General features: G+C 69.0%; 50 protein-coding genes and 2 pseudogenes (2 of these 52 cut by a window edge). 35 read left to right on the plus strand and 17 right to left on the minus strand.

Annotated elements, in window-relative coordinates:
- Positions 1-895 carry the 5' portion of an NO-inducible flavohemoprotein gene (gene hmpA / locus AK36_RS10490; RefSeq protein WP_011883334.1) on the minus strand. It extends 314 nt beyond the left edge of the window, so the window shows 895 of its 1,209 coding nt (coding positions 1-895); it begins with the start codon at positions 893-895; its stop codon lies off the left edge, out of view.
- Between the two features lie 89 nt (positions 896-984).
- On the minus strand, positions 985-1,536 hold the full coding sequence (locus AK36_RS10495) for a cob(I)yrinic acid a,c-diamide adenosyltransferase (RefSeq protein WP_011883333.1): 552 nt from the start codon (positions 1,534-1,536) through the stop codon (positions 985-987).
- 140 nt (positions 1,537-1,676) lie between these two features.
- Here AK36_RS10495 and AK36_RS10500 point away from each other — a divergent pair, with 140 nt between their 5' ends.
- From AK36_RS10500 to proC, 6 genes are all read left to right on the plus strand, one after another.
- Positions 1,677-3,086, plus strand: coding sequence for an FAD-binding oxidoreductase (locus AK36_RS10500; RefSeq protein WP_014722475.1), 1,410 nt, complete (start codon positions 1,677-1,679; stop codon positions 3,084-3,086).
- Between the two features lie 37 nt (positions 3,087-3,123).
- Entirely contained in the window at positions 3,124-4,617 is a 1,494-nt protein-coding gene (locus AK36_RS10505; protein ID WP_011883331.1) for an FAD-linked oxidase C-terminal domain-containing protein, read from the plus strand.
- Between the two features lie 118 nt (positions 4,618-4,735).
- On the plus strand, positions 4,736-5,824 hold the full coding sequence (gene glcE / locus AK36_RS10510) for a glycolate oxidase subunit GlcE (RefSeq protein WP_014722474.1): 1,089 nt from the start codon (positions 4,736-4,738) through the stop codon (positions 5,822-5,824).
- A gap of 1 nt (position 5,825) precedes the next feature.
- A complete protein-coding gene (gene glcF, locus AK36_RS10515) occupies positions 5,826-7,052 on the plus strand; it encodes a glycolate oxidase subunit GlcF (RefSeq protein WP_034194445.1) in 1,227 nt (408 codons plus the stop codon).
- Positions 7,053-7,194: 142 nt separating this feature from the next.
- Entirely contained in the window at positions 7,195-7,893 is a 699-nt protein-coding gene (locus tag AK36_RS10520; RefSeq protein WP_011883328.1) for a YggS family pyridoxal phosphate-dependent enzyme, read from the plus strand.
- A 45-nt stretch (positions 7,894-7,938) separates the two neighbouring features.
- Complete coding sequence (gene proC / locus AK36_RS10525; RefSeq protein ID WP_014722473.1) at positions 7,939-8,751, plus strand: pyrroline-5-carboxylate reductase; 813 nt, start codon at positions 7,939-7,941, stop codon at positions 8,749-8,751.
- A gap of 123 nt (positions 8,752-8,874) precedes the next feature.
- Here the strand turns inward: proC and ubiA are convergent, their stop codons facing one another.
- From ubiA to recG, 6 genes are all read right to left on the minus strand, one after another.
- Entirely contained in the window at positions 8,875-9,747 is an 873-nt protein-coding gene (gene ubiA / locus AK36_RS10530; protein WP_011883326.1) for a 4-hydroxybenzoate octaprenyltransferase, read from the minus strand.
- A 428-nt stretch (positions 9,748-10,175) separates the two neighbouring features.
- Positions 10,176-10,664, minus strand: a complete 489-nt coding sequence (gene dpsA / locus AK36_RS10535) for a non-specific DNA-binding protein DpsA (RefSeq protein ID WP_011883325.1) — start codon at positions 10,662-10,664, stop codon at positions 10,176-10,178.
- Between the two features lie 123 nt (positions 10,665-10,787).
- The gene (locus tag AK36_RS33940) at positions 10,788-10,937 is read right to left on the minus strand and encodes a hypothetical protein (protein ID WP_011883324.1); all 150 of its coding nucleotides are present in this window, start codon (positions 10,935-10,937) and stop codon (positions 10,788-10,790) included.
- 108 nt (positions 10,938-11,045) lie between these two features.
- Positions 11,046-13,232 (minus strand): catalase/peroxidase HPI, encoded by a 2,187-nt coding sequence (gene katG, locus AK36_RS10540; RefSeq protein ID WP_045579405.1) that lies wholly within the window; start codon positions 13,230-13,232, stop codon positions 11,046-11,048.
- 492 nt (positions 13,233-13,724) lie between these two features.
- Entirely contained in the window at positions 13,725-14,684 is a 960-nt protein-coding gene (locus tag AK36_RS10550) for a LysR substrate-binding domain-containing protein (protein WP_011883322.1), read from the minus strand.
- Positions 14,685-14,821: 137 nt separating this feature from the next.
- Positions 14,822-17,173, minus strand: coding sequence for an ATP-dependent DNA helicase RecG (recG, locus tag AK36_RS10555; protein WP_045578522.1), 2,352 nt, complete (start codon positions 17,171-17,173; stop codon positions 14,822-14,824).
- Positions 17,174-17,340: 167 nt separating this feature from the next.
- Here recG and queA point away from each other — a divergent pair, with 167 nt between their 5' ends.
- The 6 genes from queA to AK36_RS10585 all read left to right on the plus strand — a co-directional run bounded on the left by queA (position 17,341) and on the right by AK36_RS10585 (position 25,199).
- On the plus strand, positions 17,341-18,402 hold the full coding sequence (gene queA / locus AK36_RS10560) for a tRNA preQ1(34) S-adenosylmethionine ribosyltransferase-isomerase QueA (protein WP_045578523.1): 1,062 nt from the start codon (positions 17,341-17,343) through the stop codon (positions 18,400-18,402).
- A gap of 157 nt (positions 18,403-18,559) precedes the next feature.
- Positions 18,560-19,753 carry a tRNA guanosine(34) transglycosylase Tgt gene (gene tgt, locus AK36_RS10565; RefSeq protein WP_034194442.1) on the plus strand — a complete coding sequence of 398 codons (1,194 nt, stop codon included), beginning with the start codon at positions 18,560-18,562 and terminating at the stop codon, positions 19,751-19,753.
- Positions 19,754-20,000: 247 nt separating this feature from the next.
- A complete protein-coding gene (yajC, locus tag AK36_RS10570) occupies positions 20,001-20,324 on the plus strand; it encodes a preprotein translocase subunit YajC (RefSeq protein ID WP_011883318.1) in 324 nt (107 codons plus the stop codon).
- Between the two features lie 106 nt (positions 20,325-20,430).
- Complete coding sequence (gene secD / locus AK36_RS10575; protein WP_011883317.1) at positions 20,431-22,452, plus strand: protein translocase subunit SecD; 2,022 nt, start codon at positions 20,431-20,433, stop codon at positions 22,450-22,452.
- Between the two features lie 18 nt (positions 22,453-22,470).
- Positions 22,471-23,421, plus strand: coding sequence for a protein translocase subunit SecF (gene secF / locus AK36_RS10580; protein WP_011883316.1), 951 nt, complete (start codon positions 22,471-22,473; stop codon positions 23,419-23,421).
- A 209-nt stretch (positions 23,422-23,630) separates the two neighbouring features.
- Positions 23,631-25,199, plus strand: a complete 1,569-nt coding sequence (locus tag AK36_RS10585) for a S41 family peptidase (RefSeq protein ID WP_174479784.1) — start codon at positions 23,631-23,633, stop codon at positions 25,197-25,199.
- A gap of 7 nt (positions 25,200-25,206) precedes the next feature.
- Here AK36_RS10585 and AK36_RS10590 read toward each other — a convergent pair.
- Positions 25,207-26,468, minus strand: a pseudogene (locus AK36_RS10590) (MFS transporter).
- Between AK36_RS10590 and AK36_RS32820 the strand changes: the two are divergent.
- The gene (locus AK36_RS32820) at positions 26,455-26,643 is read left to right on the plus strand and encodes a hypothetical protein (protein WP_126220022.1); all 189 of its coding nucleotides are present in this window, start codon (positions 26,455-26,457) and stop codon (positions 26,641-26,643) included. The pseudogene AK36_RS10590 and the gene AK36_RS32820 overlap by 14 nt on opposite strands.
- Here AK36_RS32820 and AK36_RS10595 read toward each other — a convergent pair.
- The 3 genes from AK36_RS10595 to AK36_RS10605 form a co-directional block, all read right to left on the minus strand.
- Complete coding sequence (locus tag AK36_RS10595) at positions 26,633-27,211, minus strand: YceI family protein (RefSeq protein WP_045578524.1); 579 nt, start codon at positions 27,209-27,211, stop codon at positions 26,633-26,635. The two genes, AK36_RS32820 and AK36_RS10595, sit on opposite strands and share 11 nt — an antisense overlap.
- Before the next feature lie 82 nt (positions 27,212-27,293).
- On the minus strand, positions 27,294-27,854 hold the full coding sequence (locus tag AK36_RS10600; RefSeq protein ID WP_011883312.1) for a YceI family protein: 561 nt from the start codon (positions 27,852-27,854) through the stop codon (positions 27,294-27,296).
- A gap of 8 nt (positions 27,855-27,862) precedes the next feature.
- Entirely contained in the window at positions 27,863-28,423 is a 561-nt protein-coding gene (locus tag AK36_RS10605; RefSeq protein WP_011883311.1) for a cytochrome b, read from the minus strand.
- Positions 28,424-28,681: 258 nt separating this feature from the next.
- On the opposite strand from AK36_RS10605, the gene AK36_RS10610 reads away from it, so the two are divergent.
- The 8 genes from AK36_RS10610 to AK36_RS10645 all read left to right on the plus strand — a co-directional run bounded on the left by AK36_RS10610 (position 28,682) and on the right by AK36_RS10645 (position 38,052).
- Positions 28,682-29,362, plus strand: coding sequence for a paraquat-inducible protein A (locus tag AK36_RS10610; RefSeq protein WP_045578525.1), 681 nt, complete (start codon positions 28,682-28,684; stop codon positions 29,360-29,362).
- The gene (locus AK36_RS10615) at positions 29,359-29,988 is read left to right on the plus strand and encodes a paraquat-inducible protein A (RefSeq protein WP_011883309.1); all 630 of its coding nucleotides are present in this window, start codon (positions 29,359-29,361) and stop codon (positions 29,986-29,988) included. Before AK36_RS10610 ends, AK36_RS10615 begins: the two co-directional genes overlap by 4 nt.
- Positions 29,981-31,600, plus strand: a complete 1,620-nt coding sequence (locus AK36_RS10620; RefSeq protein ID WP_011883308.1) for a PqiB family protein — start codon at positions 29,981-29,983, stop codon at positions 31,598-31,600. Before AK36_RS10615 ends, AK36_RS10620 begins: the two co-directional genes overlap by 8 nt.
- Positions 31,597-32,340 carry a PqiC family protein gene (locus AK36_RS10625; RefSeq protein WP_011883307.1) on the plus strand — a complete coding sequence of 248 codons (744 nt, stop codon included), beginning with the start codon at positions 31,597-31,599 and terminating at the stop codon, positions 32,338-32,340. The genes AK36_RS10620 and AK36_RS10625 overlap by 4 nt, the downstream gene beginning before the upstream one ends.
- Positions 32,341-32,921: 581 nt before the next feature.
- Positions 32,922-35,045: a site-specific recombinase gene (locus AK36_RS10630; protein ID WP_011883306.1), complete on the plus strand. Its 2,124-nt coding sequence runs from the start codon at positions 32,922-32,924 to the stop codon at positions 35,043-35,045.
- A 189-nt stretch (positions 35,046-35,234) separates the two neighbouring features.
- Positions 35,235-36,533, plus strand: a complete 1,299-nt coding sequence (locus AK36_RS10635; protein WP_045578526.1) for a THUMP domain-containing class I SAM-dependent RNA methyltransferase — start codon at positions 35,235-35,237, stop codon at positions 36,531-36,533.
- Between the two features lie 342 nt (positions 36,534-36,875).
- Entirely contained in the window at positions 36,876-37,292 is a 417-nt protein-coding gene (locus AK36_RS10640) for a VOC family protein (protein ID WP_011883304.1), read from the plus strand.
- Positions 37,293-37,365: 73 nt separating this feature from the next.
- The gene (locus AK36_RS10645; protein WP_014722459.1) at positions 37,366-38,052 is read left to right on the plus strand and encodes a helix-turn-helix transcriptional regulator; all 687 of its coding nucleotides are present in this window, start codon (positions 37,366-37,368) and stop codon (positions 38,050-38,052) included.
- A gap of 177 nt (positions 38,053-38,229) precedes the next feature.
- Here AK36_RS10645 and AK36_RS10650 read toward each other — a convergent pair whose 3' ends face one another.
- The gene (locus AK36_RS10650; RefSeq protein WP_011883302.1) at positions 38,230-39,153 is read right to left on the minus strand and encodes a carbon-nitrogen hydrolase family protein; all 924 of its coding nucleotides are present in this window, start codon (positions 39,151-39,153) and stop codon (positions 38,230-38,232) included.
- A 108-nt stretch (positions 39,154-39,261) separates the two neighbouring features.
- On the opposite strand from AK36_RS10650, the gene AK36_RS10655 reads away from it, so the two are divergent.
- The 4 genes from AK36_RS10655 (at position 39,262) to AK36_RS10670 (ending at position 43,684) form a co-directional block, all read left to right on the plus strand.
- On the plus strand, positions 39,262-40,182 hold the full coding sequence (locus tag AK36_RS10655; RefSeq protein WP_045578527.1) for a LysR family transcriptional regulator: 921 nt from the start codon (positions 39,262-39,264) through the stop codon (positions 40,180-40,182).
- 106 nt (positions 40,183-40,288) lie between these two features.
- Positions 40,289-40,798: an NUDIX hydrolase gene (locus tag AK36_RS10660; RefSeq protein ID WP_011883300.1), complete on the plus strand. Its 510-nt coding sequence runs from the start codon at positions 40,289-40,291 to the stop codon at positions 40,796-40,798.
- Positions 40,795-41,949 carry a tRNA 2-thiouridine(34) synthase MnmA gene (gene mnmA / locus AK36_RS10665; protein WP_011883299.1) on the plus strand — a complete coding sequence of 385 codons (1,155 nt, stop codon included), beginning with the start codon at positions 40,795-40,797 and terminating at the stop codon, positions 41,947-41,949. Before AK36_RS10660 ends, mnmA begins: the two co-directional genes overlap by 4 nt.
- Positions 41,950-42,064: 115 nt before the next feature.
- Positions 42,065-43,684, plus strand: a complete 1,620-nt coding sequence (locus AK36_RS10670) for an FMN-binding glutamate synthase family protein (protein ID WP_011883298.1) — start codon at positions 42,065-42,067, stop codon at positions 43,682-43,684.
- 131 nt (positions 43,685-43,815) lie between these two features.
- Here the strand turns inward: AK36_RS10670 and AK36_RS10675 are convergent, their stop codons facing one another.
- A complete protein-coding gene (locus AK36_RS10675) occupies positions 43,816-44,430 on the minus strand; it encodes a glutathione S-transferase family protein (RefSeq protein WP_034194433.1) in 615 nt (204 codons plus the stop codon).
- Positions 44,431-44,602: 172 nt separating this feature from the next.
- Between AK36_RS10675 and AK36_RS10680 the strand changes: the two genes are divergently transcribed.
- The 9 genes from AK36_RS10680 (at position 44,603) to AK36_RS10720 (ending at position 54,152) form a co-directional block, all read left to right on the plus strand.
- The gene (locus AK36_RS10680; RefSeq protein ID WP_045578528.1) at positions 44,603-46,000 is read left to right on the plus strand and encodes an aminopeptidase P N-terminal domain-containing protein; all 1,398 of its coding nucleotides are present in this window, start codon (positions 44,603-44,605) and stop codon (positions 45,998-46,000) included.
- Between the two features lie 140 nt (positions 46,001-46,140).
- On the plus strand, positions 46,141-47,328 hold the full coding sequence (locus AK36_RS10685; protein ID WP_045578529.1) for a UbiH/UbiF/VisC/COQ6 family ubiquinone biosynthesis hydroxylase: 1,188 nt from the start codon (positions 46,141-46,143) through the stop codon (positions 47,326-47,328).
- A gap of 251 nt (positions 47,329-47,579) precedes the next feature.
- Positions 47,580-48,647 (plus strand): tRNA dihydrouridine synthase DusB, encoded by a 1,068-nt coding sequence (dusB, locus tag AK36_RS10690; RefSeq protein WP_011883294.1) that lies wholly within the window; start codon positions 47,580-47,582, stop codon positions 48,645-48,647.
- Entirely contained in the window at positions 48,644-48,877 is a 234-nt protein-coding gene (locus AK36_RS10695; protein ID WP_006476892.1) for a Fis family transcriptional regulator, read from the plus strand. Before dusB ends, AK36_RS10695 begins: the two co-directional genes overlap by 4 nt.
- 44 nt (positions 48,878-48,921) lie before the next feature.
- Positions 48,922-50,487 (plus strand): bifunctional phosphoribosylaminoimidazolecarboxamide formyltransferase/IMP cyclohydrolase, encoded by a 1,566-nt coding sequence (gene purH, locus AK36_RS10700; RefSeq protein ID WP_011883293.1) that lies wholly within the window; start codon positions 48,922-48,924, stop codon positions 50,485-50,487.
- 151 nt (positions 50,488-50,638) lie between these two features.
- Positions 50,639-51,181: a crossover junction endodeoxyribonuclease RuvC gene (gene ruvC, locus AK36_RS10705; protein WP_011883292.1), complete on the plus strand. Its 543-nt coding sequence runs from the start codon at positions 50,639-50,641 to the stop codon at positions 51,179-51,181.
- Between the two features lie 217 nt (positions 51,182-51,398).
- Positions 51,399-51,980, plus strand: coding sequence for a Holliday junction branch migration protein RuvA (gene ruvA, locus AK36_RS10710; protein WP_011883291.1), 582 nt, complete (start codon positions 51,399-51,401; stop codon positions 51,978-51,980).
- 121 nt (positions 51,981-52,101) lie between these two features.
- The gene (gene ruvB, locus AK36_RS10715; RefSeq protein WP_011883290.1) at positions 52,102-53,169 is read left to right on the plus strand and encodes a Holliday junction branch migration DNA helicase RuvB; all 1,068 of its coding nucleotides are present in this window, start codon (positions 52,102-52,104) and stop codon (positions 53,167-53,169) included.
- Between the two features lie 29 nt (positions 53,170-53,198).
- Positions 53,199-54,152, plus strand: coding sequence for an oxygenase MpaB family protein (locus AK36_RS10720; protein ID WP_045578530.1), 954 nt, complete (start codon positions 53,199-53,201; stop codon positions 54,150-54,152).
- A 102-nt stretch (positions 54,153-54,254) separates the two neighbouring features.
- On the opposite strand, the gene AK36_RS10725 is transcribed toward AK36_RS10720, so the two are convergent.
- From AK36_RS10725 to tyrS, 3 genes are read right to left on the minus strand one after another with little or no spacing between them, the layout of a single operon-like run.
- The gene (locus AK36_RS10725) at positions 54,255-54,917 is read right to left on the minus strand and encodes a histidine phosphatase family protein (RefSeq protein WP_011883288.1); all 663 of its coding nucleotides are present in this window, start codon (positions 54,915-54,917) and stop codon (positions 54,255-54,257) included.
- A gap of 23 nt (positions 54,918-54,940) precedes the next feature.
- Positions 54,941-55,399 (minus strand): D-aminoacyl-tRNA deacylase, encoded by a 459-nt coding sequence (dtd, locus tag AK36_RS10730; protein ID WP_011883287.1) that lies wholly within the window; start codon positions 55,397-55,399, stop codon positions 54,941-54,943.
- Positions 55,396-56,637 carry a tyrosine--tRNA ligase gene (gene tyrS, locus AK36_RS10735; RefSeq protein ID WP_011883286.1) on the minus strand — a complete coding sequence of 414 codons (1,242 nt, stop codon included), beginning with the start codon at positions 56,635-56,637 and terminating at the stop codon, positions 55,396-55,398. The genes dtd and tyrS overlap by 4 nt, the downstream gene beginning before the upstream one ends.
- 181 nt (positions 56,638-56,818) lie before the next feature.
- Here tyrS and AK36_RS10740 point away from each other — a divergent pair.
- Positions 56,819-56,902 (plus strand): annotated as a pseudogene (locus AK36_RS10740) (anhydro-N-acetylmuramic acid kinase) (its annotated part continues 1,026 nt past the right edge of the window); the annotation flags it as partial.

Here is a 56,902-nt window from a genome sequence, read left to right on the forward strand (position 1 = left end):
CGAACCGCACGTCGCGCTTGCTGCCTTCGGCCACCAGCGTCGACGCCATCGACACCATCGGCGTCAGGCCCACACCGCCGGAGATCAGCACGACCGGCGTATCGACGCCGCGCTTCAGCGAGAATTCGCCCATCGGCGCGGTCACCTCGACGATCGCGCCCTCCTCCACGCCGTCGTGCATCAGCGTGGAAACCTTGCCGGCCGGAACCGCTTCGGCCTGGCCGGACTCGCGCTTCACCGAGATGCGCAGCCACTTGCCGTGCGGCGCGTCGGACAGGCTGTACTGGCGCGGCTGGTCGACGCCGAGGTCGCCGACGAAGCGCTTCACCGTGACGTACTGGCCCGGCTCGAAGGTCGGCGCCGCGCCGCCGTCGGCCGGCGTCAGGTAGAACGACGTGATCTCGTCGCTTTCACGCACCTTGCGGGCCACCTTGAACGGACGGAAGCCGCTCCAGGCGGCGCCCGCGTACAGGTCGGCCTCGGCGCCGATCAGGATCTGCGCGAGCTGGCCGTACGCGACGCGCCAGGCTTCGAGCGTCTGCGCGTCCACCGCGTCGCCGAGCACTTCGACGATCGATGCAAGCAGGTTCTCGCCGACGATCGGGTAATGCTCCGGACGGATGTTCAGGCTCGCGTGCTTGTGCGCGATATGCGACACCGCTCCGCCGAGCGCGCCGAGGTTGTCGATGTTCGCCGCATACGCATAGACGGCCTTCGCGAGCGTCTCCGGCTGGCTGCCGGTCTTCTGGTGCGTCTGGTTGAACAGGTTCTTCAGCTCGGGATGGCGCGTGAACATGCGCTGGTAGAAGTGCTTCGTGATCGTCGCGCCGTGCACGGCCAGGACGGGGGCAGTGGCCTTCACACGAGCCATCTGGTCGGCGGTGATGTCAGTCATGTCGTTCTCCGTTAAACATGCTCAAACGATACATGTTTAAAAATCGCGGCCCCTCGGGCAAATTGTCGCAGCGCGGGAAGGCGCGCGGCTCAGCGCACGCGCCCTCGCTCCCACAGCACGTCCGAGCCGCCGCCGGCGCGGTTCAGCACGCGCGCGAGCACGAACAGCAGGTCGGACAGCCGGTTCACGTAACGCCGCGGCGCATCGTTCAACGTGTCGGCACGGCCGAGCGCGACGATCGAACGCTCGGCGCGCCGGCACACGGTGCGGCACACGTGCGCGAGCGACGCGGCGCGCGAGCCGGCCGGCAGGATGAATTCCCGCAGCGGCGGCAGCGTCGCGTTGTAGTCGGCCAGCCATCGGTCGAGGCGCGCGAGATGCGTGTCGTCGAGTACCGTGTGGCCGGGGATGCACAGCTCGCCGCCCAGATCGAACAGGTCGTGCTGGATCGTCACGAGCGCGGTGCGCACGTCGTCCGGCAGCGGCTCGGCGAGCAGCACGCCGAGATTCGAGTTCAGTTCGTCGACGTCGCCGATCGCGACGATCCGCGCGTCGTCCTTGCCGATGCGCCGGCCGTCGCCGAGGCCGGTGGTGCCGTCGTCGCCCGTGCGCGTGGCGATCTTGCTCAAGCGGTTGCCCATGCGAATGTCCTCTCGTGCGCGGCCGCGACGCGGCCCGGTTGTGTAGGAACGCGATTATCGCAGCCGGCGGGGCGGGTCGCAGCGGACGTTGCGGCGTAGAATGACCCAAAAGTTCGACAAGCAGCCGTCAGGAGACGCTCGTGAATCACCCCGCCACGCCGGCCGCCACGCGCCGCCCGCTTCCTCCCGCGATGCTCGATGCGCTGCGCGCCGCCTTCGGCGAGCGCGTGTCGATCGCCGACGCGGTCCGCGCCCATCACGGCCGCGACGAATCCCCGTTCGATCCGCAACTGCCCGACGCCGTCGTGTTCGCGCACAACGCCGACGAAGTGCGCGCCGTCGTGTCGCTGTGCGCGCTCTACAGCGTCCCGCTGATCCCGTACGGCGCCGGCTCGTCGCTCGAAGGCCATCTGCTGGCGGTGCGCGGCGGCGTGTCGCTCGATCTGTCGGAGATGAACCGTGTGCTGTCGATCGACGCGGAAGACCTGACCGTGACGGTCGAACCGGGCATCACGCGCAAGGCGCTGAACGAAGCGCTGCGCGACACCGGCCTGTTCTTCCCGATCGATCCGGGCGCCGACGCCAGCATCGGCGGCATGACGGCGACCCGCGCCTCGGGCACCAACGCCGTGCGCTACGGGACGATGCGCGAGAACGTGCTCGGCCTGAGCGCCGTGCTCGCCGACGGCCGCGTCGTGAAGACCGGCTCGCGCGCGCGCAAGTCGTCGGCCGGCTACGATCTGACGCGGCTGTTCGTCGGCTCGGAAGGCACGCTCGGCGTGATCACCGAGATCACGCTGCGCCTGCATCCGCTGCCCGAAGCGGTGTCGGCCGCGATCTGCGCGTTCCCGACGATGGGCGACGCGGTGCGCACCGTGATCGAGACGATCCAGATCGGCGTGCCGATCGCGCGCGTCGAATTCGTCGACGCGCTGGCGGTGCGCTCGATCAATCGCCATTCGAACCTGACGCTCGCCGAGGCGCCGACGCTGTTCTTCGAATTCCACGGCACCGACGCCGGCGTGAAGGAGCAGGCCGAGCTCGTGCAGGCGCTCGCCGGCCAGAACCACGGCCAGGGCTTCGAATGGGCGACGCGCCCCGAGGACCGCACGCGGCTGTGGGCCGCGCGCCACAACGCGTACTTCGCGATGCTGCAGCTCAAGCCCGGCTGCCGCGCGGTGACGACCGACGTCTGCGTGCCGATCTCGCAGCTGGCCGCCTGCGTCGAGGAAACCGAAGCCGACCTGCGCGCGTCGTCGCTGCCCTGCCCGATCGTCGGCCACGTCGGCGACGGCAATTTCCACGTCGCGATCCTGATCGACCCCGACAAGCCCGCCGAGCTCGACGAAGCCGAACGCATCAACGACCGGATCGTCGAGCGCGCGCTGCGGCTGGGCGGCACCTGCACCGGCGAACACGGCGTCGGCCTGCACAAGATGCGCTTCCTGCCGAAGGAGCACGGCGAGAACGCGATCGACGCGATGCGGGCGATCAAGCTCGCGCTCGATCCGCGCAACCTGATGAATCCCGGCAAGATCTTCACGTGCTGACACGGCGGCGCGCGGCCGCGCGCGCTCAGGAGACTCAATGAACGCTTCCGTCGAACTGTCGAGCGCGATGCGCGCGCAGCGCCAGCGCGAAATCGTGCAGGCGCTGATGGCCGTGCTGCCGACCCATTGCCTGCTGTACCGCGACGAAGACACCGCCGCGTACGAATGCGACGGCCTGTCGGCGTATCGCCGGCTGCCGCTCGCGGTGGCGCTGCCGGAAACCGAATCGCAGGTGCAGCGCATCGTGCAGATCTGCCGCCGCATGGAAGTGCCGATCGTGCCGCGCGGCGCGGGCACGAGCCTGTCGGGCGGCGCGCTGCCGATCGCGAACGGCGTCGTGCTGTCGCTCGCGCGCTTCACTCGGATCGTCGAAGTCGATCCGTACGCGCGCACGGCGACCGTCCAGCCCGGCGTGCGCAACCTCGCGATTTCCGAGGCGGCCGCGCCGTACGGGCTGTATTACGCGCCCGATCCGTCGTCGCAGATCGCCTGCACGATCGGCGGCAACGTCGCGGAGAATTCGGGCGGCGTCCACTGCCTGAAGTACGGGCTGACGGTGCACAACGTGATGCGCGTGCGCGCGGTCACGATGGACGGCGAGATCGTCGAGTTCGGCTCGCTCGGGCTCGACACGCCGGGCCTCGACCTGCTCGCGGTGATGATCGGCAGCGAAGGGATGTTCGCGATCGTCACCGAAGTGACGGTGAAGCTGATCCCGAAGCCGCAGACCGCGCAGCTCGTGATGGCGAGCTTCGACGACGTCGTGAAGGGCGGCGAGGCGGTCGCCGCGATCATCGCGTCGGGCATCATCCCGGCCGGGCTCGAGATGATGGACAAGCCGGCCACGCAGGCGGTCGAGGCGTTCACGCACGCCGGCTACGACGTCGACGCGAAGGCGATCCTGCTGTGCGAATCCGACGGCACGCCCGAGGAAGTCGCGGAGGAGATCGTCCGCATGACGGCCGTGCTGCGCGAGCACGGCGCGACGCGCATCCAGGTGTCGCGCAACGAGAGCGAGCGGCTGCGCTTCTGGTCGGGCCGCAAGAACGCGTTCCCGGCCGCCGGCCGCATCTCGGCCGACTATTACTGCATGGACGGCACCGTGCCGCGCCGCGCGATCGGGCCGCTGCTCGCGCGCATCGAGCAGCTCGAGACACGCTACGGGTTGCGCTGCATCAACGTATTCCATGCCGGCGACGGCAACATGCATCCGCTGATCCTCTACAACGCGAACGATCCCGAGCAGTTGCACCGCGCCGAGCAGTTCGGTGCGGAGATCCTCGAATGCTGCGTGGAATTCGGCGGCAGCGTCACCGGCGAGCACGGCGTCGGCATCGAAAAGCTCAATTCGATGTGCGTGCAGTTCTCGCCGCAGGAGCGCGACGCGTTCTTCGCGGTCAAGCGCGCGTTCGATCCGGCCGGGCTGCTCAACCCCGACAAGGGCATCCCGACCCGCGCGCGCTGCGCCGAGTACGGCCGTCAGCACGTGCGCGGCGGGCTGCTGCCGCATCCCGACCTGCCGCGCTTCTGAGCGGCGCGCGCCGTGCGGAGGCCCGGCGTGCGCGCGTCGGGGCGTTAGGGATAGTCGCGATGTGGATTCGCGCCACCCCGGTACAATCGACCGGACAACAACGAGGCAGCAACGGAACATGGAAGAGGACGACATCGTCGCCGGATGGGCCGAGCGCGTGCGCGCCGCCAGCGCCGACGGGCGGCCGCTGCGGGTCCGCGGCGGCGGCACCAAGGACTGGTACGGCCAGACGCTGGACGGCGAAATACTCGACACGCGCGCGTTTCAAGGCGTCGTGTCGTACGACCCGGCCGAGCTCGTCGTCACGGTGCGCGCGGGCACGCCGCTCGCGCAGCTCGAAGCCGTCCTCGCCGAGCGCGGCCAGATGCTGCCGTTCGAGCCGCCGCACTTCGGCCGCGCGGCCACCGTCGGCGGCTGCATCGCGGCCGGTCTCGCCGGCCCGCGGCGCGCGGCCTGCGGCGCGCCGCGCGACTTCGTGCTCGGCGTCACGCTGATGAACGGGCGCGGCGAAGTGCTGCGCTTCGGCGGGCAGGTCGTGAAGAACGTCGCCGGCTACGACGTGTCGCGCCTGATGGCCGGCGCGCTCGGCACGCTCGGGCTGATGCTCGAGCTGTCGATCAAGGTGCTGCCGGTGCCGGTCGCCGAAGTCACGCTGAAGTTCGAGATGACGGCCACCGACGCGGTGCGCAAGCTCAACGAATGGGGCGGCCATCCGCTGCCGGTGAGCGCGAGCGGCTGGCGCAACGGCACGCTGGTGCTGCGGCTGTCCGGCGCGGAAGCGGCGGTCAAGTCGGCGAAGACGCTGCTCGGCGGCGAAGTCGTCGATGCGGTCGAAGCCGAGCGCTTCTGGGCCGGCCTGCGCGAGCACACCGATCCGTTCTTCAACGGCATTCCGCCCGGCTATGCGCTGTGGCGCCTGTCGCTGCCGTCGATCACCGAGCCGATGCACCTGGCCGGCAACCAGCTGATGGAATGGGGCGGCGCGCAGCGCTGGTGGATCACCGACGCCGATGCGCAGACGGTGCGCATGAGCGCGAAGCAGGCCGGCGGCCACGCGACGCTGTTCCGCGCGGGCGATTCCTACGACCGCAGCGCCGGCGTGTTCACGCCGCTGCCCGCGCCGCTGATGAAGATCCACCGCGGGCTGAAGGCCGCGTTCGATCCGGCGCGCATCTTCAACCGCGGCAGGCTCTACCCCGATCTCTGAGATGCAAACGAACCTCGCCGATTTCATCCGCAACACGGCCGACGGCGACGAGGCCGACGCGATCCTGCGCAAGTGCGTGCATTGCGGCTTCTGTACCGCGACGTGTCCGACCTACCAGCTGCTCGGCGACGAACTCGACGGCCCGCGCGGCCGCATCTACCTGATCAAGCAGATGGTCGAAGGCGCGCCCGTCACGCGCAGCACGCAGCAGCACCTCGACCGCTGCCTCACCTGCCGCAGCTGCGAGACGACCTGCCCGTCGGGCGTGCAATACGGCCGGCTCGTCGAAATCGGCCGCAAGCACGTCGAGGCGCAGGTGCAGCGCCCGGCGCAGCAGCGGCTGATGCGCCGGCTGCTCGCGAGCGTCGTGCCGAACGCGGCGCTGTTCTCGCCGATGATGCGGCTCGGCCAGCACGTGCGGCCGCTGTTGCCGAAACGGCTGCGCGACAAGGTGCCGCCGCGCACGCGGCTGCTCGAGTGGCCGCAGCAGCCGCATGCGCGCAAGATGCTGATGCTCGGCGGCTGCGTGCAGCCGTCGATGCTGCCGAACATCAACATCGCGACCGCACGCGTGCTGGATGCGCTCGGCATCGAGACGGTCGTCGCGCCGGACGCCGGCTGCTGCGGCGCGATCCGGCTGCACCTGAACTATCACGACGACGCGCTCGACGACGCGCGCCGCAACATCGACGCGTGGTGGCCGCATGTCGAGCAAGGCGCCGAGGCGATCGTGATGAACGCATCGGGATGCGGCGCGACGGTGCTCGAATACGCGCACCTGCTGCGCGACGACCCGGCCTATGCGGAGAAGGCGCAGCGCATCGTCGCGCTCACGCGCGACATCTCCGACGTGCTGCTCGCGTCCGAGGCCGAGCTGGCGACGCTCGCGCGACGCCGCGCGATCCATACCGTCGCGTACCACCCGCCGTGCACGCTGCAGCATGGCCAGCAGTCGCGCGGCAAGGTCGAGCGCCTGCTCGAGACGCTCGGCATCGACGTGCGGCTGCCGGTCGACAGCCATCTGTGCTGCGGGTCGGCCGGCACCTATTCGCTGACCCAGCCGTCGCTGTCGTACCGGCTGCGCAAGCAGAAGCTGCTGAAGCTGCAGGCGCTCGAACCGCAGATGATCGTATCCGGCAACGTCGGCTGCATCGCGCACCTGCAAAGCGGCACGCAGATTCCGGTCGTGCACTGGGTGCAGCTCGTCGAGCATCTGCTGTACGGCTGACGCGAGCGGCGGCCCGCTGCGGCGCGGCGCGCCGTCCGCCTGCCGTCCGTCCGCGTGCCGTCCGTATAATGGGCGCTTTGCTGCGGCGCATGCGGTGCCGCAGCGCGCCGTCTCCGCTTCAGTGCCAGCTTCCGTGCCCGTCATGTCCGATCTCGCCGCCCGCCTCGACTCCGTTCACCGCCGCATCGCCGACGCCGCCCGCGCAGCCGGCCGCGATCCCGCGACCGTCTCGCTGCTCGCCGTGTCGAAGACCTTCCCCGCCGACGACGTGCGCGCCGCGCACGCGGCCGGACAACGCGCGTTCGGCGAGAACTACGTCCAGGAATCGATCGACAAGATCGACGCGCTCGCCGACCTGCGCAGCGCGCTCGAATGGCATTTCATCGGGCCGCTGCAGTCGAACAAGACGCGCGCGGTGGCCGAGCGCTTCGACTGGGTTCATTCGGTCGACCGGCTGAAGATCGCGCAACGCCTGTCCGAACAGCGCCCGCCGCAGTTGCCGCCGCTGAACGTGTGCATCCAGGTCAACATCAGCGGCGAGGAATCGAAGAGCGGCGTCGCGCCGGCCGACGTGGCCGAGCTCGCACGCGCGGTCGCCGCGCTGCCGGCGCTGCGGCTGCGCGGCCTGATGGCGATCCCCGAGCCGGCCGGCGATACCGATGCGCAACGCGCGCCGCATCGCGCGCTGCACGCGCTGTTCGACACGCTGCGCGCGCACGGGCTGGCCCTCGACACGCTGTCGATGGGCATGTCCGCGGATCTCGAAGCGGCGGTGCTCGAAGGCGCGACGATCGTGCGCGTCGGCACCGCGATCTTCGGCGCGCGCGACTATTCGCACTGAGCGCCGCGCCGCCTTTCCGTTCACTCACTCGCTCAATCCGACATCATGAAAATCGCATTCATCGGCGGCGGCAACATGGCCGCGGCCCTGATCGGCGGGCTCGTCAAGCGCGGCGTCGCCGCCGACGGCCTGTACGCCATCGACGTCAACGAGGACGTGCGCGCGCGTGCCGCGCAGCAGTTCGGGATCCGCACCGGCGCGGCCGTCGACGCGACGCTCGCCGATTACGACGCGATCGTGCTCGCGGTGAAGCCGCAGGTGCTGAAGGAGGTCGCGCAGGCGCTCGCGCCGCACCTGAAGTCGCAGCTGGTGATCAGCATCGCGGCCGGCATCCGCGGCGCCGACCTCGCGCGCTGGCTCGGCGGCTACACGCGTGTCGTGCGCACGATGCCGAACACACCGGCGCTGGTCGGCATGGGCGTGACGGGCCTCGCGGCGCTGCCGGGCGTCGACGCGACCGGTCGCGAACTGGCGTCGAGCGTGCTCGGCGCGGTCGGCGAGATCGTCTGGTTCGACGATGAAGCGCAGCTCGACGCGGTCACCGCGATCTCGGGCAGCGGGCCGGCCTACGTGTTCTATTTCATCGAAGCGCTGCAGGAGGCCGCCCGCCGCCTCGGCCTGAACGACGAACAGGGCCGCGCGCTCGCGGTCGCGACGTTCGCCGGCGCCGCGCAGCTGGCCGCGCAGTCGGGCGAGCCGGCGAGCGTGCTGCGCGAGCGCGTGACGTCGAAAGGCGGCACGACGGCCGCCGCGCTCGCGTCGTTCGACGCGCAGCAGGTGAAGGAAGCGATCGTGCGCGGCGCGCTCGCTGCGCACGCGCGCGCGCAGGAAATGGGCGACGAGCTCGGCCGCGCGTAAGCGCTGCAGCCTGCGCCGGTTTCCCGGTGCGCCAACAAAAAAGCGGCCTCGGCCGCTTTTTTGTTGCATCGCGCCTTCGCGGCGCCTGCCAGCTCAGGCCGGTTCGGGCCGGTTCACGCCGGTTCAGTTACCGGCCGCACCGGCCACCAGATAGTGCGCGGCGATCCCGGCGAACAGCACGCCGCCAAGCCAGTTGTTGTGCCGGAATGCGGCGAAGCACGGCATCCGCTCGCGGTCCTTGATCAGCGTGTAGTGATACAGCGCGCAGCCGAGCGCCGCGGCCCAGCCGGCCCAGAACGCGAGCCCGAAGCCGAGCGTCGCGCCGATCCATGCGTAGATGCCGAGCGTCACCGCATAGCAGAGCATGATGGCCGCGACGTCGAAGCGGCCGAACGTCAGCGCGGACGTGCGGATCCCGATCTTGATGTCGTCGTCGCGGTCGACCATCGCATATTCGGTGTCGTACGCCACCGACCAGAACACGTTCGCGACCAGCATCACCCACGCGAGCGCCGGTACCGTGCCCTGCACGGCCGCGAATGCCATCGGGATGCCGAAGCCGAACGCGATGCCGAGGTACGCCTGTGGAATCGCGAAAAAGCGCTTCATGAACGGATACGAGCCGGCCACGAACAGCGCGACGACCGACAGCTCTTTCGTCAGCGTATTGAGCGGCAGAATCAGCAGGAACGCGACGAACGACAGCACCGCCGCGATCGCGACGGCCTCCCATGCGCGGATCTTGCCCGAGGTCAGCGGCCGATCGGCCGTGCGCTTCACGTGACGATCGAAATCGCGGTCGGCATAGTCGTTCATCGCGCAGCCGGCCGAGCGCATCAGCAGCGTGCCGAGCGCGAAGATCGCGACCAGCGGCCAGCGCGGACGGCCGTCCGACGCGATCCACAACGCGTTGAGCGTCGGCCACAGCAGCAGCAGGCTGCCGATCGGCTTGTCCATCCGGACGAGCCGCAGATACAGGGGAAAGCGGGCAAGCATGGCGAAACACCGGGTAGGGAATCCCGGCATTTTAGAGCCGAGCGGCGGTCCGCGTCATGTCGCGGTGGGCGGCGAGCCGCCGCAGGATGCGGGTCGGCGGCGCCGCGCGGGCCGTTGCGGCACGGCGCCGTAATCCGGGGCCGGATCCAGGGACGCAGGCCGGTCGGCATGCGGCGGGTAGGCGCTGGGTAAACCGAAAGCCTCGGACGACGCCGGCCGCGCGCTATACGGCCGGCAGTACGCGGCGGGTGATGGGCGAGCGACCGTACGCAGCCGACTTGACGCTGCCAACTGTACGCAACCGACCGCGCGCAACCGAACGTACACCGGGCGGACCGTACGCACGCGGCTTCACAGAAAACCGACCGTACGCCGCCACCGCCAGGCGACGACCGCACCCGACCGGCGACGGCCCCCGCCCCACCACCTTACGCGAGCAGCGACCGCAGCATCCACGCGGTCTTTTCATGCGTCTGCAGTCGCTGCGTCAGCAGGTCGGCGGTCGGCTCGTCGCGCGCCGCATCGGCGAGCGGGAAGATCTCGCGCGCGGTGCGCACGACGGTCTCGTGCCCTTCGACGAGCTGCCGGATCATCTCTTCGGCCGCCGGCACGCCGTTCGCTTCCGGCACCGACGACAGCTTTGCAAAATCGGCGAACGTGCCCGGCGCGACGACGCCGAGCGTGCGAATGCGCTCGGCGACCGAATCGACCGCGAGCCACAGTTCGTTGTACTGCTCCTCGAACATCAGGTGCAGCGTGTTGAACATCGGACCCGTGACGTTCCAGTGGAAGTTGTGGGTCTTCAGGTACAGCGAAAACGTGTCGGCGAGCAAACGCGACAGGCCGTCCGCGATCTTCTTGCGGTCCTTGTCGCTGATGCCGATGTTGATCTGCGTGACGTTACCTTTCTTGGCCATCTTCGAGACTCCTTGTTCGAAACGTTGAACCGACGAAAGCGCGCGCAATCCGCATGCCGCATGCCGCGTCGCGGGCATCCGGGCGCGACTTGCCAGTCTAGCGCGATGAGCGAATCGTTGCGCTCAGTGTCCCGCCCCGAGCGACGCGAGCGCGTGCAGCGCCTGCGTGGCCAGCTCGGCCGCGCCGCCGATGACGATCGCGAACCCGAAGACGCGCCGTACCAGCTCGGCCGGCGTATATGCTGCGCGCATGTTGAGGATCATTTGCGTCATGGTCGTTTCTCCTTCGACAAGACCAGATGGTGAATCGGAAGAAAAAACGGCCGGTCGTGCGACCGGCCGCTTCACGTTGCAACGCGACGGGCTATCGCGTCACGATGCTCATGCGAGGTCGAAGCGGTCGAGGTTCATCACCTTGTTCCAGGCCGCGACGAAATCACGCACGAACTTCTCGTTCGCGTCGGCGCTGCCGTACACCTCGGCCAGCGCGCGCAGCTGCGAGTGCGAGCCGAAGATCAGGTCGACGCGCGTGCCGGTCCATTTCAGCTGCCCGCTCGCACGGTCGCGCCCTTCGAACACGTCGTTCGCCGCCGACGCCGGCTTCCACTCCGTGCCCATGTCGAGCAGGTTCACGAAGAAGTCGTTCGACAGCGTGCCCGGACGATCGGTGAACACGCCGTGCAGCGCGCCGCCCGCGTTCGCGCCCAGCACGCGCAGGCCGCCGATCAGCACGGTCATCTCCGGCGCCGTCAGCGTCAGCAGCTGCGCCTTGTCGACCAGCAGCGCCTCGGCCGGCGTCTTGTACGCGGCCTTCAGGTAGTTGCGGAAACCGTCGGCGACCGGCTCGAGCACGGCCATCGCGTCGACGTCCGTCTGCTCCTGCGACGCGTCCATCCGGCCCGCGGCGAACGGCACCGTGACCGCGACGCCTGCCTGCTTGGCGGCCTGTTCGACGCCGGCCGCACCGGCCAGCACGATCAGGTCGGCGAGCGACACCTTCTTGCCGCCCGTCTGCGCGTCGTTGAACGCCTTCTGCACGCCTTCGAGCGTCTCGAGGACTGCCGCGAGCGCCGCCGGCTGGTTCACCGCCCAGTCCTTCTGCGGGGCGAGGCGGATGCGTGCGCCGTTCGCGCCGCCGCGCTTGTCCGAGCCGCGGAACGTCGATGCCGACGCCCATGCGGTCGACACGAGTTGCGCCACGGTGAGCCCGGTCGCGAGGATCTTCGCCTTCAGCGCGGCCGCATCGGCGTCATCGATCAGCGGGTGGTCGACGGCGGGAATCGGGTCCTGCCACAGCAGTTCCTCGGCCGGCACTTCCGGGCCGAGATAGCGCGAGCGCGGGCCCATGTCGCGGTGCGTGAGCTTGAACCACGCACGCGCAAACGCGTCGGCGAACTCGTCCGGGTTCTCGTAGAAGCGGCGCGAGATCTTTTCGTAGGCCGGATCGAAGCGCAGCGACAGGTCGGTCGTCAGCATCGTCGGGCGATGCTTCTTCGACGGATCGAAGGCATCGGGAATCACCGCCTCGGCATCCTTCGCGACCCACTGGTGCGCGCCGGCCGGGCTCTTGGTCAGCTCCCATTCATAGCTGAACAGGTGCTTGAAGAAGTCGTTGCTCCATTGGGTCGGCGTCGACGTCCACGTGACTTCGAGGCCGCTCGTGATCGCGTCGCCGGCCTTGCCCGAGCCGTAGGTGCTCTTCCAGCCGAGGCCCTGCTGCTCGATGCCCGCCGCTTCCGGCTCGGCGCCGACGTGCGATGCCGGGCCCGCGCCGTGCGTCTTGCCGAACGTGTGGCCGCCGGCGATCAGCGCGACCGTCTCTTCGTCGTTCATCGCCATGCGGGCGAACGTGTCGCGGATGTCGCGCGCGGCCGCCACCGGATCGGGCTTGCCGTCCGGGCCTTCCGGGTTCACGTAGATGAGGCCCATCTGCACGGCCGCGAGCGGATTCTCGAGATCGCGGTCGCCCGAGTAACGGCTGTTCGGGCCGCCGCTCAGTTCCAGCCAGATCTTTTCCGAACCCCAGTAGACGTCGTCCGGCTCCCACGTGTCGGCACGGCCGCCGCCGTAACCGAAGGTCTTGAAGCCCATCGATTCGAGCGCGACGTTGCCGGTCAGGATGAACAGGTCGGCCCACGAGATGTTGCGGCCGTACTTCTGCTTGATCGGCCACAGCAGGCGGCGCGCCTTGTCGAGGTTGCCGTTGTCGGGCCAGCTGTTCAGCGGCGCGAAGCGCTGCTGCCCGCCGCCCGCGCCGCCGCGCCCGTCGGCGATCCGGTACGTGCCCGCGCCATGCCAGGCCATCCGCACGAACAGGCCGCCGTAGTGACCGAAGTCGGCCGGCCACCAGTCCTGCGACATCGTCATCAGCGCATGCAGGTCGCGCTTCACCGCTGCGAGGTCGAGCTGCTTGAACGCCTGCGCGTAGTCGAACTCGGCGTCCATCGGATCGGACAGCGCCGAATGCCGGTGCAGGACCTCGAGGTTCAGCCGGTTCGGCCACCAGTCATGGTTCGACGTGCCGCCGGCCGCCGTGTGGTTGAACGGACATTTCGATTCGGTCGACATGCTTTTCTTCTCCATTGTTTGCTCGTAGGCCCCCACGTGCCGTGGCGCGGTCAGTGAAGCATTGCGGGGGATAAGACGGAACAGGCTCGTACACCTGTGTTGCTATCGGATGTCGTGCGTCGTGGCCGCAGCGCGGCCGGCCCGCCGATCCTGCGCGGCGGCTCTCATCCGCCGTACGCGCGGTCCGCGAGATACGCATACGCGAGCGGACCCAGGCTGCGGGCCGCGGCCCGCGCACGATTGACGACTTCATCGCGCAACGGCATGTTCCGCCGCGCGTGCTCCAATACCGATCGCATCATGACATCCTCCCCTGACCCTTGCACCCAGCGTGCAGACCGCGTTTGACCGGCCTGCTGCATCCATGTCGACCATTCTATTTTCATCTATCGACATTTTGAATTTGATAACTTGTATCTATGCGATAGGAAAAAATAAACGGGGCCTCGGAGCCCCGTTGATCGGCCGGCGCACGGCGTACGCCACGTGTGCTCAGTTCATCGTCGCCGGCATGTCGAGCTTCGCGACGCCCGGCAGCTCGCAGGCGGCGATCGCCTCGCTGATCGCGTCGATCGCCGGCATCCGCGTGAAGCTCTTGCGCCACACGAGCACGACGCGACGGTCCGGCACCGGTTCGTGGAACGGCACGTACGACAGCAGCTCGGCGTCGGGGCCGTTCGCGCGCGGGCCGATCTCGGCGACCGACATCCGCGGCAGCACCGTGATGCCGACGCCGCTCGCGACCATATGGCGGATCGTCTCGAGCGACGAGCCTTCGAAGGTCTTCTGGATCCCGTCGGCCGTCTGCGAGAAGCGCATCAGCTCCGGGCACACGCCGAGCACGTGATCGCGGAAGCAGTGGCCGTTGCCGAGCAGCAGCATGGTTTCCTGCTTCAGGTCCTCGGCGTCGATTTCCTCGCGCTTCTCCCACGGATGGCCGGCCGGCAACGCGACCACGAACGGCTCGTCGTACAGCGGCCGGACCATCAGGCCCGTTTCGGGGAACGGCAGCGCCATGATGGCCGCGTCGATCTCGCCCTGCTTGAGCAGCTCGAGCAGCTTCAGCGTGTAGTTCTCCTGCAGCATCAGCGGCATCTGCGGCACGCGCTGGATCATCTGCTTGACGAGCGTCGGCAGCAGGTACGGCCCGATCGTATAGATCACGCCGAGCCGGAACGGGCCGACCAGCGGGTCCTTGCCCTGCTTCGCGATCTCCTTGATCGCGAAGGTCTGCTCGAGCACGCGCTGCGCCTGCGTGACGATCTGGTCGCCGATCGGCGTCACGCTCACTTCGCTCGCGCCGCGCTCGAAGATCTGCACGTTGAGCTCGTCTTCCAGCTTCTTGATCGCCACCGACAGCGTCGGCTGGCTCACGAAGCACGCTTCGGCCGCGCGGCCGAAATGCCGCTCGCGCGCCACCGCGACGATGTACTTCAGTTCGGTCAGGGTCATTGTGGGTCAATCAGGGATATGCATGCGATAGGTTTAATTTATACACCTACCGGCACCGGTTCGCAAAGTTTCTCTGTATCGCGGGCCGTCGACGCCGGGCCGACGCGTGCTTTTCGATCCGGCCCCGCGCCGACCGGTCAGGCCTTCAGGTACTGTTCGCGCGCGCCGAGCCAGCGCGCGAGATGCTGCGTGACCACGTCCGGATACGCGGCGATCAGCCGCGCCGCCGCGTCGCGCGCCGGATCGATCAGCCAGCCGTCGGTCTCGAGGTTCGCGAAGCGCAGCATCGCCGCGCCCGACTGGCGGGCGCCGAGGAATTCACCGGGCCCGCGGATCTCGAGATCACGCCGCGCGATCTCGAAGCCGTCGGTCGTCTCGCGCATCGTCTTGAGCCGCTCGCGGCCGGCGAGCGACAGCGGCCCCGAGTACAGCAGCACGCACACCGACGCCGCGGTGCCGCGCCCGACCCGGCCGCGCAGCTGGTGCAGCTGCGCGAGGCCGAAGCGCTCCGCGTGCTCGATCACCATCAGCGACGCGTTCGGCACGTCGACGCCGACTTCGATCACGGTCGTCGCGACCAGCAGCTGCACGTCGTTGCGCGTGAACGCGTCCATCACGGCCGCCTTGTCGGCGGGCGACAGCCGGCCGTGCACCAGCCCGACCTTCAGCTCGGGCAGCGCCGCGGCGAGCGTCTCGTAGGTCTCGACGGCCGTCTGCAGCTGCAGCGTCTCGCTCTCCTCGATCAGCGGACACACCCAGTAGACCTGACGCCCGGTCAGCGCGGCCTCGCGCACGCGCGCGATCACCTCGCCGCGCCGCGCGTCGGCGACGAGCCGCGTGAGCACCGGCGTGCGGCCCGGCGGCAGCTCGTCGATCGTCGACACTTCGAGATCGGCGTAGTACGTCATCGCGAGCGTGCGAGGGATCGGCGTGGCCGACATCATCAGCTGGTGCGGCTGGAAGTCGCGCGCGCCGTTGGCCGCGTTCGCCGCCTTCGCACGCAGCGCGAGACGCTGCTCGACGCCGAAGCGATGCTGCTCGTCGACGATCACGAGGCCGAGCCGCGCGAACTCGACGGTGTCCTGGATGATCGCGTGCGTGCCGATCACGAGCTGCGCGGTGCCGAGCGCCGCGGCTTCGATCGCCGCGCGCTTCTCCTTCGCCTTCAGGCTGCCCGCGAGCCAGGCGACCGAGACGCCGAGCGGCTCGAGCCATGCGCGCAGTTTGCGCGCATGCTGTTCCGCGAGGATTTCGGTCGGCGCCATCAGCGCGGCCTGGTAACCGGCGTCGATCGCCTGCGTCGCGGCCAGCGCGGCGACGACCGTCTTGCCGCTGCCGACGTCGCCCTGCAGCAGCCGCTGCATCGGGTGCGGCAGCGTCAGGTCGTGCGCGATCTCGTCGACGACGCGCGACTGCGCGCCGGTCAGCGTGAACGGCAGCGCCGCGTACAGACGGGTGGTCAGCGAGCCGGCGTCGTCCGCGGCGCGGCGCGGCATCGTCGGCGCCGAGCGCGTGCGGCGCTCCTCGTGCGCGCGCTTGAGCGACAGCTGCTGCGCGAGCAGCTCCTCGAACTTGATGCGCGTCCAGGCCGGGTGCGAGCCGTCCATCAGCGCCGCCTCGTCGGAATCGACGCCGGGGTGATGCAGGATGCGCACGGCCTGCGCGAGCGTCGGCACGCCGAGCGGCTTCAGGTAGTCGCGCTCGATCTCGGGCGGCAGCAGCTCCGGCAGCGGCGTGCGCTCGACCGCGTTTTCGATCGCCTTGCGCAGATACGCCTGCGACACGCCGGCCGTGCTCGGATAAACGGGCGTGAGCACCTGCGGCAGCGGCGCATCGGCTTCGACCACGCGCACGACCGGATGCACCATCTCCATCCCGAAGAAGCCGCCGCGCACGTCGCCGCGCACGCGCAACCGCTGGCCGACGGCCATCTGCTTGACCTGCGAGCCGTAGAAATTCAGGAAGCGCAGCACGAGCTGCGCGCCGTCGTCGTCGCGGATCTTCACGACCAGCTGGCGGCGCGGCCGATATGCGACTTCGTTGTCGAACACGACGCCTTCGGTCTGCGCGATGCCGCCCGGCAGCAGCTCGTCGATCGGCGTGAGCGTGGTCTCGTCCTCGTAGCGCATCGGCAGATGCAGCACGAGGTCGATCGAGCGGGTAAGGCCGAGCTTGGCGAGCTTGTCGGCCGTCTTCACGGGCTTGTCGGCGGCCGGCTTCTTCTTGCGCTTCGGAGCTGCGGCGCCGGTGGCGGCCGCGCCGGCTTCGTCGCCGTCGCCGGCCGCTGCGGCATCGGCATCGGCCTGCTGCGCGGCGGCCGGCTGCGCGAGCCGCCCGTCGGCGCGGCGCCGCGGGCTCGCGCGGCGCGCCGGCGCACCTTCCGGCTGGCCGCCCGGCCCGGGCGACGCGGCGGCGTCCGCGTCGAACGGATCGGCGGGATCGGCTGAATCGGCAACGGTGGCGGCGCTACGGCGTGGTGACACAGGCATCGGATCGTCAGGGTGCTTCACAAGGCAAGTACAATAGCGGCTTTCACGTCGTCCGAACGAACGACGCCGGCCAGGCCGCGGACCCCGCCATCATAGCGGCTCGCGCGCGCCATTCACGCATTTCCGCCCTGTCGGCGGCGCCCGCCGGCCGTTCCGAACCAGCCCGCATGTTCACGCTCTCCGATTTCGATTTCAATCTGCCGCCCGAGCTGATTGCCCAAACCGCGCTGCCCGAGCGCACCGCGAGCCGCCTGCTCGAGGTCGACGGCACCGTGGCGCCCGCGCGCCTCGTCGATCGCCGCTTCGCCGAGCTGCCGTCGTGCATCGCGCGCGGCGACCTGCTCGTGTTCAACGATACCAAGGTGCTGAAGGCGCGCTTCTTCGGCCAGAAGGCCAGCGGCGGCAAGATCGAGGTGCTGGTCGAGCGCGTGACCGGCACGCACACGGCGCTCGCGCAGATCCGCGCGAGCAAGTCGCCGGGCGCCGGCACGACGCTGCGGCTGGCCGACGCGTTCGACGTGACGGTCGGCGAACGCGTCGAGCCGTTCTTCACGCTGCACTTCCCGCAGCCGTGCCTCACGCTGATCGAGCAGTACGGCCGGCTGCCGCTGCCGCCGTACATCGAGCACGACGCCGACGCGACCGACGAGACGCGCTATCAGACCGTCTATGCGAGCAACCCGGGCGCGGTCGCCGCACCGACGGCCGGCCTCCATTTCGACCAGCCGCTGCTGGAGAAGCTCGACGCGATGGGCGTCGAGCGCGCGACGCTGACGCTGCACGTGGGCGCCGGCACGTTCCAGCCGGTGCGCGTCGAGAACATCGCCGAGCACCGGATGCACAGCGAGTGGTACGAACTGCCGCAGTCGCTGGTCGACAAGATCGCCGCGACCCGCGCGCGCGGCGGCAACGTGATCGCGGTCGGCACGACGTCGATGCGCGCGCTCGAAGCCGCGGCGCGCAGCGCCGAAGCCGCCGGCCGGCCGCTCGCGGCAACCCAGGACGAAACCGACATCTTCATCACGCCCGGCTACCGTTTTCGCGTCGTCGACCGGCTGGTGACGAATTTCCACCTGCCGAAATCGACGCTGCTGATGCTGGTGTCCGCGTTCGCGGGCGTCGAGACGATCCGCGCCGCGTACCGGCACGCGATCGACGAGCGCTACCGGTTCTTCAGCTACGGCGACGCGATGCTGCTCACACGGCGCGACACGCCGGAGCACGCGTAAGCGCGGCCGCTTCGCCATCGCTTCACCGCCGTTTCACCGCTGTTTCACCGCCGCGCGCGCCACGCGCCGCCGCGACCGCTTTTTTCCCGCCGCCCTTTCCGGGCGGCGTTTCGCAACATGCGCCGGACTGTTTTCCGGTAGCAAGGAGAATCACGCGATGACCGAAGGTTCATCCCACGACACGCACGCGAGCGCCGACGTGCACGAACGCCCGGCCAACGGGCTCGAATTCGAGCTGCTGACCACCGACGGCCACGCGCGCCGCGGCCGCGTCAAGCTCAACCACGGCGTGGTCGAGACGCCGATCTTCATGCCGGTCGGCACGTACGGCACGGTCAAGGCGATCCAGCCGCGCGAGCTGCACGAGATCAACGCGCAGATCATCCTCGGCAACACCTTCCACCTGTGGCTGCGCCCCGGCCTCGACACCATCGACGCGCACGGCGGGCTGCACCGCTTCATGGGCTGGAACAAGCCGATCCTGACCGACTCGGGCGGCTTCCAGGTGTTCTCGCTCGGCGACCTGCGCAAGATCACCGAGGACGGCGTCACGTTCGCGTCGCCGATCAACGGCGACAAGCTGTTCCTGTCGCCGGAAGTGTCGATGCAGATCCAGAAGGTGCTGAACTCCGACATCGTCATGCAGTTCGACGAGTGCACGCCGTACGCGACCAACGGCGTGCCGACCACGCACAAGGAAGCGGCCGATTCGATGCGCATGTCGCTGCGCTGGGCGAAGCGCTCGCTCGACGAATTCGACCGGCTCGGCAATCCGAACGCGCTGTTCGGGATCGTCCAGGGCGGGATGTTCGAGGACCTGCGCGACGAATCGCTCGCGGGCCTGTCGGAGCTCGGCTTTCACGGCCTCGCGATCGGCGGGCTGTCGGTCGGCGAGCCGAAGGAAGACATGATGCGCGTGCTGCGGCACGTCGGCCCGAAGCTGCCGGCCGACAAGCCGCACTACCTGATGGGCGTCGGCACGCCGGAAGACCTGGTCGACGGCGTCGCGAACGGCATCGACATGTTCGACTGCGTGATGCCGACCCGCAACGCGCGCAACGGCTGGCTGTTCACGCGCTTCGGCGACGTGAAGATCCGCAACGCGACGCACAAGAATTCGCTGAAGCCGCTCGATCCGACCTGCAGTTGCTACACGTGCCGGAACTTCTCGCGCGGCTATCTGCACCACCTGCATCGCGTCGGCGAAATCCTCGGCGCGCAGCTGAACACGATCCACAACCTGCACTACTACCTGCAGCTGATGAGCGAGATTCGCGAAGCGATCGAAACGCATACGTTCGACGCGTTCCGCCAGCGCTTCGCGCAGGATCGCGCGACCGGGGTCGACTGAACGGACGGCGCGCCGGCCGTGCATGCGCGCGGCCCGTATCACGACCGGCATAACAGCCCGTATCGCCCGCCGCAACCGGCAGTCGCGGCCGGCGAATATTACAATCAGCTTTCCAGACGCGCGACAGCGGTGCCGGTTCGTGCTTTAACAGCTTGATCCGAAAGCGCATTTGCTGCGCCGTTTGCGCTTGGGGCCGGTGGTAGAATAACCGGCTTATTTTTCGATCTTCCCCTACGGAGAGACCAACGTGCCGTTCATTTCCAATGCCTTCGCGCAAGGTGCCGGTGGCGCCGAATCGAGCCTGATGAGCTTCCTGCCGCTCATCCTGATGTTCGCGGTGCTGTACTTCATCATGATCCGTCCGCAGATGAAGCGCCAGAAGGAGCACCGCAACATGCTCGCGGCCATGGCGAAGGGCGACGAAGTCGTCACGAGCGGCGGCCTCGTCGGCAAGGTGACGAAGGTTTCCGAAGGCTACATCGGCGTCGAGATCGCCGAAGGCACCGAAATCACCGTGCAGAAGTCTGCGGTCACGACCATTCTGCCGAAGGGCACGATCAAGTCGCTGTAAGGCTTTCAACGAGCGTCCGGCTCCCCGCGTCGTGCCCGCCTGACAGCGCGGGCCGGCGCGGCGCCGGACGCGACGCTTTCACGCCAACCATCCGTTCGGCCCCCTCATGAATCGTTATCCAATCTGGAAATATGTCGTGATGGTCGTGGCGCTCGCCATCGGCTTTCTGTACACATTGCCCAACTTCTTCGGCGAAGCGCCGGCGGTGCAGGTGTCGAGCGGCAAGGCCACGGTCAAGCTCGACTCGGCCACGCTGAGCCAGGTCGAAGCCGCGCTCGCGTCCGCACAGATCAAGCCGGACGACGTGACCTTCGAGAACACGGCGACCAACGCGAACATCCGCGTGCGCCTGAAGGACACCGATACGCAGCTGCGCGTCAAGGACCTGCTGCAGAAGTCGCTGAATACCGACCCGAACGATCCGCAGTACGTCGTCGCGCTGAACCTGCAGAGCGCGTCGCCGCGCTGGCTGACGGCCATCCACGCGCTGCCGATGTACCTCGGCCTCGACCTGCGCGGCGGCGTCCACTTCCTGCTGCAGGTCGACATGACCGGCGCGCTGACGAAGAAGCTCGACTCCGACGCGACCGACGCGCGCGCCTTGCTGCGCGACAAGAACATCCGCGACGGCGGCGTGAGCCGCGTCGATCAGTCCGTCGTCGTGAATTTCAGCGACGCGCAGACGGCCGAAGACGCGCTCAAGGCGCTCGCCGCGTCGATCACCGAACTGCAATGGGCGACCCAGCCGGGCGGCGGCGGCACGCAAGTGGTCGGCACCTTCACGCCGGCCGTGCAGAAGTCCGTCGAGGACGCCGCGCTCAAGCAGAACCTGACCACGCTGCACAATCGCGTGAACGAGCTCGGCGTGTCCGAGCCGATCCTGCAGCAGCAAGGCAGCGACCGCATCGTCGTCGAGCTGCCGGGCGTGCAGGACACCGCGAAGGCGAAGGACATCATCGGCCGCACCGCGACGCTCGAGGCGCGCCTCGCCGATCCGATCAACACGCACCCGAACCCGAACGACCCGGTGCCGCCGGGCGAGGAACTGTTCACGCAGGGCAACCAGGCGCCCGTGCTGCTGAAGAAGGACGTGATCTTCACCGGCGACCGCATCATCGACGCGTCGGCCGGCTTCGACGAACACCAGCGTCCGTCGGTCAACATCCGTCTCGACTCGGCGGGCGGCCGCTCGGTGCGCGCGGTGTCGCGCGAGAACATCGGCAAGCCGATGGCGATGGTGCTGTTCGAGAAGGGCAAGGGCGAAGTGCTGACGGTCGCGACGATCCAGTCCGAACTCGGCGACCGCTTCCAGATCACCGGCCAGCCGACGCCGCAGGCCGCGGCCGACCTCGCGCTGCTGCTGCGCGCCGGCTCGCTCGCCGCACCGATGGACATCATCGAAGAACGCACGATCGGCCCGAGCCTCGGCGCGGACAACATCAAGATGGGCGTCCACTCGGTGATCTGGGGCTTCTGCGCGATCGCCGTGTTCATGGTCGCGTACTACATGTTGTTCGGCGTGATCTCGGTGATCGGCCTGTCGGTGAACCTGCTGCTGCTCGTCGCGGTGCTGTCGCTGATGCAGGCGACGCTGACGCTGCCGGGCATCGCGGCAATCGCGCTCGCGCTCGGCATGGCGATCGACTCGAACGTGCTGATCAACGAGCGCGTGCGTGAAGAACTGCGCGCCGGCCAGCCGCCGCAGCTCGCGATCCAGTCGGGCTACGCGCACGCCTGGGCGACGATTCTCGACTCCAACGTGACGACGCTGATCGCCGGCCTCGCGCTGCTCGCGTTCGGCTCGGGCCCGGTGCGCGCGTTCGCGATCGTGCACTGCCTCGGCATCCTGACGTCGATGTTCTCCGCGGTGTTCTTCTCGCGCGGGATCGTCAACCTCTGGTACGGCGGCCGCAAGAAGCTGAAGTCGCTCGCGATCGGCCAGGTGTGGAAGCCGGAAGGCGCGGCGGCCGGCGCGACGTTCGCGGCAGCCGACGAATCGACCGACACCGCGCGCGCCGCGAAGCTCGCCGCGCCCGCGAAAGGCAATGGGCCGCGCGCCGGCAAGCCGCAGTTGCGCAACCGCGCGCAGCCAGGCGTGCCGCCGAAGAAACCGGGCTCGACCCAATAAGGCGCCGGAGACGAAGCCATGGAATTTTTCCGCATCCGTAAAGACATTCCGTTCATGCGGCACGCGCTGGTGTTCAACGTGATCTCGCTGGTCACGTTCATCGCCGCCGTGTTCTTCCTGTTCCACCGAGGGCTGCACCTGTCCGTCGAATTCACCGGCGGCACGGTGATCGAGGTCCAGTACCAGCAGGCCGCGCAGCTCGAACCCGTGCGCGACACGCTCGGCAAGCTCGGCTACGCCGATGCGCAGGTGCAGAACTTCGGCACGTCGCGCAACGTGCTGATCCGCCTGCAGCTCAAGCAAGGCCTCACGTCCGCGCAGCAGAGCGACCAGGTGATGGCCGCGCTGAAGGCGCAGAGCCCCGACGTGACGCTGCAGCGCGTCGAGTTCGTCGGCCCGCAGGTCGGCCGCGAGCTCGCGACCGACGGGCTGCTCGCGCTCGCGTGCGTCGTGATCGGCATCGTGATCTACCTGTCGTTCCGCTTCGAATGGAAGTACGCGGTCGCCGGCATCATCGCCAACCTGCACGACGTCGTGATCATTCTCGGCTTCTTCGCGTTCTTCCAGTGGGAGTTCTCGCTGGCGGTGCTCGCGGCGATCCTCGCGGTGCTCGGCTACTCGGTCAACGAATCGGTGGTCATCTTCGACCGGATCCGCGAGACGTTCCGCCGCGAACGCAAGATGAGCGTGCAGGAAGTGATCAACCACGCGATCACGACCACCATGTCGCGTACGATCATCACGCACACGTCGACGGAAATGATGGTGCTGTCGATGTTCTTCTTCGGCGGCCCGACGCTGCACTACTTCGCACTCGCGCTGACGGTCGGCATCATGTTCGGCATCTACTCGTCGGTGTTCGTCGCGGGCTCGCTCGCGATGTGGCTCGGCATCAAGCGCGAAGACCTCGTCAAGGAAAAGAAGACGGCCCACGATCCGGACGATCCGAACGCGGGCGCGCAGGTTTGAGCGGCGCGGCGTTTGGGGGCTTTTTCGGCGGCTTTTTCGGCCGCTTTCCGAAGTAGCGAAAGGCCGGTTCCTCAGGGACCGGCCTTTTTTTATCGGCATGCGGTTTGCCGCTTGCCGCCTGTCGCCTATCGCGATGCCGCCGCGCGGGCGTCGGCTACAATCGCGACACCGCCCCGCCCCGTCCCCCACTCGCCGAAGCCGCGCTCCTCATGAACCCCGTCATGCCTGCCATTCGTCGCGTCGTCGCGTCGCGCACCGGTGCGATCACCGCGGCGGTGTTCATTGCATTTGCATTCGAATTAGCGCCCGCGGCGCTCGCGCAAACCGTCCCGGCCAGCGCCACTACCGCCACCACCGCCATGCCCGCGCCCGCCGCCGCGCCGCTACCGTCACCGTGTCCGCCCGACTGGGAAGCGCAGCTCTGCGAACTGAAATCGGCGATCGAAGTGCTGAAGAAGCAGCATCTGACCGACGTCGACATCGGCGCGCTGCTCGACGCGACCGTGCACGCCGGGATCAAGACGCTGCCGTACGCGCGCTTCTTCAACGCGGCCGAGCGCCGGCAGCAGCTCGACGACGAGCGTCGCGCGCGCGACGGCACGCCGGGCATCGGCATCGTGTTCGAGACGCGGCCCGACGGCCTGCACATCATCGACGTGATTCCCGACGCGCCCGCGGAGAAGGCCGGCGTGCGGCCCGACGATCTCGTCGTCGCGATGAACGACCAGAGCGTGGTCGGGCTCGACAGCGCCGACGTCGTGAAGCTCGCGAAAGGCGACGCGGGCGTGCCGCTGAAGCTGACGATACGGCGCGGCCCCGGGCAGGCGACGCTCGTCGTCGCGCCGGTGCGCGCGATCGTCCGCCCGCACCCGGCGAGCGCGAAGCGGCTCGCCGGCGACATCCTGTACACGCGGCTGTCGAGCTTCCCCGAGCCCGCGGTCGGCAACTACATCGACGCGGTCGAGGCCGCGCGCCGCAATGGTCCGCCGGTGAAAGGCGTGATCCTCGATCTGCGCATCAATGGCGGCGGCGCGCTGAATGCGGCGATCGGCATCACCGCGCTGTTCGCCGGGCGCGAGCGCACCGCGATGGTGACGCTCGAACGCGACGGCAGGAACCGCCGCCGCATCACGACCAACTGGCCGGACTACGAACTGCCGGTGATGCACGGTCAGGATCCGCTCGCGCCGCTGCAGGCCGACGACTGGTGGCGCACCGTGCCGCTCGTCGTGCTCGTCGACGGCCAGAGCGCGTCGGCGGCCGAAGCGACCGCGGCCGCGCTGCGCGATCTCGGGCGCGCGCGGCTGCTCGGCATGCCGACCTACGGCAAGGGGCTCGCGCAGACGGGCGTCGATCTGATCGACGGCACGCGGCTCAATCTGACGTTCGCGCGCAACCTGCGGCCGAACGGCTGCCCGATGGACGGCTACGGCGTCGTGCCCGACTGGCTCGTCCCGCCGCGCCGCGACTCGGACGTCGACGGCGTGCTGCTGTGGTACCGCGAGGTCGATCTCGCGCGTGCGCCGTATGCGGACCGGCTCGCGCCCGATCCGTTCGCCACGGTGCGCGACGCCCGGCGCAAGCTGCGCGACGCGCGCGTGCGCGCGAAGGTCGAGATGTCGAAGAGCGCGGCGCTGCCGCAGCGCGAATTCGGCACGGCCGCGGACTGGCAGCTGCGCCAGGCGCTGGCCGCGCTCGCCGGGCGGCCGGTGCAGACCGTCGCCGCGCCCGCGCAGCTGATGCCGGCCCAGCCGGCATGCGAGCGCGGCGACGACTGACGCGCGCTCAGCGAAACCCGAAGCGCCGCCTCAACACGACCAGCGCCGCGATGCTCAGCACGGCCGCGAACATCAGGTAGAAGCTCGGCGCGGTGTTGGTCCCGGTCGCGCGGATCAGCCACGCGATGATGAACGGCCCGAAGCCGCCGAACACGGTGACCGCGACGTTGTACGCGAGCGACATGCCGGTCGTGCGCGTCTGCACCGGAAACACTTCGGACAGCAGCCCGGGCAGCGCCGCGAAATAGCCGGTCATCAGGAACGCGAGCAGCACCTGCAGCGCGATCAGCGTGCCGAAGCCCGGATGCGCGACCAGATACGCGAACGCCGGATAGATCAGCACGAGAAAGCCGATGGCCGGCGCCAGCATCACGCGCACGCGGCCATAGCGATCCGACCAGTGGCCGACGAGCGGCGCGAAGGCCATCTGGATCACGCCGACGACGAGGATCGCCGCGAACGCGGCCGACGGCGCGAGGCCGAGCTGCTTCACGCCATAGGTCGGCATGAACAGCACGAGATAGGTCGCGACGGTGCCGAGCACGACCGCGCCGATCGCGGCGACGAGCCGCGCGTGTCGCGCAGCGGGTTCGCCGTGACGTCGGCCGCGAGGAATTCGGGCGTCTCGTCGACCTTCGCGCGGATGTAGTACGCGACCGGCCCGAGCAGCAGCCCGAAGAAGAACGGCACGCGCCAGCCCCATGCGGCCATCTGCGCGGCGGTGAGCTGCGCGTTCAGCACGGTGCCGAAGGCGGCGGCGAGCAGCGTCGTGAGCCCCTGGCTCGCGACCTGCCAGCTCGCGAAGAAGCCGCGCCGGCCGGGCACGTGCTCGGCCAGGAACGCGGTCGCGCTGCCGAATTCGCCGCCCGCCGAGAAGCCCTGGATCAGCCGCGCGGCGACGAGGATCAACGGCGCGGCGACGCCGATCGTCCGGTAGGTCGGCAGCACCGCGATCACGAACGTGCCGGCCATCATCAGCAGGATCGACAGCGTGAGCGCGGCCTTGCGGCCCGCGCGGTCGGCGTACGCGCCGAGCACGATCGCGCCGAGCGGGCGCATGAAGAACGACACGCCGAACGTGCCGAGCGTGAGCAGCAGCGACACGGTGTCGTTGCCGGCGGGAAAGAACAGTCGCGAGATCGTCACCGCGAAGAAGCCGTAGACGACCAGATCGAACCACTCGAGCGCATTGCCGATCGACGCGGCGACCACCGCGCGCCACACGCGCGGCGACGAAGCAATGGAGCCGGACTGCGTGACGGCATCCATCGGCGATCTCCTGTCGTTCTACGTCGTATTCGACGCGTGCGGGGCGGGGCCGCGCCGCGCGATGCCGCCGATTATAGGCGCGCAAAAAAGCCGCCGCGCCCGGCAACGGGAACGCGGCGGCTCGCAGGCGGCGCGCGGCGCGAAGGCCGCGGTCGCGTTACGCGTTATTGCTTGACGGCTTCGGCCGTGATCAGCAGCTTGGTCGCCATCTTGAAGCCGTACTGCTTGCCGTAGTCGAGGCCGAACTCGTCGCGGTTGAATTCGCCGACGGCGTCGACGCCGCACACTTCACGCTTGAGCATCGGATGCGGCATGCACTTGAACGAATCGATCTTCAGCGTCAGCGGCTTCGTCACGCCGTGCAGCGTCAGGTTGCCGACCACCGACACGGGCTTGTCGCCGTCGAACTTGATCGCGCCCTTGTAGACCGCCTGCGGGAACTTGGCCGCATCGAAGAAATCGGCCGTCTGCAGGTGCTCGTCGAGCTTCGCGCTGCCGGTGTGGATCGACGCGATTTCGGTCGTCACGTCGACCGTACCCGTCTTCGCCGCGCGGTCGAGCGTCACGGTGCCGCTCGACTTGTCGAACTTGCCGCGCCAGACCGACAGGCCGCCGAAGTGGTCGGCCTCGAAGCTCGGGTACGTGTGGCTCGGGTCGAACTGGTAAGTCGCGCTTTCGGCGAAGGCCGAGAACGACAGCGAGGCTGCCAGCGCGCCCGCGGCGATGATCAGATGCTTTTTCAACTTTTTCTCCTTGGAACGGCGCCGCGCGCTTGCGCGGCATTCGGGTGAGGCACGTGATACGGGTGATGCGGGACCCCGCCGCTTACTTCGTCGCGACGAGATGGAACTTGATCTGCACTTCGTCGGCGACGATCGACGTGTCCTTCCATTCGCCGGTGCCGACGTTGAACGCGGAGCGCTTGATCGGCAGCACGCCGTCGAAGGTCTGCGTCGCGCCGCTCTGCGTGACCGTCACGGGCACCGTGACGTTCTCCGACTTGCCCTTGATCGTCAGCTTGCCGGTCACGTTGTACTTGTTGCCGCCGGCCGGCGCGATCGCGCTCGACGCGAAGGTCGCCTGCGGATACGTTTTGGCGTCGAACCAGTCCTTGCCGGCGACCTGGTCGTTGTACATCTTGTCGCCGAGGTCGAAGCTCGCGATGTCGATCGTCACCTGCGCGCTGCCCTGCGCGGCCTTCGCCGGGTCGAACTTCACCTGCGCGGAGAACTTCCGGAACGCGCCTTCGGTCGGCACGTTCATCTGCTTCGACACGGCGGACACCTTGCTCTTGGCGAGGTCGACGTCGGCGTGCGCGGCGGCCGATGCGGCGAGCGACGCCGCGGCGAATGCGGTCAGCACGGAGCGGGAGAAAGTCACTTTCATGGGTTCCTTCATTTGGCAAAGGGAAGCATGCGCGACAGCAGCCCGTCGCGGTCCAGCACCTGATGCTTGAGCGCCGCCAGCACGTGCAGCGACACCAGCGCAAGCAGAATGTAATTCAACGTCACGTGGAGCGTCTTCAGCATCTCTTTCAGCACCGGATCGGGGTCGATCAGGCGCGGCAGCGGCACGATGCCGAGATAGACGACCGGGATGTTCGACGCGGAGCTGTACAGATAGCCGGTGACGGGGATCGCGAGCATCAGCACGTACAGCAGCATGTGGACGCCGTGCGACGCGGCGCGCTGCCAGGCGGGCGTAGCGCCGGGCAGCGCGGGCGCCGCGTGGGTCGCGCGCCACAGCAGCCGCATCAGCGCCAGCGCGAACACGGTCACGCCGATCCACTTGTGCCACGAGTAGTACTTCAGCTTGGCCGGCGTGAAGCCGGGGATGTCGGTCATCACCCAGCCGAGCGCGAAGCCGCCGACGATCAATACCGCGATCAGCCAATGCAGCGCGATCGCGGTTTGCGTGTAACGTGCCGGGGTGGCCGGCAGCGAGTTCGATGCCATCGTGGGTTCCTCAGGTGAGCGAACGGCCGCGCCGGTATATTCGTCCGACGCTTGTCAAGGGCGCCATGCTACCGCAACCTTTCTCGACGCGCGGACTCTGAGGACAGGCACGCCAGCCGGCTGTCACGTCCGCGCCATGTTACCGGGCGGTCACCGCGCGCCCGGGCATTGACACCGCCGAAAAACCGATTTGGTAAGATTGGCGCGGGTTCCGGCCCCGTCGACGCGCCGCCCAGCCGTCGCAACACCGCCTTTTCCATGCAACGATACGACCTGATTGCCTGTCACGAATGCGACGCACTGTTGCATAAACCGCGTCTGAGCGGCCGCCAGATCGCGCGCTGCCCGCGTTGCGACGCGCTGCTCTATCGCAACAGCACCACGCAGATCGAGCGCATCACCGCGCTCGCGGTCGCCGCGCTCGTCACGTTCGTCATCGCGCAGACGTTCCCGATCCTCGAAATGGACCTGAACGGCACGCGCGTGCAGACGACGCTGATCGGCGCGATCGACGCGCTGTGGCATCAGGACATGGCGATCGTCGGCGTGATGGTGTTCTGCTCGACCGTGCTGTTCCCGCTCGTCGAGATGGCCGCGCTGCTCTACGTGCTGCTGCCGATCCGGCGCGGCATCGTGCCGCCCGGCCTGAACCTCGTGCTGCGCACCATCCAGCTCGTGCGGCCGTGGGGGATGATCGAGGTCTTCATGCTCGGGATCGTCGTGACGATCGTGAAGATGGTCAGCCTCGCGCGCGTGGTGCCCGACGCGGCGCTGTTCGCGTTCGGCGCGCTCACGCTGATGATCGCGGTCGTGCTGATGTTCGACCCGCGCACCGTGTGGGACATCGCCGACGACCTGCGCGCCGGCCGCTCGCCGGGTGCTCCTGCTACTCCCGCCGCCGCCGACCCGGCCGCGCTGCCGGAGGCGCCGCGCCGATGACGACGCCGACCGCCGCCCGCGAGGGTTACGCCAGCTGCCACGCCTGCGGGCTCGTGCAGACGCTCGACCATGCGCATGCGCATTGCGCGCGCTGCGGCAGCACGCTGCATTTCCGCACGCCGGACAGCGTCATGCGCACCTGGGCGCTGCTGATCGCGGCCGTGATCCTGTACATTCCGGCGAACCTGCTGCCGATCATGCGCACGTCGTCGATCGTCGGCTCGCAGGAAGACACGATCATGAGCGGCGTCATCTATTTCTGGACCTCCGGCGACTGGCCGCTCGCGGTGATCGTGTTCGTCGCGAGCATTCTCGTGCCGATGCTCAAGCTCGGCGTGCTGACCCTGCTCGCGACCAGCGCGCAGCGCCGCGCGACGTGGCGGCCGCTGCAGCGCACGCTGCTGTACCGGATCGTCGAGCGGATCGGCCGCTGGTCGATGCTCGACATCTTCGTCGTGACGCTCACCGTCGCGCTCGTCCATTTCCGTTCGCTCGCCGTCATCACGGCCGGTCCCGGCGCGCTCGCGTTCGGTTCGGTCGTGATCCTGACGATGCTCGCGTCGATGCAGTTCGATCCCCGCCTGATCTGGGATCCAGTCGAAACCTCAGGGAAACACCATGAATAGTCCGCAAGGCCCGCAGCACGACGCGCCCCGGCCGCCCGACCCGGCAATCTCGACGAAAGGCGGCTGGCTGCCGTCGCTCGTCTGGCTCGTGCCGCTGCTCGCCGCGCTGATCGGTATCGGCCTCGTGATCAAGTCCGTGCGCGAGCGCGGCCCGGAAATCACGATCAGCTTCCACAGCGCGGAAGGGCTCGAGCCGGGCAAGACGCAGGTCAAGTACAAGGACGTCGAGATCGGCACGGTCAAGACGATCACGCTGTCGAAAGACCTCACGCGCGTGCTCGTCCAGGTGCAGTTGAAGAAGGAAGCCGAGGACTTCGCGATCAAGGGCTCGCGCTTCTGGATCGTGCGGCCGCGCGTCGGCACGACCGGCGTGTCGGGGCTCGGCACGCTGCTGTCCGGCGCATACATCGGCGTCGACGCCGGGCGCGGCCCGGACGCGCAGAGCGACTTCATCGGCCTCGAGTCGCCGCCCGCCGTGACCCGCGACCAGAAAGGCACGCAGTACGTGCTGCGCGGCGATTCGCTCGGCTCGGTCGACATCGGCTCGCCGGTCTATTACCGTCGCGTGCAGGTCGGCCAGGTGGTCGGCTTCTCGCTCGACAAGGACGGCACGGGCGTCACCTTCAACGTGTTCGTCAATGCGCCGTACGACCAGTACGTCGGCATGAATTCGCGCTGGTGGCAGGCGAGCGGCGTCGACCTGCGGCTCGATTCGAGCGGCCTGAAGCTGAACACGCAATCGCTCGCGACGGTGATCCTCGGCGGCATCGCATTCCAGACGCCGCCGAACCAGCGCACCGGCGCGACCGCGCCGAACAACACGACGTTCCGCCTCGGCTCCGACGAAGGCGACGCGATGCGCGATCCGGACGGCGAGCCGCTGCAGGTCGTGATGAACTTCAACCAGTCGCTGCGCGGGCTCGCGGTGGGCGCGCCGGTCGACTTCCGCGGCATCGTGCTCGGCGAAGTGACGAACATCGGCATCGACTTCGATCCGAAGACCAAGAACTTCCTGATGCCGGTCACGATGAACGTGTATCCGGAGCGGCTCGGCCCGCGCTTCCGTGAAACGATCGGCAACAAGGGCGAGTCGGCTCGTCGCGAGATCGTCGAGCGCCTCGTCAGGCACGGGCTGCGCGGCCAGCTGCGCACCGGCAATCTGCTGACGAGCCAGCTGTACGTCGCGCTCGACTTCTTCCCGAAGGCGGCGGCCGTGAAGATGGACACGACGCGCCAGCCGCTCGAGCTGCCGACCGTGCCGAACACGCTCGACGAGCTGCAGCTGCAGGTCGCCGACATCGCGAAGAAGCTCGACAAGGTGCCGTTCGACCAGATCGGCGCGAACCTGAACAGCGCGCTCACGAACGCCGACAAGCTGTTCAAGCAGCTCGACACGCAGGTCGCACCGGAAGCGCGCGACACGCTGTCGGCCGCCAAGCAGACCTTCTCGACCGCCGAGGCGACGCTGCAGCAGGATTCGCCGCTGCAGTCCGACGTGCGCGGCGCGCTGAAGGAGCTCACGCGCACGCTGCAATCGCTGAACGCGCTCGCCGACTATCTCGAGCGCCATCCCGAATCGCTGCTCAAGGGCAAGCCAGGAGATCAACCATGACCACGACACGCGTGAACGTGCTCGCGAGCGGCGCAGCCGCGCTGTTCGCCGTGCTCGCGCTCGGCGCGTGCAGCTCGCCGCCCGCGCGCTTCTACACGCTGAGCCCGGCCGACGCCGCCGCGCCCGTGCGCACCGCGCCCGCCAATCCGGCATTCCTGATCGAGGTGCCGTCGGTGGGCGTACCGGAGCAGGTCGCGAGGAACCAGTTCGTCGTGCAGCGCAACGCCGCGCAGGTCGACGTGCTCGAGCAGGAGCGCTGGGCCGCGCCGCCGGCCGACGAGATCCGCCGCGCGCTGTCGGACGATCTCGCCGCGCAGCTCGGCACGATCGACGTCGCGAATTCCGCGTATCCGGCCGGCGTGCCGGTGTATCGGATCAGCGTGAACGTGCAGCGCTTCGAGTCGTGGCCCGGCAAGCGGGCGGCGATCGACGCCGTGTGGAGCGTGCGCGCGGTCGGCACGCAGACGGTGATGACGTGCCGCACGAGCGTCGCGGAGCCGGTCGCCGGCGGCTTCGATGCGCTGGTGGCCGGCCATCGGCGCGCCCTCGACGCGATTGCCTCGCAGGCCGCGGCCGGCGTGCGCGCGATCGCCGCGCGGCGTGGGGTGGCGGCGAGTGGAGCGAGCGCGGTGGCAGGCGGCAAGACGACGGTCGCCGCGACGGCCGTGCCGGTCGTGCCCTGCCCGGCCAATCCGGCGCCCGGCGGCGACGCAGGCGCGACCGGCAAGTCGGGCGCGTAAGCCGGCGGCGGGGTGCGAGCGCATGGGGGGTGTGGGTGCGTGGCTCGTATGGACGTATGGGGCGTGTAGCCGCGTGGTTCGTGTCGTTCGTGTCGTTCGTGAAGCTCGCGGAGTCCATATCGCCCGTGTCGCTCACTGCGTAACCCGTCTGGTCCGCGCGTCCCCTGTAACTCGTCCGGCCCACCTGACCCGGTAACCCGTTCCAGCAGCATCACCGATCACGACCGCCGGCCGCACCACCCACGCCCGATCTCTGCCATCGCCCACCTCGCCTCGCTCGTCGAGATCGGTAAAAACCGGCGTCACGCAACGCGGTCGGCTTGCCTTTTCGCGGCCGATTGACGATCCTACGCTGTCCCCGACCCGCGCCGCCTGTCGTGCGGGCCAGCCGATGGCGCACCGCCCCGGTCCGACCGAGCGCCGCGCGAGCGCAGGCCCGCGACGGCCCACGCACGGCACGTGGCGACCGTCCGCCCATCGTCCGGCTTGCCCGACCCGCGTCACCGTTGCCCTCGGCGCCGCGCCGCGTTTCCGGCCGGCATCCCGAACCCGCCCACCCGTGGGCTTTCGCTATTCCGTTTATGTTTCGTTCCCTGACGACCCTGATCAAGAAGTGGCGCGCGTCGCGCAATGCCAGCCACCAGCTCGATGCGCTGCTCGCGCACGCCGACGCGCACGCGTCGTACGCCGAACGCAGCGAATGGCTGATCGAGCTCGCGCACTGGCTGCGCCGCAACGGCGCGATGCAGCCCGGCCAGGACGCCCCGGCCGAGCGCGACGCCGACGCGCGCGCGTATCCGGCCCACGCGCGACTGCGCTACCTGTTCCACGTGCTCGACCGCAATCCCGCGTGGAAGTCGCACGCCGCGCGCATCCTGCGCGGGATCCTGCGCGAGTGCGACGGCATCTCGCTGCTGTGCGACGCCGGGATGCCCGTGCATTCCGGCTTCTTCGGCGCGCTGTTCGAGCGGATCGACTCGTCGCTGATCCCGCCCGCGCCGAACCGCCGCGAGCTGTCGGCGCTGTTCACGCTGATGTTCCCGACGCCGGAGGACGCGCAATGGATCGACGCGCTGCCCGACGACCTGCTCGGCCGCTTCGCCGAACTGTTCACGTTCGACGTCACCGACGCCGAGCGCCACGAGCCCGGCTCGTTCTCGCGCGACCTGCTGGCCGCGCTGCACAACCTGACCTGCCAGATCAGCTCGACCGGCCTGTCGCAGACGGTGCGCAGCCGCCTGTCCGACGACGATGCGCGCAAGCCGCTCGAAGGCCAGCCGTTCTACCGCCTCACGCGCGCGATGCTCGCGGTCGAGACCGCGCATGCGGCCGCCGAGGACGGCGGCGATCCGAGCAAGCTGCTGCACGAGGTGAACTATCTGCGCGTGCTGCTCGACGAATGCCGGACCGCGGTCGACGACGTGTTCGCGCACCTGTACCGCAACGGCGTGTCGGTCGACATCGTGTTCCAGGTCGAGCGGATGCGCATGCGCATCCAGCGCGCGGAACTGCTGCTCAACGCATGGATGGCGCGGGACGACCTACGCGGAATGGCACGGCTCACCGCCGAGCTGGTCGACGCGAACCAGAACAGCCAGAGCGTCTCCCATCTGATGCGCAGCAACTTCTCGCTGTTCGCGCGCAAGCTCGTCGAGACCAACGCGGACACAGGCGAGCATTACATCTCGCGCGGCCGCGCCGAATACCTGAAGATGCTGCGGATGGCCGCGGGCGGCGGCCTCGTGACGGTCGCGACGGTGTGCGTGAAGTTCGCGATCACCGGCTCGCACCTGCAGTCGATGCTCGAAGGGCTGCTCGCGGGTGTCAACTACGCGGCGAGCTTCATGCTGATGCACTTCCTGCATTTCACGCTCGCGACCAAGCAGCCGGCGATGACCGCGCCCACGCTCGCGCGCGAACTCGACGACACCGGCCACGACGAAGGCGTGAAGGCGTTCGTCGCGTCGGTGATCGCGCTGATCCGCACGCAGGCCGCGGCGATCTCCGGCAACGTGCTCGTCGTGTTCCCCGTCTGCCTGCTCGTGCAGCTGCTCGCGGGCAACCTGCTGCACGCCAACGTGATCTCGCCGGCCAAGGCGCACGCGACCCTGCATTCGTTCTCGCTGCTCGGCCCGACGCCGTTCTACGCGGCGCTGACCGGCGTGCTGCTGTGGGCGTCGAGCCTGCTCGCCGGCTGGGCCGACAACTGGTTCGTGCTGCACCGCGTCGGCGACGCGCTCACGTACAACCGCCGCCTGCGGCTCACGCTCGGCGCGGCGGGCGCCGCGAAGCTCGCGCACTTCTGCCGCTCGAACGTCGCCGGCGTGGTCGCCAACGTCGGGCTCGGGCTGATGCTCGGCCTAGTCCCGGCGATCGTCACCGTGTTCCTGTTCCCGTTCGAGGTGCGCCACGTGACGCTGTCGGCCGGCGCGATCGGCGTCGCGATTGGCGTGCTCGGCCAGGACGCGCTGCGCACGCCCGAACTCTGGTGGGCCTGCGCCGGCGTGCTGAGCATGGCGATCCTCAACGTGCTGGTGAGCTTCGTGCTCGCGTTCACGATGGCCGTGCGCTCGCGCAGCCTGCGCCGCACCAAGGTGCGCGCGCTGGTCGGCGCGATCGTGCGCACGGTGCTGGCGAAGCCGTCGGCGCTGTTCTGGCCGGCCGGCGCACCGGCCGCTCGCGCGGGCCAGCCGGGCTCGCACTGACGGTTCGACGGGCCGGCGGCGCACGCGCGGCGGGGCCGCCCGGCCCGCCGCGACGTCCGGTCGGCCGGCGCGCGCGCACCGGCCGCGCGCGGGCCGCACGCCGAAACGGACGCCAAAACGGACGCGGCGCCGGCTGAGGCCGCCCGCGCCGCGTACAATGGTGGACTTTTGCACGTCCTCACCCGCCTCATGTCCTCGCCTACCCTGTACGAATTCTTCGCTCCCTGCCCGCGCGGCCTCGAAGCGGCGCTCGCCGCCGAGCTGGCCGAGATCGCCGGCCGCCACCTGAACGGCGCGCCGTTCACCGCGGGCGCGCAGGTGCCGGGCGGCGTGCACTTCCGCGGCGGCTGGGCCGCCGGGATGGCCGCGAACCTGCACTCGCGCATCGCGAGCCGGATCCTGCTGAAGATCGCGCACCGCGCGTACCGCAACGAGCAGGACGTCTACGCGCTCGCGCTCGAGCAGCCGTGGGAGCGCTGGTTCGCGTCGACGCAGACGCTGCGCGTCGACATCACCGCGATCAAGTCGCCGCTGAAGAGCCTCGAATTCGCGACGCTGCGCGTGAAGGACGCAATCTGCGACCGGATGCGCGAGAAGACCGGCTCACGCCCGAGCATCGACACCGGCGCGCCGGACATACGCGTGTTCGCCTTCCTCACGACCGGCGAATGCACGCTGTATCTCGACACGTCGGGCGAGCCGCTGTTCAAGCGCGGCTGGCGGCTCGACAAGGGCGCGGCGCCGCTGCGCGAGAACCTCGCGGCCGGCATCCTGCGTCTGACCGGCTGGACGCCCGGCACGCCGCTGTACGACCCGATGTGCGGCAGCGGCACGTTCCTCGCGGAAGCCGCGCAGATCGCGCTGGGCGTCGCACCGGGCGTCGAGCGCCGCTTCGGCTTCGAAAAGCTCAAGCAGTACGACATCACCGCATGGCAGGGCCTGAAAGTCCCCGCGCTCGACGCGAAGCGCGCCGCGCGCAGCAAGCGCGATCCGCTCGGTGTGTACGGCAGCGACATCTCGGGCGACATGCTCGACAAGGCGCGCGCGAACCTCGAGCGCGCCGGCGTGCCGTCGGTATGGCTGAAGCAGATCGACGCCCGCGCGATGACGCCGCCGTGCGACGGCCCCGGCATCATCCTCGCGAATCCGCCGTACGGCGAGCGGATCGAGGTGCGCGGCCGCAGCGCGCGCGGCGAGGTGCGCGAGACGGGCCGCAACCGCGGCAACGACGACGCGTTCCGCCGCACGCACACCGACGCGCCCGACAGCGAGTTCTTCAACGCGCTCGGCGATGCGCTGAAGCAGCGCTTCACCGGCTGGCAAGCGTTCCTGCTGAGCTCCGACCGCTCGCTGCCGGGCCAGCTGCGCCTGCGCGAATCGGCGAAGACGCCGCTGTTCAACGGCGCGCTCGAATGCCGGCTGTTCCGCTTCGACCTGATCGCCGGCAGCGTCAAGGCGCGCCCGGCCGCTGCGGAAGGCGACGCGTGACGCGCCGCTCCCGCGCACCGGCCGCTGCGGCCGGCTGCTGACAGCCAGTCCCCGACGCCCGGCATTCGCCGGGCGTTGTTACTTGCGGCGCCGATGCGTGCGCCGCTTCGTCTGCCGTACCTTCCACCCCACCGTCCGCTTCGGCGCTGCGCTGCGCGCCGGCTGCCGCCGCGCGACGCGCGAAGCGCGAACGGGCAGGCGCTTTCCACACCGGCGCGCGGTGCGTTGTCAGTACCGCCATCACTACTGACAGCACGCTGTCAGGAGCCCGCGTTCACACTGCAATCCCGGCGCAATGCAAGGCTGGTTTCCATCAAGAATCCGAACAACAAGGAGCTCGTCATGACGTCCGCGACTGCAAACGCAAACGCACCCGCAACCCTCGACCGTGCCATCGCATGGTTCGACATCCCGTCGCTCGATTTCGACCGGGCGATCCGCTTCTACGAAACCGTGCTGCAGACGACGCTGCATCGCGACGTGATCGGCGGCGTGCCGATGGCCGTGTTCGATCACGAGGCGTCGAACACGGGCGGCAGCATCGTGTTCGATCCGCAGCAGATGAAGCCGAGCGCGAACGGCGTGCTCGTGTACCTGAACGCCGGCGAATCGGTCGTCGCAGCGCTCGAGCGTGCGAAGCGCGCGGGCGGCGTCGTGCAGGGCTCGGTGGTCGAGCTGCCGAACAACTACGGCTACATCGGCTACCTGATCGATACCGAGGGCAACCGCGTCGGCCTGCACGCGCCGAAATGCCACTGAGCGCAGCCGCGAGCGGGCCGGCGCGGCGCTATCATCGCGGCAATCCCCTCACCGCAGGAGTCGAGGTGCCGCGATGACGCGCCGTGCCGACCGCCTTTTCCAGATCGCCGAGCTGCTGCGCGGGCGCCGCCTGACGACCGCGCAGCAGCTCGCCGACTGGTTGTCGGTGTCGCCGCGCACGGTTTATCGCGACGTGCGCGACCTGCAGCTGTCGGGCGTGCCGATCGAAGGCGAAGCGGGCATCGGCTACCGGCTGAACCGCAACGCGAGCCTGCCGCCGCTCACGTTCACCGCCGAGGAACTGGCGGCGCTCGCGGTCGGCGCGCGGATGCTCGAAACCTGGGGCGGCGCCCGCTTCGCCGGCGGCGCGCGCTCGGCGCTCGCGAAGATCGCGTCGGCGATGCCCGCCGACAAGCGCACGGCGCTCGATCGCCTGCCGGTGTTCGCGCCGTCGTTTCACATCGACGAGACGTTCTGCGCGAAGGTCGATGCGATCCATCAGGCCGTCGATACGCGCCACATCGTCAGCTTCGACTACCGCGACCGCCTCGGCGCGCACACGAAGCGCCGCGTGTGGCCGCTCGGGCTCGTGTACTGGGGCGGACGCTGGACGATCGGCGCGTGGTGCGAGCTGCGCGACGATTTCCGCACGTTCGACATCGCGCGGATGGGCGACATCACGCTGCACGAGCAGTTTCCCGACATGGAAGGCCGGCGCATCGCCGACTACATGCGAATCGCGCAGGCGCCGAGATGCTGACGCGCGCGCCGCGCGCAACCACCATCGCGATCGCGACCCGCCATGTTCACTGCGCCGCCGGCCGCGTCGGCCGGGACGGGCGCCGCGTTCGCACATCGCGCCCACCACCCGGCCCGGCCCGGCCCGCGCGCGCGCCATGCGCCGTGCGCCGTCGGAGCCGCGCTTCGCATCCCGCCGTCAGCCGTTGAACACCACCGGCCGCTTCGGGCGCTCGTCGACGTGCAGCGAAAACACGTCGGCGCGCGCGTAGTGCCCGACCACGTCGAAGTCGTAACGCGCGCGGACCAGCTCGTCGGTATCGATGCGCGCCGTCACGAGGCCGGGCTCGCCGATCAGCGGCTCGGTCAGCAGATCGCCGAGCGGCCCGACGATCACGCTGCCGCCGCGGATCAGCGGCCGCTCCGGGTCCCAGCCCGGCACGTCGATGCCCAGCGCGCGCGGCGACGGCTGCACCTGGCACGCGCTCACGACGAAGCAGCGGCCTTCGTGCGCGATGTGGCGCATCGAGCTTTGCCACAGATCGCGCTCGTCGACGGTCGGCGCGCACCAGATCTGCACGCCTTTCGCATACATCGCGCAGCGCAGCAGCGGCATGTGGTTCTCCCAGCAGATCGCGGCGCCCGCGCGGCCCGCGGCCGTGTCGACCACCGGCAGCGTCGAGCCGTCGCCCTGCCCCCAGATCAGCCGCTCGGTGCCGGTCGGCATCAGCTTGCGGTGCTTCGCGACGAGCCCGTCGCGCGGATCGAAGAACAGCGCGGTGCAATACAGCGTGCTGCCGCCGCGCTCGATCACGCCGATCACGAGGCTCGCGCCCGTGCGCTGCGACAGCGCGGCCAGTTCGTCGGTTTCCGGTCCCGGCACGTCGATCGCCTGCGCCGCATAGCGCGCGTACGCCTCGCGGCCCTCGGGCAGCCGGTAGCCGAGCCGCGTGCCGAACGTCTCGCCTTTCGGATAGCCGCCGAGCACCGCCTCGGGCAACACCACGAGCGATGCGCCGCTGTCGCGGATCGCGGTTTCGTAAGCGAGGATCGCGTCGAGCGTGGCGCGCGTGCCGGCCGGCGATGCGCCGATCTGCAGCGCGGCGATGACTGAGGTGGACATGAAGGCGTCTCCGGTGAAGGTGTCGAACGGGATGGAACGGGATCGAATGGGAGACGCCATCTTTGCCGATATCATGTCATCGATCAAATCGATAGCACGATAACTGACATGAATGCAGATGATATCGCCGGGCTCGACCTGAACCTGCTGAAGGTCTTCGAGGCGCTGTACGAGGAAGGCGGCGCGAGCCGCGCGGCGTTGCGGCTCGGCCTCACGCAATCGGCGGCCAGCGCCGCGCTGGCGCGGCTGCGCGTGATCTACGCCGATCCGCTGTTCGTGCGCACCGGCCGCGGGCTCGCGCCGACGCCGCGCGCGGACGAATTGAAGCCGATCCTGTCGGACGCGCTCGACCGCTGCCGCGCGAGCCTCGCGATCGCCGCCGACGCGGGCGAGCGGATCGGCCGAACGATTTCGGTCGGGCTGTCGGACGACTTCGAGATCGCGCTCGGCCGCGCGCTGATCGACGCGGTCGCGCGCGACGCCGCGGGCATCCGCCTGATCTTCCGGCAGACGCACAGCGGGATCGCCGGCGACGCGCTGCTGCGGCACGGCGTCGATCTCGCGATCGCGTCGGGCGGGTTTTCCGCGCACGGGCTCAGCCGGCGCGCGGTCGCGACCGGCGGCTACGCATGCGTGATCGACCCGGCGGGCAGCGCTCGCGCGCCGCGCGCGCTGTCGCTCGCGGAGTTTCTGCGGCGCGATCACGTGCTCGTGTCGTCGGGCGGCGTGATCGGCATCGTCGACGAGGCGCTGGCGGCGCTCGGCCACAAGCGGCGCGTCGCCGCGTCCACGACGCACTTCGCCGCGCTGCCGTACCTGCTCGCGGGCTCCGACGCGGTCGCCACGATTCCGGCGCACGCGGCCCGCGCGATCGAACGCGCGACGTCGCTGCGCGCGCTCGCGTGCCCGGTCGAGCTGCCGCACTATCCGGTCGAGATCGGCTGGCGCACGAGCGCGCAGCGCGACCCGGCGATCGTGCGGGTGCGCGACGCGATCGCAGCGTGCGTCGCGACGATCGTCGCGGCGTGACGGCCGGGGTGACCTGGCGACTTGGCGACGTTTCGGGTCCAAAAGGGTCGGATAGATCACCCGACCGCCCGGCACCCGCCGGTCGCAACCGGTAAAATGTCGAACCATGAAACCCGAAATCTGGACCCCGCATGTGACCGTCGCGGCGCTCGTCGAGCGAGACGGCCGCTTCCTCGTGATCGAGGAAGAAACCTCGACGGGCCTGCGCATCAACCAGCCGGCCGGCCATCTGGAGGCCGGCGAAACGCTCGCCGACGCCGTGATCCGCGAGACGCTCGAAGAAACCGCGCATCCGTTCGTCCCCACGGCGCTCGTCGGCGTCTACCTCGCGCACTACGAGCGCCCCGGCAGCGCGGGCGCGACCTATCTGCGCTTCACGTTCTGCGGCACCGCGGGCGAACCGCTGCCCGGTCACGCGCTCGACGACGGCATCGTCCGCACGCTGTGGCTGAGCGCCGACGAACTGCGCGCGTGCAGCGAGCGTCACCGCTCGCCGGCGGTGATGCGCTGCGTCGACGACTATCTCGCCGGGCGGCGCATCCCGCTCGATTTCGTGCATACGCATTCGGTCGCGCCGCGGCCGCAAGCATTCGACCGTCAGGCGGTGAACAAATGAGCAAGCGCCGTGTAGTGGTGGGCATGTCGGGCGGCGTCGATTCGTCGGTGACCGCGTGGCTGCTGAAGGAACAGGGATACGACGTGGTCGGCCTGTTCATGAAGAACTGGGAAGACGACGACGACGGCGAATACTGCTCGACGCGCCAGGACTGGATCGACGTCGTGTCGGTGGCCGATCTGATCGGCATCGACGTCGAAGCCGTGAACTTCGCGGCCGAATACAAGGACCGCGTGTTCGCCGAATTCCTGCGCGAGTACTCGGCCGGCCGCACGCCGAACCCGGACGTGCTGTGCAACGCCGAGATCAAGTTCAAGGCGTTCCTCGATCACGCGATGTCGCTCGACGCCGAGATGATCGCGACCGGCCACTACGCGCGCGTGCGCGAGCGCGACGGCCGCTTCGAGCTGCTGAAGGCGTTCGATCACACGAAGGATCAGTCGTACTTCCTGCACCGGCTGAACCAGGCGCAACTGTCGAAGACGATGTTCCCGCTCGGCGAGATGCCGAAGACGAAGGTGCGCGAGATCGCCGCGCAGATCGGCCTGCCGAACGCGAAGAAGAAGGATTCGACCGGCATCTGCTTCATCGGCGAACGGCCGTTCCGCGACTTCCTGAACCGTTATCTGCCGACCAAGCCCGGCCCGATGAAGACGCCCGACGGCAAGCGCGTCGGCGAGCACATCGGCCTCGCGTTCTACACGTTCGGCCAGCGCAAGGGCATCGGGCTCGGCGGCAGCAAGGACGGCAGCGGCGAGCCGTGGTTCGTCGCCGCGAAGGACATCCCGTCGAACACGCTGTACGTCGTGCAGGGCCACGACCATCCGTGGCTGCTGTCGCACGAGCTCGTCGCGGGCAACGTCAGCTGGGTCGCCGGCGAGCCGCCGGCCGACGGCTTCGCGTGCGGCGCGAAGACCCGCTACCGGCAGGCCGACGCGGCATGCCGGTTCGGCGCGGCCGCAGCCGGGCCGGCCGGCGAGGCGCGCTTCACGCTCGCGTTCGACGACGCGCAATGGGCCGTCACGCCCGGCCAGTCGGCCGTGCTGTACGACGGCGAGATCTGCCTGGGCGGCGGCATCATCGAGCACGCGGCCAGCGGCCGCGATGCTGCTGCTGCGGCCCCCGCAGCGGCACTCGTCGAAGCACGCTGACACCCATTCGGTTTAGACTTGCGGCACGCCGCGCCCGGCGCAACACGATTGCACCGAGGCCGGCGCGCCGCCGTCGCAGCGTACGCATGGCGGCCTACTTTCACGGAGTTCCCCCATGCTTTCCAGACGTTACCTCGCGATGTGGGGTGCCGTGCTGTTGCTCGCCGCCGCAGCCGCACTCGCGTCGATCCATGCGCTGTCCTGGCTGTGGATCATTGTCCCCGTCGCCCTCGTCGCCCTCGGCCTGTACGACCTGAACCAGGACCGCCACGCGATCCTGCGCAACTATCCGCTGTGGGGCCATTTCCGCTTCCTGTTCGAGTTCATCCGCCCCGAAATCCGCCAGTACTTCGTCGAGGACGACACCGACGAGAAGCCGTTCTCGCGCGCGCAGCGCAGCCTCGTCTACCAGCGCGCGAAGAACGTCGCCGACAACCGCCCGTACGGCACCGAGCTGAACGTGAAGTCGGTCGCGCACGAATGGATCAGCCACTCGCTCGCACCGACCCGGCTGCCGAACCACGACTTCCGCGTGCGCGTCGGCGCGAACCGCGCGCAGCCGTATGACATCTCGGTCCTCAACGTCTCGGCGATGAGCTTCGGGTCGTTGTCCGCGAATGCGATCCGCGCGCTGAACCTCGGCGCGAAGAAAGGCGGCTTCGCGCACGACACCGGCGAAGGCTCGTTGTCGAAGTATCACCGCGAGCACGGCGGCGACATCATCTGGGAGATCGCGTCCGGCTACTTCGGCTGCCGCAACGACGACGGCACGTTCAACCCGGACAAGTTCGCGAAGCAGGCGGCCGACCCGCAGGTCAAGATGGTCGAGATCAAGCTGTCGCAGGGCGCGAAGCCCGGCCACGGCGGCGTGCTGCCGGCCGCTAAGATCACGCCGGAAATCGCCGAGACGCGCGGCGTACCGATGGGCAAGGACTGCATCTCGCCCGCGACGCATTCCGAATTCTCGACGCCGCGCGGGCTGCTCGAATTCGTCGAGCGGCTGCGCACGCTGTCCGGCGGCAAGCCGACCGGCTTCAAGCTGTGCATCGGCCATCCGTGGGAGTTCTTCGGGATCGCGAAGGCGATGATCGAGACCGGCATCGTGCCGGACTTCATCGTCGTCGACGGTGCGGAGGGCGGCACCGGTGCGGCGCCGCTCGAATTCACCGACCACGTCGGCGTGCCGCTGCAGGAAGGCTTGCTGATGGTGCACAACACGCTCGTCGGGATCGGCGTGCGCGACCGCGTGAAGATCGGCGCGAGCGGCAAGATCATCAGCGCGTTCGACATTGCGCGCACGCTCGCGATCGGCGCGGACTGGGTGAATTCGGCGCGCGGCTTCATGTTCGCGGTGGGCTGCATCCAGGCGCAGCACTGCCACACCGACCGCTGCCCGACCGGCGTCGCCACGCAGGACCCGGTGCGCCAGCGCGCGCTCGTCGTGCCCGACAAGGCCGAACGCGTGTACAACTTCCATCGCAACACGCTGCATGCGCTGCAGGAGCTCGTGCAGGCGGCCGGCCTCGGGCATCCGTCCGAGCTGCGCGCGCATCACATCGTGCAACGCGTCGCGCCGCACGAGGTCCGGCTGATGTCGCAGTTGCTGAAGTATCTGAAGCCGGGCGCGCTGCTCGAGGGCCGCACTTGCGGCTATACGCTGTACGACAAGTGGTGGCCGATCGCGCGCAGCGATTCGTTCGTGCTCGGCGAGAATGCGTACGCGTCGATCGAATGACGTCAGCGCGGCGCGGTGGTTGATCGGTTGAGCGGTTGAGCGGTTGATCGATCGCTCGCCGCATCCGCAAAAAAGAAAAGCGCCCGAGCGGCGCTTTTCTTTTGTCTGCTCAATCCGCGGCGCGTGGCCGCTCAGCCCTGCGGCAGCGTGTCGACGAACGTCTGCCGCTGCGACAGCTTCGCGAAATGCTTGTCGAGGTTCGGATGACGGTCGCGCCAGTTCAGCTCGGGCATCCGGAAGTCCAGATAGCCGAGCGTGCAGCCGAGCGCGATGTCGGCGAGCGTGTAGTGATTGCCGACGCACCAGGTCTTGCCGCCGAGGCCCTGCGACATCGCGACCAGACCGTCGTCGATCTTGCGCTGCTGGCGTGCGATCCAGCTCGCGCTGCGCTGCCCTTCCTCGCGCAGCGTGTGCTCGAGACGGATCGCCACCGACGCATCGAGCACGCCGTCACCGAGCGCTTCCCAGCAGCGCACTTCGACGCGCTCGCGCCCGGACGGCGGAATCAGCTTGCCGACCGGCGACAGCGTGTCGACGTATTCGCAGATCACGCGCGAATCGAACACCGCCGCACCATCTTCCATCACGAGACACGGGACCTTGCCGAGCGGATTCGATGCCTGAATGTTCGTGTCCGGCGCCCACACGTTCTCGAGCTCCAGCTTGTAGTCGATCTTCTTTTCAGCGAGCACGATCCGCGCCTTTCGGACGTACGGGCTGCTGAGCGAACCGATTAATTTCATCATCTGCCTTTTTAAGGGAACCGCCGAGAGTATACGTTGTCGCCGATCATAACCGGCCGGTGCGACGGGGTAGAAAATCGGCCGTCCTGCCTGTGGATGGTTTGCAACAGCCGACGCCGGCGCGCCGCCGACTCCCGTCTCACGCGCCGCGTCCGGCGGCGCTACAATCGCACGAATGAATGCGCCCCTCGATACCGCCATCGCCGTCGACGTCTACCGCCAGCGCCGCGAACGCGTGCTTTCCGCACTGCGCGCCGCCGGCGGCGGCGTCGCCATCGTCCCCACCGCGCCCGAAATGCTGCGCAACCGCGATACGGCCTACCCGTACCGGCACGACAGCTACTTCTACTACCTGACGGGCTTCACCGAGCCGGATGCCGTGCTCGTGCTGAACGCGGCCGGCCCGCAGGGCAGCCCGCAATCCATCCTGTTCTGCCGCGCGAAGAACGCCGACCGCGAAACCTGGGAAGGCTTCCATTACGGGCCCGACGCCGCGCGCGACGCGTTCGGCTTCGATGCGGCTCATGCGGTCGACGTGATCGACGCCGAAATGCCGCGCCTGCTCGCCGACGCGGGCACCGTGCACTACCGCTTCGGCGCGTCGACGCAGTTCGAGCGCCAGCTCGCCGGCTGGCTCGAGGCAGTGCGCGCGCAGGCGCGCGCGGGCGTCGCCGCGCCCGATGCGCTGCGCGACCTCACGCCGCTGCTCGACGACATGCGGCTCGTGAAGGACGAACACGAGCTGGCGATCATGACGCGCGCCGCGCACATCTCGGCGCTCGCACATTGCCGCGCGATGCAGGCGTGCCGGCCCGGCATCCGCGAATACGAACTCGAGGCCGAGCTGCTGTACACGTTCCGCAAGCACGGCGCGCAGGCGCCAGCGTACGGGTCGATCGTCGCGGCCGGCGCGAACGCGTGCGTGCTTCACTATCCGGCCGGCAACGCGGCCGCGCGCGACGGCGACCTGATCCTGATCGACGCCGCCTGCGAGCTCGACGGCTACGCGTCGGACATCACCCGCACGTTCCCGGCGAACGGCCGCTTCTCGCCCGCGCAGCGCACGCTGTACGACATCGTGCTGGCCGCCCAGCAGGCGGCGGTCGACGCGACGCGCGCCGGCGTGCCGTTCGAGGCGCCACACGACGCGGCCGTGCGCGTGCTCGCGCAAGGGCTGCTCGACACCGGGATCATCGCGAAGACGCGCTTTTCGAGCGTCGACGACGTGATCGCCGAGCGCGCGTATGCCCGCTTCTACATGCACCGCACCGGCCACTGGCTCGGCATGGACGTGCACGATTGCGGCGACTACCGCGAGCGCCTCGCCGCGCGCGACGCCAACGGCGCGCTGCCGTGGCGCACGCTCGCGGCCGGCATGACGCTCACCGTCGAACCCGGCCTGTACGTGCGCGCCGCCGACGACGTGCCGCCCGAATACTGGAACATCGGCATCCGCATCGAGGACGACGCGATCGTGCGCGAGCACGGCTGCGAGCTGATCACGCGCGACGTGCCGGTCGCGGCCGCCGACATCGAGGCGCTGATGCGCGCGGGCGCGGCGCACGGTGGGTGAGCGTGCAGGCGCGGGGCTCGTTGTTGCTTCACGGTCGCGCTGCGGTTGATTCACCGTCGCGCCGCAGTCGCTTCGCCGTTGCCTCGCCGGTGATCTGCCATTGATACGCCGTTCCCAGTTACCCCGTTTCACGAACACCGATGACGACCGCTTCCTCCCCGGCCACGCCGGAATATGACCTTGCCATCGTCGGCGCGGGCCCGGTCGGGCTTGCGCTGGCCGGCTGGCTCGCCCGACGCAGCGCCACGCAGCACGCGTCGATCGCACTGATCGACGCGCGCGAGCCCGCTGCGAGCGCGAACGATCCGCGCGCGATCGCCGTGTCGCACGGCAGCCGCGTGCTGCTCGACACGCTCGGCTGGCCGGCCGATGCGACGCCGATCGAACACATCCACGTATCGCAGCGCGGTCATTTCGGCCGCACGCTGATCGACCGCGACGAGCACGACGTCGCCGCGCTCGGTTACGTGGTGCGCTACGGTTCGATCGTGCAGACGCTCGCGCGTGCCGTGCACGGCACGCGCGTCGACTGGCTCACGTCGACCACCGCACGCGCGCCGCAGCAGGACGCCGACGGCGTCACGCTGACGCTCGACGGCCCGCACGGCGAGCGCACGCTGCGCGCCCGGATCATCATCAACGCCGAAGGCGGCTTGTTCCACGAGCGGCAGGCCGATGCCGACAAGCATCGGCGCGACTACGGGCAGACCGCGATCGTCGGCACGGTCACCGTGTCCTCGCCGCGCCCGAACGTCGCGTGGGAGCGCTTCACGCACGAAGGGCCGCTCGCGCTGCTGCCGCTCGGCGGCCCGCGCCAGGCCGACTATGCGCTCGTCTGGTGCTGCGCGCCCGACGAGGCGGCGCGCCGCGTCGCGCTGCCCGACGATGCGTTCCTGCACGAGCTCGGCAGCGCGTTCGGCGAGCGCATGGGCCGCTTCGTCGCGATCGCCGCGCGCGCATCGTTCCCGCTCGGGCTGGCCGCGGCGCAAACGCTCGTCAACGGCCGCGTCGCGATCGTCGGCAATGCCGCGCAGACGCTGCACCCGGTGGCCGGCCAGGGCTTGAACCTCGGCCTGCGCGATGCACACACGCTCGTCGACGCGGTGTCGGCGCAGGGCTTCGAACCGACGGCTCTCGCCGCCTTCAACGCGCGGCGCGCACTCGACCGGCGCTTCACGATCGGCGCGACCGACACGCTCGCGCGCCTGTTCACCGTCGATGCCGGGCCGCTGCCGCTGCTGCGCGGCGCGGCGCTCACCGCGCTCGAATTCGTGCCGCCGCTGAAGAAGGCGATCGCGCGCCAGATGATGTTCGGCCAGCGCAGCTGAGCGGGCGGCGGGTTCGGCGCATTCGGCGCATTCGGCGCATTCGGTGCATTCGGTGCATTCGGCGCATTCGGTGCATTCGGTGCGTTCGGCGCGTTCGGCGCGTTCGGTGCGTTCGGCTCGTTCGACATGATCGGTCGAACCCGGTCAAACCGGGTCAAATCGGCGGGGCATGGGAATACGGTAAAATGCGCGTTTTCCCTCCGCCCTTTTTGGCCCGCGACGTCCCGGCGCTCGCGGGAGGTGCCATTGCGATGCCCGTTATCGGCTCTCACGTTCTGCGCAACAACCTGTTCGTCGCCCCGATGGCCGGCGTCACCGATCGTCCGTTCCGCCAGCTGTGCAAGCGGCTCGGCGCCGGCTACGCGGTGTCCGAAATGGTCGCGTCGAATGCGCAGCTGTGGAAGAGCGCGAAGACGATGCGGCGCGCCAACCACGAGGGCGAAGTCGAGCCGATCGCAGTGCAGATCGCCGGCGCCGATCCGGCAATGATGGCCGAAGCGGCCCGCTACAACGTCGACAACGGCGCGCAGATCATCGACATCAACATGGGCTGCCCGGCGAAGAAGGTCTGCAACGTCGCGGCCGGCTCGGCGCTGCTGCAGAACGAGCCGCTCGTGCAGCGCATCGTCGAGGCCGTCGTCGCGGCGGTCGGCACGGGGCCGGATGCGGTGCCCGTCACGCTGAAGATCCGCACCGGCTGGGATCGCGAACACAAGAACGCGGTCACCGTCGCCCGCCTCGCCGAAGCCGCGGGCATCTCGATGCTGACCGTGCACGGCCGCACGCGCGCCGACCTGTACCACGGCGACGCCGAGTATGAAACCATCGCGGCCGTGAAGGCGGCCGTCGGCATTCCGGTCGTCGCGAACGGCGACATCGCGTCGCCGGCAAAAGCGAAGGCCGTGCTCGACGCCACCGGCGCCGACGCGCTGATGATCGGTCGCGCCGCGCAAGGCCGTCCGTGGTTGTTCCGCGAAATCGATCATTTCCTGCAAACCGGCGAGCTGCTGCCGCCGCCGCGCATCGACGAGATCCGGCAGGTGATGAACGAGCACCTGGAAGATCACTACGCGTTCTATGGCGAATTCACCGGAGTCCGTACTGCGCGCAAGCACATCGGCTGGTACACTCGCGGCCTTTCCGGTGCCAACGGGTTCCGGCACAGGATGAACACGCTCGATTCCACCCGCGAGCAGCTCGCCGCCGTCAACGCATTCTTCGACGCGCAAGAGGCGCTGTCGGACCGCCTCGTGTACGTCGACGACGAACCCGAAAACGGCCAGCGCGAGTCGGACGACCATAACCAGTTAGCAGCATGAGCAAGCACAACATCGAACAATGTGTCCGCGAGAGCCTGGACGTGTATTTCCGGGATCTAGACGGCTCCAATCCGCACGACGTCTATGAAATGGTGATGTCCTGCGTCGAAAAGCCGATGCTCGAGGTCGTGCTCGTACAGGCCGGCGGCAACCAGTCGCTCGCCGCGGAGTATCTCGGCATCAATCGCAACACGCTGCGCAAGAAGCTGCAGCAGCACGGCCTGCTGTAGCCGGCCGTCCCGTCCCCGTTTCCCTGGCTATTGGTGGTTCCATCATGATCAAGCAAGCGCTCATTTCCGTTTCCGACAAGACCGGCATCGTCGACTTCGCGAAGTCGCTGTCCGACCTCGGCGTCAAGCTGCTGTCGACCGGCGGCACCGCGAAACTCCTCGCCGACGCCGGCCTGCCCGTGACCGAAGTGGCCGATTACACGGGCTTCCCGGAAATGCTCGATGGGCGCGTGAAGACGCTGCACCCGAAGGTGCACGGCGGCATCCTGGCGCGCCGCGATCTGCCCGAGCACATGCAGGCGCTCGAACAGCACGACATCCCGACGATCGACCTGCTGGTCGTGAACCTGTATCCGTTCGTCGCGACGATTGCGAAGGACGACTGCACGCTCGCCGACGCGATCGAGAACATCGACATCGGCGGCCCGACGATGCTGCGCTCGGCCGCGAAGAACCACCGCGACGTGACCGTCGTCGTCGATCCGGCCGACTACGCGGTCGTGCTCGATGAAATGAAGGCGAACGGCAACGCGATCGGCTACGCGACCAACTTCCGCCTCGCGACGAAGGTGTTCGCGCACACCGCGCAATACGACGGCGCGATTACGAACTACCTGACGAGCCTGACCGACGAGCTGCAGCACGCCTCGCGCAGCACGTATCCGGCCACGCTGAACCTCGCGTTCGACAAGGTGCAGGACCTGCGCTACGGCGAGAACCCGCACCAGAGCGCCGCGTTCTACCGCGATCTGGCCGCACCGGCCGGCGCGCTCGCGAACTACCGCCAGTTGCAGGGCAAGGAACTGTCGTACAACAACATCGCCGATTCCGACGCGGCGTGGGAATGCGTGAAGACGTTCGACGCACCGGCGTGCGTGATCATCAAGCATGCGAACCCGTGCGGCGTCGCGGTCGGCAACGACCCGGCCGACGCATACGCGAAGGCGTTCCAGACCGACCCGACGTCGGCGTTCGGCGGCATCATCGCGTTCAACCGCGAAGTCGACGAGGCAGCCGCGCAAGCCGTCGCGAAGCAGTTCGTCGAAGTGCTGATCGCGCCGTCGTTCTCGGCCGCCGCGCAGCAGGTATTCGCCGCGAAGCAGAACGTGCGCCTGCTCGAGATCGCACTCGGCGACGGCCACAACGCATTCGACCTGAAGCGCGTGGGCGGCGGCCTGCTCGTGCAGTCGCTCGATTCGCGGAACGTGCAGCCGAGCGAGCTGCGCGTCGTCACGAAGCGCCAGCCGAGCGCGAAGGAAATGGACGACCTGCTGTTCGCATGGCGCGTCGCGAAGTACGTGAAGTCGAACGCGATCGTGTTCTGCGGCAACGGCATGACGCTGGGCGTCGGTGCAGGCCAGATGAGCCGCGTCGACTCCGCGCGCATCGCGAGCATCAAGGCGCAGAACGCGGGCCTCACGCTGGCCGGCTCGGCCGTCGCGTCGGATGCGTTCTTCCCGTTCCGCGACGGTCTCGACGTGGTCGTGGCCGCGGGCGCGACCTGCGTGATCCAGCCGGGCGGCTCGATGCGCGACGACGAAGTGATCGCGGCGGCCGACGAACACGGCATCGCGATGGTGCTGACGGGCGTGCGTCACTTCCGTCACTGATCGCTCGCGGCCCGTGCGGCCGCGGCTCGAGAACCCGGCGGCAGCCTGCTCGCCGGGTTTTTTATTGCGCGGCGCCGATGCACGCTGTCGTGCGGCCGGCACCGCGCACCGTTCGTTGTAGTATCGCTGCATCCCGTCTTTCTCCTCACTCATGCGAATTCTCGGCATCGACCCCGGCCTGCGCGTCACCGGCTTCGGCGTGATCGACGTCAGCGGCCATCGGCTCGCGTATGTCGCGAGCGGCGTGATCCGCACGCCGACCGCCGACCTCGCCACGCGGCTCGGCACGATCTTCCAGGGCGTGTCGACGCTCGTGCGCGAACACGCGCCCGACCAGGCCGCGATCGAACAGGTGTTCGTCAACGTCAACCCGCAGTCGACGCTGCTGCTCGGGCAGGCGCGCGGCGCCGCCATCTGCGGGCTCGTCGCGGGCGGGTTGCCGGTTGCCGAGTACACCGCGTTGCAACTGAAGCAGGCCGTCGTCGGCTACGGCCGCGCGACCAAATCGCAGATGCAGGAGATGGTCACGCGGCTCCTCAATCTGTCGGGCCAGCCGGGCAGCGACGCGGCCGACGCGCTCGGGATGGCGATCTGCCATGCACACAGCGGCAATACGCTCGGCACGATCAGCGGCCTCGCGCCCGCGCTCGCGCGCAAGGGGCTGCGTGTGCGACGCGGGCGGCTCGTCGGCTGACGTGGGCGGCCTCGTCGGTCCGGCGCCTGACACGGCGGATCGTCTCGCACGAAACGTGTGCGTAGTCGCGATGCGCCGTTTCGCCGTGTCGCCGGTTCGCCATTTGGCCGGCCTTGCGCAACTCGCGCGCCTTGCGCAAGCCCCCCCGCCACCCTCCCATCGGCATCGCGCCGCAGCTGCGCTACACTCGCGCTTTCTTCCTCGCATCCCGCCATCCATGATCGGTCGCATCGCCGGCATCCTGCTCGAAAAGAACCCGCCTCACCTGCTCGTCGACTGCAACGGCGTCGGCTATGAAATCGACGTGCCGATGAGCACCTTCTACAACCTGCCGCAAACGGGCGAGCGCGTCGTGCTGCTCACGCAGCAGATCGTGCGCGAGGACGCCCACCTCCTGTACGGCTTCCTGACGCCGCAGGAGCGCACGACCTTCCGCGAGCTGCTGAAGATCACCGGCATCGGCGCGCGCATGGCGCTCGCGGTGCTGTCCGGCATGAGCGTGCAGGAGCTCGCGCAAGCCGTGACGATGCAGGACGCCGCCCGTCTCACGCGCCTGCCGGGAATCGGCAAGAAGACCGCCGAACGCCTGCTGCTCGAACTGAAGGGCAAGCTCGGCGCGGACCTCGGTGCGCTCGCCGGCGCCGCGTCGCCGTCCGACCACGCGGCCGACATCCTGAACGCGCTCGTCGCGCTCGGCTATTCCGAAAAGGAAGGCCTCGCGGCGATCAAGAACGTGCCGGCCGGCACCGGCGTGTCCGACGGCATCAAGCTCGCGCTCAAGGCGCTGTCGAAGGCGTAACGGCCGGGCTGTCGGGCTGTCGGGCCGGGCTGTCGGAGCCAGTGTTGCGCCGCCGGGCGGCGCGCGCCAGTCGGCCGTTCGGCCGATTCGGGCGCGCGACGGCGCGCGGTACAATGCCCGCATGATTGAAACCGACAAACTCGCCGCCGAGCGGATCATCGCCGCCACGCCCGCCTCGTCGCACGAGGAGGTGTTCGAACGCGCGCTGCGGCCGCGCCAGCTCGACGATTACGTCGGCCAGGAGAAGGTGCGCGGTCAGCTCGAGATCTTCATCGAGGCCGCGAAACGCCGCTCCGAGCCGCTCGACCACGTGCTGCTGTTCGGCCCGCCGGGCCTCGGCAAGACCACGCTCGCGCACATCATCGCGCGCGAAATGGGCGTGAATCTGCGCCAGACGTCGGGCCCGGTGCTCGAGCGCGCCGGCGACCTCGCCGCGCTGCTGACCAATCTCGAAGCGAACGACGTGCTGTTCATCGACGAGATCCACCGGTTGTCGCCGGTCGTCGAGGAAATCCTGTATCCGGCGCTCGAGGATTACCAGATCGACATCATGATCGGCGAAGGTCCGGCCGCGCGCAGCGTGAAGCTCGATCTGCAGCCGTTCACGCTGGTGGGCGCAACGACGCGCGCGGGGATGCTCACCAATCCGCTGCGCGATCGCTTCGGGATCGTCGCGCGGCTGGAGTTCTACGACGCCGAGCAGCTGTCGCGCATCGTGCGGCGCTCGGCGGCACTGCTGAACGCGCAGATCGACCCGAACGGCGCGCTGGAAATCGCGAAGCGCTCGCGCGGCACGCCGCGGATCGCGAACCGGTTGCTGCGCCGCGTGCGCGACTACGCGGAAGTGAAGGCCGACGGACAGATCACCGCGGCCGTCGCCGATGCCGCGCTCGCGATGCTCGACGTCGATCCGGTCGGCTTCGACCTGATGGACCGCAAGCTGCTCGAAGCCATCCTGCACAAGTTCGACGGCGGCCCGGTCGGCATCGACAACCTCGCGGCCGCGATCGGCGAGGAGCGCGACACGATCGAGGACGTGCTCGAACCGTACCTGATCCAGCAAGGCTTCCTGCAGCGCACGCCGCGCGGGCGCGTCGCGACGCTGCTCACCTACCGCCATTTCGGGCTGTCCGCGCCGGCGGCCGGCAGTGCGGAAGGCAGCATGTGGAACACGCCCGACGGCGCGTAGCCCGCCGCGTCGCTCCCGGCCAACCAGCCATGACCACGCCGCCCCGTCGTCATCCCGCCGCGCCGAGCGCGGGCCCGCGCTGGATCGAGCCGCTGCGCAAGCGGCTCGCGGCCGGCGTCACGCACCTGACGACCGGCAGCGGCGGCCCGTCGATCGACTATTCATCACCGCCCGGCGACCCCGGGCTGTTCGGGCCGGACGCGGTCTGCTGGCGCGTACATGCGGATTTCGCGTCGATGATGACCGGCGGCGTCTCGGCGCTGCTGTTGCAGGCGCTTCATCCGCTCGCGCTGGCGGGCGTCTGGGATCATTCGTCGTTTCGCACCGACATCCTCGGCCGCCTGCGCCGCACGGCGACGTTCATATCGGGCACCACGTTCGGCAATCGCGCGGACGCGCTCGCGCTGATCGAGCGCGTGAAGGCCATTCACACGCGCGTATCGGGCACCGCGCCCGACGGCCGCCCGTACCGCGCCGACGATCCGGCGTTGCTCACGTGGGTGCATGTCGCGGAAGTATCGAGCTTCCTGGCCGCGCATCTGCGCTATGTGAATCCGGCGCTGAGCGGCGAATGTCAGGATCGCTATTACGCGGAAACCGCGCAGATCGCCGAGCGCCTCGGCGCGCAGGCCGTGCCGCGCTCGCGCGCGGAGGTCGCCGCCTATCTCGCGCGCATGCAGCCGGAGCTCGAAGCCGGCCCGCGCACGTTCGAAGTGATCCGCATCCTGCTGAACGCGCCGCTCGCGAAGCCTGCGCTGCGGCCGGCCGCCACGCTGGTGATGCACGCCGGGATCGACCTGTTGCCGCCGTGGGCGCAGCAGATGCTCGGCCTCGCGCGGTTCGCGCCGCTGCGGCGGGCGGTGGTCCGGCCCGGTGTGCGCGCAGTCGCGCCGGTGCTGCGCTGGGCGCTCGTGAACGGCGTATCGAAACGCGCACGGCGCCGCGCCAGCGCAGCGCCGTCGGGCGGCGAGCCGCCTGCATGACGGTGAGTCGGTAAGTCGCTCAGTAGGTCAGAGTCACCAACGCGCGGCCGGATGCCGGCAACGCACTGACGCCCGCCAACCCGTCACGCCGATGCGACCGCCTCAGAGCACCTTGCGATAGCCGTCGTCGTCGCTCGCGGCGTCGAGGTGCGACACGTCGGCCCACTGCACGACCTGCGCGCGGCCGTCAGCGTAATCGACGACGTTGATGCTCGTGTTGAGCAATTGATAGTTGCGCGGCGCCGCGAGATCGAGACCGTTGGCGAAGCGGTACACGCAGTCGAGCACGCCGCCGTGCGCGACGCACGCGATGCGGCCGCCCGGATGAGCGACGACGATCGGTTCGAGCGCATGCAGCACGCGATGATAGAACGCGCGCTGCGACTCGCCGCCATCGGGCGCGAAGCCCGGGTCGCGGGTCTGCCATGCGGCGTATGCATCGGGAAACAGCGTCTCGATCTCGGTGCTGTCATGGCCCTGGAACGCGCCGTATGCGCGCTCGCGCAGCCCTTCGCGCAACTGGAGCGGCAAGCCGAGCGCGTCGGCAAAGGGCTGCGCGGTCTGTTGCGCCCGCATCAGGTCGCTCGAATAAACGGCGTCGAGGCGCTGCCCCTCGCGCGCTTCGCGCGCAAGCCGCACGGCGAGCCGCTGCGCCTGAGCGAGCCCCGAGTCGGCCAGCGGAATGTCGATGTGGCCCTGGATGCGCTTGATGCGGTTCCAGGCCGTCTCGCCGTGACGGATGAACAGGATCTGCGTGGTCGCCATCGCGGCGCGCCTCCGGGAAAGAATCAGGGCCGCACTTGCAGCCAGAACGTCACGGGGCCGTCGTTGACGAGCGATACCTGCATGTCGGCGCCGAACTCGCCGGTCTCGACGATCGGGTGACGCTCGCGCGCGGCCGCGACGAAGTAATCGAACAGGCGCTTGCCTTCTTCGGGCGGCGCGGCCGGCGTGAAGCTCGGCCGCAGCCCGCTGTTGGTGTCGGCCGCCAGCGTGAACTGCGACACGAGCAGCAGGCCGCCCGCGCGGCCCGCGCCGTCGATGTTCGACACCGGCAGGTTCATCTTGCCGGCCGCGTCGCTGAACACGCGATAGCCGAGCAGCTTCGCGAGCAGCTTGTCCGCCGCGGCCTCGGTGTCACCGCGCTCCGCGCAGACCAGCGCGAGCAGGCCCGCGCCGATCTCGCCGGTCGTACGCTCGCCGACTTGCACGTCGGCGCGCTTCACGCGCTGGATCAGCGCGATCATGCGGTCAGCGTGACGCGCGCGAAGCGGCGCTTGCCGACCTGCACGACGAACTCGCCGGCGTCGACCTTCAGGCCCTTGTCGGACACGGTCGCGCCGTCGATCTTCACGCCGCCCTGCTCGATGTTGCGCAGCGCTTCGCTCGTCGACGGCACGAGGCCCGCCTGCTTCAGCAACTGGCCGATCGCGAGCGGCGCGCCTGCGAGCGTGACCGACGGGATATCGTCCGGCACGCCGCCCTTCGCGCGGTGATTGAAGTCCTCGAGCGCGCGCTCGGCGTCGGCCTGCGAGTGAAAGCGCGCGACGATTTCCTGCGCGAGCAGCACCTTGAAGTCGCGCGGGTTGCGGCCGCCTTCGGCTTCGCGGCGGAAGCCGGCGATCTCGTCGAGGCTGCGGAACGACAGCAGTTCGAAGTAACGCCACATCAACGTGTCCGAGATGCTCATCAGCTTGCCGAACATGTCGGTCGGCTTCTCGCTGATGCCGACGTAGTTGCCCTTCGACTTCGACATCTTCTCGACGCCGTCGAGCCCTTCGAGCAGCGGCATCGTCAGAATGCACTGCTGTTCCTGGCCGTACTGCTTCTGCAGTTCGCGGCCGACCAGCAGGTTGAACTTCTGGTCGGTGCCGCCGAGCTCGAGGTCGGCGTTCAGCGCGACCGAGTCGTAACCCTGCATCAGCGGGTACAGGAATTCGTGGATCGAAATCGGGATGCCGCTCTGGAAGCGCTTCGTGAAGTCCTCGCGTTCGAGGATCCGCGCGACCGTGTAGCGCGACGCGAGCTTGATCATCCCGTCGGCGCCGAGCGGCATCGACCACTCGCTGTTGTAGCGGATCTCGGTCTTGTCGCGGTCGAGCACCAGCGCGGCCTGGTCGAAGTAAGTCTTCGCGTTCGACTCGATCTGCTCGCGCGTGAGCGGCGGGCGCGTCGCGTTGCGGCCGGACGGATCGCCGATCAGCGACGTGAAATCGCCGATCAGGAAGATCACCGTGTGCCCGAGGTCCTGCAGCTGGCGCATCTTGTTCAGCACGACCGTATGGCCGATGTGGATGTCGGGCGCGGTCGGGTCGAGCCCGAGCTTGATGCGCAGCGGCTTGCCGGTGGCCGCGCTGCGCGCGAGCTTCTGCGCGAACTCTTCCTCGATCAGCAGTTCGTCGACACCGCGCTTCGTAACGGCGAGCGCGTGGCGGACTTCGTCGGTGATCGGGAAAACGGGCTTGGAACTGGGTTCGGTGCTCATCGGTGCCAGGAAGAATGTCGCAAAGACAGGGATTTTCCCATAACTTGCGCGCGCATCGCTTAACGACGCGTCAGGTTGCGCGGATAATCAGGTGCGAGGCGCGCGGCACCGGCCCGCGCCGCTCGATCCAGGAGAACCCAACGTGCCGCAACGACACCCGCAACCCGCCCATCCGGCCGACGGCGTCTACTTCGGACTCATGTCGGGAACCAGCATGGACGGCGTCGACGGCGTCGCGGTCCGGTTCGAAACGGGCCGCGCGCCG

Origin of the sequence: Burkholderia vietnamiensis LMG 10929, from assembly GCF_000959445.1 — a bacterium.
GTDB classification, from domain to species: domain Bacteria; phylum Pseudomonadota; class Gammaproteobacteria; order Burkholderiales; family Burkholderiaceae; genus Burkholderia; species Burkholderia vietnamiensis.

Excerpts from the sequence above, each read along its gene's own strand:
- AK36_RS10495 (WP_011883333.1), bottom strand. The coding sequence starts at position 1,536 with ATGGGCAACCGCTTGAGCAAGATCGCCACGCGCACGGGCGACGACGGC.
- AK36_RS10505 (WP_011883331.1), top strand. The coding sequence starts at position 3,124 with ATGAACGCTTCCGTCGAACTGTCGAGCGCGATGCGCGCGCAGCGCCAG.
- glcE (WP_014722474.1), top strand. The coding sequence starts at position 4,736 with ATGGAAGAGGACGACATCGTCGCCGGATGGGCCGAGCGCGTGCGCGCC.
- glcF (WP_034194445.1), top strand. The coding sequence starts at position 5,826 with ATGCAAACGAACCTCGCCGATTTCATCCGCAACACGGCCGACGGCGAC.
- AK36_RS10520 (WP_011883328.1), top strand. The coding sequence starts at position 7,195 with ATGTCCGATCTCGCCGCCCGCCTCGACTCCGTTCACCGCCGCATCGCC.
- proC (WP_014722473.1), top strand. The coding sequence starts at position 7,939 with ATGAAAATCGCATTCATCGGCGGCGGCAACATGGCCGCGGCCCTGATC.
- ubiA (WP_011883326.1), bottom strand. The coding sequence starts at position 9,747 with ATGCTTGCCCGCTTTCCCCTGTATCTGCGGCTCGTCCGGATGGACAAG.
- dpsA (WP_011883325.1), bottom strand. The coding sequence starts at position 10,664 with ATGGCCAAGAAAGGTAACGTCACGCAGATCAACATCGGCATCAGCGAC.
- AK36_RS33940 (WP_011883324.1), bottom strand. The coding sequence starts at position 10,937 with ATGACGCAAATGATCCTCAACATGCGCGCAGCATATACGCCGGCCGAG.
- katG (WP_045579405.1), bottom strand. The coding sequence starts at position 13,232 with ATGTCGACCGAATCGAAATGTCCGTTCAACCACACGGCGGCCGGCGGC.
- AK36_RS10550 (WP_011883322.1), bottom strand. The coding sequence starts at position 14,684 with ATGACCCTGACCGAACTGAAGTACATCGTCGCGGTGGCGCGCGAGCGG.
- recG (WP_045578522.1), bottom strand. The coding sequence starts at position 17,173 with ATGCCTGTGTCACCACGCCGTAGCGCCGCCACCGTTGCCGATTCAGCC.
- queA (WP_045578523.1), top strand. The coding sequence starts at position 17,341 with ATGTTCACGCTCTCCGATTTCGATTTCAATCTGCCGCCCGAGCTGATT.
- tgt (WP_034194442.1), top strand. The coding sequence starts at position 18,560 with ATGACCGAAGGTTCATCCCACGACACGCACGCGAGCGCCGACGTGCAC.
- secD (WP_011883317.1), top strand. The coding sequence starts at position 20,431 with ATGAATCGTTATCCAATCTGGAAATATGTCGTGATGGTCGTGGCGCTC.
- secF (WP_011883316.1), top strand. The coding sequence starts at position 22,471 with ATGGAATTTTTCCGCATCCGTAAAGACATTCCGTTCATGCGGCACGCG.
- AK36_RS10585 (WP_174479784.1), top strand. The coding sequence starts at position 23,631 with ATGAACCCCGTCATGCCTGCCATTCGTCGCGTCGTCGCGTCGCGCACC.
- AK36_RS10600 (WP_011883312.1), bottom strand. The coding sequence starts at position 27,854 with ATGAAAGTGACTTTCTCCCGCTCCGTGCTGACCGCATTCGCCGCGGCG.
- AK36_RS10605 (WP_011883311.1), bottom strand. The coding sequence starts at position 28,423 with ATGGCATCGAACTCGCTGCCGGCCACCCCGGCACGTTACACGCAAACC.
- AK36_RS10610 (WP_045578525.1), top strand. The coding sequence starts at position 28,682 with ATGCAACGATACGACCTGATTGCCTGTCACGAATGCGACGCACTGTTG.
- AK36_RS10615 (WP_011883309.1), top strand. The coding sequence starts at position 29,359 with ATGACGACGCCGACCGCCGCCCGCGAGGGTTACGCCAGCTGCCACGCC.
- AK36_RS10620 (WP_011883308.1), top strand. The coding sequence starts at position 29,981 with ATGAATAGTCCGCAAGGCCCGCAGCACGACGCGCCCCGGCCGCCCGAC.
- AK36_RS10625 (WP_011883307.1), top strand. The coding sequence starts at position 31,597 with ATGACCACGACACGCGTGAACGTGCTCGCGAGCGGCGCAGCCGCGCTG.
- AK36_RS10630 (WP_011883306.1), top strand. The coding sequence starts at position 32,922 with ATGTTTCGTTCCCTGACGACCCTGATCAAGAAGTGGCGCGCGTCGCGC.
- AK36_RS10635 (WP_045578526.1), top strand. The coding sequence starts at position 35,235 with ATGTCCTCGCCTACCCTGTACGAATTCTTCGCTCCCTGCCCGCGCGGC.
- AK36_RS10640 (WP_011883304.1), top strand. The coding sequence starts at position 36,876 with ATGACGTCCGCGACTGCAAACGCAAACGCACCCGCAACCCTCGACCGT.
- AK36_RS10645 (WP_014722459.1), top strand. The coding sequence starts at position 37,366 with ATGACGCGCCGTGCCGACCGCCTTTTCCAGATCGCCGAGCTGCTGCGC.
- AK36_RS10650 (WP_011883302.1), bottom strand. The coding sequence starts at position 39,153 with ATGTCCACCTCAGTCATCGCCGCGCTGCAGATCGGCGCATCGCCGGCC.
- AK36_RS10655 (WP_045578527.1), top strand. The coding sequence starts at position 39,262 with ATGAATGCAGATGATATCGCCGGGCTCGACCTGAACCTGCTGAAGGTC.
- AK36_RS10660 (WP_011883300.1), top strand. The coding sequence starts at position 40,289 with ATGAAACCCGAAATCTGGACCCCGCATGTGACCGTCGCGGCGCTCGTC.
- mnmA (WP_011883299.1), top strand. The coding sequence starts at position 40,795 with ATGAGCAAGCGCCGTGTAGTGGTGGGCATGTCGGGCGGCGTCGATTCG.
- AK36_RS10670 (WP_011883298.1), top strand. The coding sequence starts at position 42,065 with ATGCTTTCCAGACGTTACCTCGCGATGTGGGGTGCCGTGCTGTTGCTC.
- AK36_RS10675 (WP_034194433.1), bottom strand. The coding sequence starts at position 44,430 with ATGATGAAATTAATCGGTTCGCTCAGCAGCCCGTACGTCCGAAAGGCG.
- AK36_RS10680 (WP_045578528.1), top strand. The coding sequence starts at position 44,603 with ATGAATGCGCCCCTCGATACCGCCATCGCCGTCGACGTCTACCGCCAG.
- AK36_RS10685 (WP_045578529.1), top strand. The coding sequence starts at position 46,141 with ATGACGACCGCTTCCTCCCCGGCCACGCCGGAATATGACCTTGCCATC.
- dusB (WP_011883294.1), top strand. The coding sequence starts at position 47,580 with ATGCCCGTTATCGGCTCTCACGTTCTGCGCAACAACCTGTTCGTCGCC.
- AK36_RS10695 (WP_006476892.1), top strand. The coding sequence starts at position 48,644 with ATGAGCAAGCACAACATCGAACAATGTGTCCGCGAGAGCCTGGACGTG.
- purH (WP_011883293.1), top strand. The coding sequence starts at position 48,922 with ATGATCAAGCAAGCGCTCATTTCCGTTTCCGACAAGACCGGCATCGTC.
- ruvC (WP_011883292.1), top strand. The coding sequence starts at position 50,639 with ATGCGAATTCTCGGCATCGACCCCGGCCTGCGCGTCACCGGCTTCGGC.
- ruvA (WP_011883291.1), top strand. The coding sequence starts at position 51,399 with ATGATCGGTCGCATCGCCGGCATCCTGCTCGAAAAGAACCCGCCTCAC.
- ruvB (WP_011883290.1), top strand. The coding sequence starts at position 52,102 with ATGATTGAAACCGACAAACTCGCCGCCGAGCGGATCATCGCCGCCACG.
- AK36_RS10720 (WP_045578530.1), top strand. The coding sequence starts at position 53,199 with ATGACCACGCCGCCCCGTCGTCATCCCGCCGCGCCGAGCGCGGGCCCG.
- AK36_RS10725 (WP_011883288.1), bottom strand. The coding sequence starts at position 54,917 with ATGGCGACCACGCAGATCCTGTTCATCCGTCACGGCGAGACGGCCTGG.
- dtd (WP_011883287.1), bottom strand. The coding sequence starts at position 55,399 with ATGATCGCGCTGATCCAGCGCGTGAAGCGCGCCGACGTGCAAGTCGGC.
- tyrS (WP_011883286.1), bottom strand. The coding sequence starts at position 56,637 with ATGAGCACCGAACCCAGTTCCAAGCCCGTTTTCCCGATCACCGACGAA.